54 protein-coding genes and 1 pseudogene are annotated in these 57,037 nt (G+C 66.1%); 22 read left to right on the top strand and 33 right to left on the bottom strand.

Annotation, left to right across the window (positions count from 1 at the left end; genetic code table 11):
- Window positions 1–492: 492 nt before the first annotated feature.
- Window positions 493–1,500, top strand: a complete 1,008-nt coding sequence (locus tag ACFVAV_RS17785; RefSeq protein ID WP_379036010.1) for a hypothetical protein — start codon at window positions 493–495, stop codon at window positions 1,498–1,500.
- A gap of 188 nt (window positions 1,501–1,688) precedes the next feature.
- On the opposite strand, the gene ACFVAV_RS17780 is transcribed toward ACFVAV_RS17785, so the two are convergent.
- The 4 genes from ACFVAV_RS17780 to ACFVAV_RS17765 form a co-directional block, all read right to left on the bottom strand.
- Window positions 1,689–1,952, bottom strand: a complete 264-nt coding sequence (locus ACFVAV_RS17780; protein WP_379036009.1) for a hypothetical protein — start codon at window positions 1,950–1,952, stop codon at window positions 1,689–1,691.
- A gap of 262 nt (window positions 1,953–2,214) precedes the next feature.
- The gene (locus ACFVAV_RS17775) at window positions 2,215–2,586 is read right to left on the bottom strand and encodes a hypothetical protein (protein ID WP_379036008.1); all 372 of its coding nucleotides are present in this window, start codon (window positions 2,584–2,586) and stop codon (window positions 2,215–2,217) included.
- 11 nt (window positions 2,587–2,597) lie between these two features.
- Window positions 2,598–5,468 (bottom strand): DUF4157 domain-containing protein, encoded by a 2,871-nt coding sequence (locus ACFVAV_RS17770; RefSeq protein ID WP_379036007.1) that lies wholly within the window; start codon window positions 5,466–5,468, stop codon window positions 2,598–2,600.
- Window positions 5,465–7,450: an ATP-binding protein gene (locus tag ACFVAV_RS17765; RefSeq protein WP_379036005.1), complete on the bottom strand. Its 1,986-nt coding sequence runs from the start codon at window positions 7,448–7,450 to the stop codon at window positions 5,465–5,467. Before ACFVAV_RS17765 ends, ACFVAV_RS17770 begins: the two co-directional genes overlap by 4 nt.
- Before the next feature lie 252 nt (window positions 7,451–7,702).
- Between ACFVAV_RS17765 and ACFVAV_RS17760 the strand changes: the two genes are divergently transcribed.
- From ACFVAV_RS17760 to ACFVAV_RS17700, 13 genes are all read left to right on the top strand, one after another.
- Complete coding sequence (locus ACFVAV_RS17760; protein WP_379036004.1) at window positions 7,703–8,527, top strand: Pvc16 family protein; 825 nt, start codon at window positions 7,703–7,705, stop codon at window positions 8,525–8,527.
- 24 nt (window positions 8,528–8,551) lie between these two features.
- A complete protein-coding gene (locus tag ACFVAV_RS17755) occupies window positions 8,552–9,691 on the top strand; it encodes a phage tail sheath C-terminal domain-containing protein (protein WP_379036003.1) in 1,140 nt (379 codons plus the stop codon).
- 9 nt (window positions 9,692–9,700) lie between these two features.
- Entirely contained in the window at window positions 9,701–10,171 is a 471-nt protein-coding gene (locus ACFVAV_RS17750; protein WP_379036002.1) for a phage tail protein, read from the top strand.
- The gene (locus ACFVAV_RS17745; RefSeq protein ID WP_379036001.1) at window positions 10,168–10,539 is read left to right on the top strand and encodes a hypothetical protein; all 372 of its coding nucleotides are present in this window, start codon (window positions 10,168–10,170) and stop codon (window positions 10,537–10,539) included. Before ACFVAV_RS17750 ends, ACFVAV_RS17745 begins: the two co-directional genes overlap by 4 nt.
- A gap of 154 nt (window positions 10,540–10,693) precedes the next feature.
- Window positions 10,694–11,533 carry a DUF4157 domain-containing protein gene (locus ACFVAV_RS17740; RefSeq protein ID WP_379036000.1) on the top strand — a complete coding sequence of 280 codons (840 nt, stop codon included), beginning with the start codon at window positions 10,694–10,696 and terminating at the stop codon, window positions 11,531–11,533.
- Between the two features lie 2 nt (window positions 11,534–11,535).
- Window positions 11,536–12,219, top strand: a complete 684-nt coding sequence (locus ACFVAV_RS17735) for a hypothetical protein (protein ID WP_379035999.1) — start codon at window positions 11,536–11,538, stop codon at window positions 12,217–12,219.
- A gap of 9 nt (window positions 12,220–12,228) precedes the next feature.
- On the top strand, window positions 12,229–13,863 hold the full coding sequence (locus ACFVAV_RS17730) for a phage baseplate assembly protein V (protein ID WP_379035997.1): 1,635 nt from the start codon (window positions 12,229–12,231) through the stop codon (window positions 13,861–13,863).
- On the top strand, window positions 13,860–14,252 hold the full coding sequence (locus ACFVAV_RS17725; protein WP_379035995.1) for a GPW/gp25 family protein: 393 nt from the start codon (window positions 13,860–13,862) through the stop codon (window positions 14,250–14,252). The genes ACFVAV_RS17730 and ACFVAV_RS17725 overlap by 4 nt, the downstream gene beginning before the upstream one ends.
- Entirely contained in the window at window positions 14,249–16,357 is a 2,109-nt protein-coding gene (locus ACFVAV_RS17720; RefSeq protein WP_379035994.1) for a putative baseplate assembly protein, read from the top strand. The genes ACFVAV_RS17725 and ACFVAV_RS17720 overlap by 4 nt, the downstream gene beginning before the upstream one ends.
- A 2-nt stretch (window positions 16,358–16,359) precedes the next feature.
- Complete coding sequence (locus ACFVAV_RS17715; protein ID WP_379035993.1) at window positions 16,360–17,982, top strand: phage tail protein; 1,623 nt, start codon at window positions 16,360–16,362, stop codon at window positions 17,980–17,982.
- An 8-nt stretch (window positions 17,983–17,990) separates the two neighbouring features.
- Window positions 17,991–19,847, top strand: a complete 1,857-nt coding sequence (locus tag ACFVAV_RS17710; protein ID WP_379035992.1) for a hypothetical protein — start codon at window positions 17,991–17,993, stop codon at window positions 19,845–19,847.
- 19 nt (window positions 19,848–19,866) lie between these two features.
- The gene (locus ACFVAV_RS17705; protein WP_379035991.1) at window positions 19,867–21,873 is read left to right on the top strand and encodes a hypothetical protein; all 2,007 of its coding nucleotides are present in this window, start codon (window positions 19,867–19,869) and stop codon (window positions 21,871–21,873) included.
- A gap of 2 nt (window positions 21,874–21,875) precedes the next feature.
- A complete protein-coding gene (locus tag ACFVAV_RS17700) occupies window positions 21,876–22,088 on the top strand; it encodes a hypothetical protein (protein ID WP_379035990.1) in 213 nt (70 codons plus the stop codon).
- A 1,433-nt stretch (window positions 22,089–23,521) separates the two neighbouring features.
- On the opposite strand, the pseudogene ACFVAV_RS17695 reads toward ACFVAV_RS17700, so the two are convergent.
- The 6 genes and pseudogenes from ACFVAV_RS17695 to ACFVAV_RS17670 form a co-directional block, all read right to left on the bottom strand.
- A pseudogene (locus tag ACFVAV_RS17695) lies at window positions 23,522–24,298 on the bottom strand (recombinase family protein); the annotation flags it as partial.
- A gap of 230 nt (window positions 24,299–24,528) precedes the next feature.
- Window positions 24,529–24,810, bottom strand: coding sequence for a hypothetical protein (locus ACFVAV_RS17690; protein ID WP_379035988.1), 282 nt, complete (start codon window positions 24,808–24,810; stop codon window positions 24,529–24,531).
- 364 nt (window positions 24,811–25,174) lie between these two features.
- Window positions 25,175–26,041, bottom strand: a complete 867-nt coding sequence (locus ACFVAV_RS17685) for a replication-relaxation family protein (protein ID WP_379035987.1) — start codon at window positions 26,039–26,041, stop codon at window positions 25,175–25,177.
- A 946-nt stretch (window positions 26,042–26,987) separates the two neighbouring features.
- Window positions 26,988–27,443: a hypothetical protein gene (locus ACFVAV_RS17680; RefSeq protein WP_379035986.1), complete on the bottom strand. Its 456-nt coding sequence runs from the start codon at window positions 27,441–27,443 to the stop codon at window positions 26,988–26,990.
- A gap of 91 nt (window positions 27,444–27,534) precedes the next feature.
- Complete coding sequence (locus ACFVAV_RS17675; protein WP_379035985.1) at window positions 27,535–28,200, bottom strand: hypothetical protein; 666 nt, start codon at window positions 28,198–28,200, stop codon at window positions 27,535–27,537.
- Window positions 28,201–29,162: 962 nt separating this feature from the next.
- Window positions 29,163–29,369, bottom strand: a complete 207-nt coding sequence (locus ACFVAV_RS17670) for a hypothetical protein (RefSeq protein ID WP_379035984.1) — start codon at window positions 29,367–29,369, stop codon at window positions 29,163–29,165.
- Window positions 29,370–29,477: 108 nt separating this feature from the next.
- On the opposite strand from ACFVAV_RS17670, the gene ACFVAV_RS17665 reads away from it, so the two are divergent.
- Window positions 29,478–29,918 (top strand): NUDIX domain-containing protein, encoded by a 441-nt coding sequence (locus tag ACFVAV_RS17665; protein ID WP_379035983.1) that lies wholly within the window; start codon window positions 29,478–29,480, stop codon window positions 29,916–29,918.
- A 59-nt stretch (window positions 29,919–29,977) separates the two neighbouring features.
- Here the strand turns inward: ACFVAV_RS17665 and ACFVAV_RS17660 are convergent, their stop codons facing one another.
- Genes ACFVAV_RS17660 through ACFVAV_RS17650 form a run of 3 tightly spaced genes read right to left on the bottom strand, consistent with a single transcriptional unit; the run spans window position 29,978 to window position 32,469 of the window.
- Window positions 29,978–30,631 carry a hypothetical protein gene (locus tag ACFVAV_RS17660; protein WP_379035981.1) on the bottom strand — a complete coding sequence of 218 codons (654 nt, stop codon included), beginning with the start codon at window positions 30,629–30,631 and terminating at the stop codon, window positions 29,978–29,980.
- A gap of 9 nt (window positions 30,632–30,640) precedes the next feature.
- A complete protein-coding gene (locus ACFVAV_RS17655) occupies window positions 30,641–31,786 on the bottom strand; it encodes a radical SAM protein (RefSeq protein ID WP_379035980.1) in 1,146 nt (381 codons plus the stop codon).
- A complete protein-coding gene (locus tag ACFVAV_RS17650) occupies window positions 31,783–32,469 on the bottom strand; it encodes a hypothetical protein (RefSeq protein ID WP_379035979.1) in 687 nt (228 codons plus the stop codon). The genes ACFVAV_RS17655 and ACFVAV_RS17650 overlap by 4 nt, the downstream gene beginning before the upstream one ends.
- 186 nt (window positions 32,470–32,655) lie before the next feature.
- Here ACFVAV_RS17650 and ACFVAV_RS17645 point away from each other — a divergent pair, with 186 nt between their 5' ends.
- Window positions 32,656–34,134, top strand: a complete 1,479-nt coding sequence (locus tag ACFVAV_RS17645; RefSeq protein ID WP_379035978.1) for a helix-turn-helix domain-containing protein — start codon at window positions 32,656–32,658, stop codon at window positions 34,132–34,134.
- 71 nt (window positions 34,135–34,205) lie between these two features.
- Window positions 34,206–34,667, top strand: a complete 462-nt coding sequence (locus ACFVAV_RS17640; protein WP_379035977.1) for a flavoprotein — start codon at window positions 34,206–34,208, stop codon at window positions 34,665–34,667.
- 322 nt (window positions 34,668–34,989) lie between these two features.
- On the opposite strand, the gene ACFVAV_RS17635 is transcribed toward ACFVAV_RS17640, so the two are convergent.
- The 5 genes from ACFVAV_RS17635 to ACFVAV_RS17615 form a co-directional block, all read right to left on the bottom strand.
- Window positions 34,990–35,652 (bottom strand): pentapeptide repeat-containing protein, encoded by a 663-nt coding sequence (locus ACFVAV_RS17635; RefSeq protein WP_379035976.1) that lies wholly within the window; start codon window positions 35,650–35,652, stop codon window positions 34,990–34,992.
- Window positions 35,640–37,154: a hypothetical protein gene (locus ACFVAV_RS17630; protein WP_379035975.1), complete on the bottom strand. Its 1,515-nt coding sequence runs from the start codon at window positions 37,152–37,154 to the stop codon at window positions 35,640–35,642. The genes ACFVAV_RS17635 and ACFVAV_RS17630 overlap by 13 nt, the downstream gene beginning before the upstream one ends.
- Before the next feature lie 5 nt (window positions 37,155–37,159).
- A complete protein-coding gene (locus tag ACFVAV_RS17625; protein ID WP_379036240.1) occupies window positions 37,160–37,459 on the bottom strand; it encodes a WXG100 family type VII secretion target in 300 nt (99 codons plus the stop codon).
- A complete protein-coding gene (locus ACFVAV_RS17620; RefSeq protein WP_379035974.1) occupies window positions 37,459–37,797 on the bottom strand; it encodes a WXG100 family type VII secretion target in 339 nt (112 codons plus the stop codon). Before ACFVAV_RS17620 ends, ACFVAV_RS17625 begins: the two co-directional genes overlap by 1 nt.
- 881 nt (window positions 37,798–38,678) lie before the next feature.
- On the bottom strand, window positions 38,679–38,843 hold the full coding sequence (locus tag ACFVAV_RS17615) for a hypothetical protein (RefSeq protein ID WP_379036257.1): 165 nt from the start codon (window positions 38,841–38,843) through the stop codon (window positions 38,679–38,681).
- On the opposite strand from ACFVAV_RS17615, the gene ACFVAV_RS17610 reads away from it, so the two are divergent.
- Window positions 38,779–39,102, top strand: a complete 324-nt coding sequence (locus tag ACFVAV_RS17610) for a tetratricopeptide repeat protein (RefSeq protein ID WP_379036239.1) — start codon at window positions 38,779–38,781, stop codon at window positions 39,100–39,102. The two genes, ACFVAV_RS17615 and ACFVAV_RS17610, sit on opposite strands and share 65 nt — an antisense overlap.
- A gap of 475 nt (window positions 39,103–39,577) precedes the next feature.
- On the opposite strand, the gene ACFVAV_RS17605 is transcribed toward ACFVAV_RS17610, so the two are convergent.
- Genes ACFVAV_RS17605 through ACFVAV_RS17580 form a run of 6 tightly spaced genes read right to left on the bottom strand, consistent with a single transcriptional unit; the run spans window position 39,578 to window position 46,757 of the window.
- Window positions 39,578–41,212 carry an acyl-CoA synthetase gene (locus tag ACFVAV_RS17605; RefSeq protein WP_379035972.1) on the bottom strand — a complete coding sequence of 545 codons (1,635 nt, stop codon included), beginning with the start codon at window positions 41,210–41,212 and terminating at the stop codon, window positions 39,578–39,580.
- On the bottom strand, window positions 41,209–42,120 hold the full coding sequence (locus tag ACFVAV_RS17600; RefSeq protein ID WP_379035971.1) for a patatin-like phospholipase family protein: 912 nt from the start codon (window positions 42,118–42,120) through the stop codon (window positions 41,209–41,211). The genes ACFVAV_RS17605 and ACFVAV_RS17600 overlap by 4 nt, the downstream gene beginning before the upstream one ends.
- Entirely contained in the window at window positions 42,117–42,983 is an 867-nt protein-coding gene (locus tag ACFVAV_RS17595; protein WP_379035970.1) for an SDR family NAD(P)-dependent oxidoreductase, read from the bottom strand. Before ACFVAV_RS17595 ends, ACFVAV_RS17600 begins: the two co-directional genes overlap by 4 nt.
- Window positions 42,980–44,389, bottom strand: coding sequence for an aldehyde dehydrogenase family protein (locus ACFVAV_RS17590; protein WP_379035969.1), 1,410 nt, complete (start codon window positions 44,387–44,389; stop codon window positions 42,980–42,982). Before ACFVAV_RS17590 ends, ACFVAV_RS17595 begins: the two co-directional genes overlap by 4 nt.
- Complete coding sequence (locus tag ACFVAV_RS17585) at window positions 44,386–45,243, bottom strand: SDR family oxidoreductase (RefSeq protein ID WP_379035968.1); 858 nt, start codon at window positions 45,241–45,243, stop codon at window positions 44,386–44,388. Before ACFVAV_RS17585 ends, ACFVAV_RS17590 begins: the two co-directional genes overlap by 4 nt.
- An 8-nt stretch (window positions 45,244–45,251) precedes the next feature.
- Window positions 45,252–46,757 carry a flavin-containing monooxygenase gene (locus ACFVAV_RS17580; protein ID WP_379035967.1) on the bottom strand — a complete coding sequence of 502 codons (1,506 nt, stop codon included), beginning with the start codon at window positions 46,755–46,757 and terminating at the stop codon, window positions 45,252–45,254.
- A 157-nt stretch (window positions 46,758–46,914) separates the two neighbouring features.
- Here ACFVAV_RS17580 and ACFVAV_RS17575 point away from each other — a divergent pair, with 157 nt between their 5' ends.
- Window positions 46,915–47,550 carry a TetR/AcrR family transcriptional regulator gene (locus tag ACFVAV_RS17575; RefSeq protein WP_379035966.1) on the top strand — a complete coding sequence of 212 codons (636 nt, stop codon included), beginning with the start codon at window positions 46,915–46,917 and terminating at the stop codon, window positions 47,548–47,550.
- Here the strand turns inward: ACFVAV_RS17575 and ACFVAV_RS17570 are convergent.
- Entirely contained in the window at window positions 47,547–48,509 is a 963-nt protein-coding gene (locus ACFVAV_RS17570; RefSeq protein ID WP_379035965.1) for an alpha/beta fold hydrolase, read from the bottom strand. The two genes, ACFVAV_RS17575 and ACFVAV_RS17570, sit on opposite strands and share 4 nt — an antisense overlap.
- An 85-nt stretch (window positions 48,510–48,594) precedes the next feature.
- On the opposite strand from ACFVAV_RS17570, the gene ACFVAV_RS17565 reads away from it, so the two are divergent.
- Window positions 48,595–48,993, top strand: a complete 399-nt coding sequence (locus ACFVAV_RS17565; RefSeq protein ID WP_379035964.1) for a hypothetical protein — start codon at window positions 48,595–48,597, stop codon at window positions 48,991–48,993.
- 328 nt (window positions 48,994–49,321) lie between these two features.
- On the opposite strand, the gene ACFVAV_RS17560 is transcribed toward ACFVAV_RS17565, so the two are convergent.
- Entirely contained in the window at window positions 49,322–51,088 is a 1,767-nt protein-coding gene (locus ACFVAV_RS17560) for a GNAT family N-acetyltransferase (RefSeq protein WP_379035962.1), read from the bottom strand.
- Between the two features lie 59 nt (window positions 51,089–51,147).
- Here ACFVAV_RS17560 and ACFVAV_RS17555 point away from each other — a divergent pair, with 59 nt between their 5' ends.
- Window positions 51,148–51,927 carry an alpha/beta fold hydrolase gene (locus ACFVAV_RS17555; RefSeq protein WP_379035961.1) on the top strand — a complete coding sequence of 260 codons (780 nt, stop codon included), beginning with the start codon at window positions 51,148–51,150 and terminating at the stop codon, window positions 51,925–51,927.
- Window positions 51,928–53,011: 1,084 nt separating this feature from the next.
- Here ACFVAV_RS17555 and ACFVAV_RS17550 read toward each other — a convergent pair.
- Together ACFVAV_RS17550 and ACFVAV_RS17545 are read right to left on the bottom strand one after the other, a co-directional pair.
- The gene (locus ACFVAV_RS17550; RefSeq protein ID WP_379035960.1) at window positions 53,012–53,284 is read right to left on the bottom strand and encodes a hypothetical protein; all 273 of its coding nucleotides are present in this window, start codon (window positions 53,282–53,284) and stop codon (window positions 53,012–53,014) included.
- Between the two features lie 186 nt (window positions 53,285–53,470).
- Window positions 53,471–53,665, bottom strand: a complete 195-nt coding sequence (locus ACFVAV_RS17545) for a hypothetical protein (protein WP_379035959.1) — start codon at window positions 53,663–53,665, stop codon at window positions 53,471–53,473.
- 169 nt (window positions 53,666–53,834) lie between these two features.
- On the opposite strand from ACFVAV_RS17545, the gene ACFVAV_RS17540 reads away from it, so the two are divergent.
- Entirely contained in the window at window positions 53,835–54,131 is a 297-nt protein-coding gene (locus ACFVAV_RS17540; RefSeq protein ID WP_379035958.1) for a hypothetical protein, read from the top strand.
- A gap of 73 nt (window positions 54,132–54,204) precedes the next feature.
- Here ACFVAV_RS17540 and ACFVAV_RS17535 read toward each other — a convergent pair whose 3' ends face one another.
- From ACFVAV_RS17535 to ACFVAV_RS17515, 5 genes are all read right to left on the bottom strand, one after another.
- Window positions 54,205–54,390 (bottom strand): DUF6011 domain-containing protein, encoded by a 186-nt coding sequence (locus ACFVAV_RS17535; RefSeq protein WP_379035957.1) that lies wholly within the window; start codon window positions 54,388–54,390, stop codon window positions 54,205–54,207.
- Window positions 54,391–54,461: 71 nt separating this feature from the next.
- A complete protein-coding gene (locus tag ACFVAV_RS17530) occupies window positions 54,462–54,827 on the bottom strand; it encodes a hypothetical protein (RefSeq protein ID WP_379035956.1) in 366 nt (121 codons plus the stop codon).
- A gap of 184 nt (window positions 54,828–55,011) precedes the next feature.
- Window positions 55,012–55,620 (bottom strand): hypothetical protein, encoded by a 609-nt coding sequence (locus ACFVAV_RS17525; RefSeq protein ID WP_379035955.1) that lies wholly within the window; start codon window positions 55,618–55,620, stop codon window positions 55,012–55,014.
- A gap of 243 nt (window positions 55,621–55,863) precedes the next feature.
- Entirely contained in the window at window positions 55,864–56,676 is an 813-nt protein-coding gene (locus ACFVAV_RS17520) for a pentapeptide repeat-containing protein (protein WP_379035954.1), read from the bottom strand.
- Between the two features lie 32 nt (window positions 56,677–56,708).
- Window positions 56,709–56,873: a hypothetical protein gene (locus tag ACFVAV_RS17515; protein ID WP_379035953.1), complete on the bottom strand. Its 165-nt coding sequence runs from the start codon at window positions 56,871–56,873 to the stop codon at window positions 56,709–56,711.
- Window positions 56,874–57,037: the final 164 nt, after the last annotated feature.

The raw sequence follows: 57,037 nt of genomic DNA, 5'->3' as shown, positions 1-57,037 counted from the left end.
AGGGACGCGCACCTCGAGCGGCAGTTCTGCACTCGCCCGCAACCCTTGAACGCGTAAACGGCTCAGATACACGCGTCGCTCCACTGGCTATTTGCCGGACGCACGCCGATCGTACTCATCCACCCTCACCTCGGTGCAATCGATGAAGCCAGACACGCGGACTGACCCAACCTGCGCTGAGCCGCTGCCTCCGATTCTCCCCGGGATCGGGGAGAGCTCAGCCGCGCAGGAACTCTGCCGCTTCGGACAGGGCGGCGCCCGCCTCGGCGGCACGGATGTGCCCGCACTGGAAACGACGATCTCCTCGGTGCTAGGCATCCACCTGAGTTCAGGGGTCAGCGGCGGCGCCTCGCGAGCCGAGGAGGCTGCGGCGCAGCACGTTTCCCGCGAGGGGCGGGTCACGCTGCCACCCGATCGTGCAGCAGTCCCCACGCCAAACGCAGCCTGTTCGACCTTTGTGCGCCCGGGCGTGATTGGAGGCATCATGGTTCGGTGCCCGACTATGACATCGATCGGCTCGGCGACCGCGCGTTCGAGCAGTTAGTCGTCAGTTTAGCTGCCCACGTCCTCGGACCCGGCGTCCAGGCGTTCGGTGACGGCGCCGATGGCGGCCGGGAGGCAACGTTTGACGGCCCGATCAATTGGTCCTCTACCACCTTCGAGCCGTCGGGTCAGTGGAGCGGGTACACGGTTCTACAAGCCAAGTTTCATCGCCACCAGCGCAGCCCTAAGGACAACGCCACCTGGCTAAGGAAGCAGATCGACACCGAACTCGACCGTTGGGTCGCGGCGATGGGTAAACAAACACGTACTCGCGCACCGCAATACCTGGTCATCGCCTCAAATGTTCGACTGTCGCCCGTCGGGGTGACCGGTGGCATAGACACACCCACCGCGCATATCAACGCACGCCTGACCGATCCCGGAGATGCCGTCTCTGAGTTGCGCATACGAGACTTTCGAATCTGGCATGCCGACCAGATCTGCACCTACCTCGACAGCAATGACGCAGTGCGCCACGCCTTTCCGGCACTACTCACCGTCGGTGACGTATTGGCACGCGTCGCCGACCACGCCCCCGGTCCCGCACTGCCCGACCTCGCCACGAAGATGCGACTCCACGCCGGGCAATGCTTGCGCAACGAGCACTGGATACGGTTCAGCGAGTCGGGAGCAGCAGGTCAGCGGGCGAAACTGGAAGAAGTCGGGATCGACCTCCCCGGATCCCTCACCGACACTGGTGATGTCGGGAACTACGTCACTGTTCGTTCGACACCTGTCCAGACGGTGGCGCACATCATCGGACACGGCGACGCCGTGCTCCGCCGGGACCTGCCCGATCGGATCCAGCAACCACATTGGGTGATCATCGGCGGCCCAGGGCAGGGCAAATCGACGCTGAGCTCCCTGATCGCTCAGATCTATCGCGCTGCGCTGCTGGGTCGCGGTCCTATGACGCCAGATGTCTCCGCCATGTCGAGGCAACCCGAAAAGCACTGACACGCAACGACATACCCGAACCGCGCAACCTGCGCTGGCCGATGCGCGTGGACTTGTCCAACTACGCGGAAGTTCTTGCTTCACAGCCGGATACGAGTCTGTTGGCGTTCCTGTCGAACGTTATTGGGCTGCGCGCGGACGCGCTCATCTCAGCTACCGCCGGTTCCGTTGCTCGCGCGGACAGGCCATCACGGCACAGCATGCGTTGTGCCGCTTGCTGCCACCGCTGCCGGTGGAATGATCAGGGGGATACCGGGCTCCGGCAGACCCGGGACCGGAAGCAACAGCGTGCAGGTCAGCAGGGCGCTGCCGGTCGCGGCGCTGCCGACCGCCACACTGCCCGCACCGGCCGAGCCCGAGCCGACACTGCCGCTGGAACCGAGGCCGATCAGGCTCGAGCCCATGCCGCTACCGGTGACGATGCCAGACCCCAGCGCGGCGCTGCCGATCACAGGGTATTCGCGGTGGCCGCGCGGATGGATTGCAATCCGATTCCCTTCCACCCCAACGATTTACAACCGACCGGTCGCTTTCGGACGCTGCCGCCGTGCCAACTCCGTGCCCGCTCGACGTTCACCCCCACCTCGAGCGCGGGCCGGGTGAATCGCCGCCGGCCCCGCGCGGGAGCGTCGCATCGAACCGGTGCGTTCGAGAGGTCGGATTCTCGTGACTGTCCCGACACCGCGACATTCGCTGTGCTACAGGGGCGCTCGGTCATATCCAGTCGGCGACGGTCTGACCGGGATCGGTAACCTTCCAGGTGCCCGGGCCGGTCGCGCTCGCGGTGACACCGGTACTGGTCGCCAAGAGCACCGGCAGGGCGCCGACCTTGGCTTTCACCGACACTCCTGTGGTCGGGGCGGCGATCGTGCACGGGACGAACACACCGCCACTCTGCGCGCTGCATGGTATTTCGAGGCCGTCGCCGGGGGGATCGTTGGGCGATGTGAACTTCACGCCGATCTCGCTGCCCGCAGTCATGATCGCCTTGCCCGCGATGGTGTGGGTGGTATCGCTGCGCGTGAGGAACTTGGTTCCGAGATGGGAGCAGGTGATCGTCGCGCCGGCGACAACGACCAGAGGCATCGGGACTCCTGTCAGTCGAGCACGATCCAGATGTGCTGGCGGGCGATGGTGCCGTGGGAGTTGGCGACGATGCCGTCGATGAGTTCGTTGAGCATCGTGTCGGAGAGTTTCTGGCCGCGGCCGTCGATCACCACCGCTTGGGAATAGCCCTTGGGCAGGTTGCGGGAGGCGGCGCGTTCGGTGGCCTGGTCGACGATGTTGTCGATGAGGCGGGTACGGTTGCCCCGCAGGTGCAGGTTGCCGTACTTCTTGGCGTCGATGGACAGTTTCAGCGGGTCGACGACGGTGTCGAGGCGGGACGCGCCCGGTGTGCCGTAGGTGTATTCGGCCTCGTTGAAGATGGTGACCTGGGAGCGGGTGCCCGTCGGGTATTCCTTGGCGAACGCGTCGTTGAGCCATTGTTCGAACTCGGCGGACTGCTTCTGGATGTTGACGCGGTCGTTGCCGCTGACCCCGGGGTCGATCTTCTGGTAGCGGGTCGACTGGTCGATGACCGGGGGTGGTGACGGCTTCCGAGGATGGATCGTCGGGTTGCTCGGGGTGATCTGGCGTTGGGCCGGGGTGAGGGGGCGCGGGGGTTCGATCGTGGGGCGCGGGGCTGCGGCCATCGGGGTGTCCGGCGCGGGTGGGCGCGCGATGTGGAGGTCGGGGGGAGGTGTGGGCAGGTCGGGTTCGGGTGGGATGTAGCCGTCGGCGGACTTGGCGTAGCGACTGGCGACATCGTTGGCGGGTGGGGCGTCGAGCTCGATGTAGGGGTTGTCGCGGACGTCGGGAAGTTTGGTGCGGCGGCGCGAGGCGAGGTCTATCGGTGGCTCGAGATCCGGTTCGGGGGTGGCCGATTCCGTCGGAGGCGGCTTCTTGCGGAAGCGCGGGTCGACTTCGAACGGGTCCTTCTTCGGGGGCGCCGGGTCGGGATCCTTGAACGGGGACGGGTCGCGGCGGGTCGGTTGGCGCGGTGGGGCGGGGGTCTTCTCCGGGGGTGCAGGTGGATAGGCGGGTCGCTGTTCCGGGGTTCGGAATGGTTGCGGCTCAGCGTGTTTCACCGGATTCGGCGGTGCGGGAAAGCTGGGTTCGGGCGATTCCGGCCGGGGACCCACCGGTGCGGATTCCGGTTTCGGGACCGGAACGGGTTCGGGGGTGGGCGACGGCGCGGGTTCGGGCTTCGCCACGACCGGCTCCGGCTCGGGTTTCGGTGCGGCAGGCGTCTTTTCGGCCTTGGGAACCACCTGCTCCGGCTTGGCGGGACCGGTCGCCTTCGGCGCGGGTTTGGGTGCGGGCTTCGGGGTGGGCGCACCGGGCGCGTGCGCCAGGGCTTCGGCAGCGCCTTCGGCCAATACCACCGCGTCCTTCTCCGCCACACCGAGCATCTTGCGCAGGAACTTCTGCAGCTGCTGCATGGCCTTGCCCAACGGCGCGAGGATCGGTCCGAACACCGACTCCAGCGGCTTGACCGCTTTCGCCAGCAGCTTCCCGATCAACGCCTCCCCCGCGCCGACCGCTTTGCCGATCTCGGCGACGAATTCGGCAACACGGGCAGCCGCCGTGCCGATCGGCTTGCTCAGCTTCGACAGTGTCCCGGCGACGCTGCCGAGTTTCGCCGCGACCTGTTCGATCAGGTTACCGAGCCCTTCGGTGAACGCCAACAGCGCAACCTGAACGCCCACGAATCCGACCACATAGCCGACCTTTCCACCGACCTGAGACCACGGCGTATTGCGGATACGCTGCATGATCGCCCCGCCTGTCGCGACGGCAGCTGTCGCCGGTTGGGCCAGGCTGGTGACACCCGGAAAGTCCTGTTTGGCCTCGGGGTTCGTGAACGGCGCGTTGAACGACGCGACAAGGGATTTCGCGCCCGACTTGCCGATCTTGTGGGCCATCTCGAGAGCGTTGTCGTGCAGTTTCTCCCGTACTGTCAGCACCGCCATCACGGTGGCTTTGGGGTGGGCCTTCGCGTCCGACCACGCCTTGCGCCAGTCGGGCAGCATGCCTTTGACCAGGGTGAGTAGTTCGTCGGCGTCGGCCAGCAGGTCGCCCTTGCCGCGGAAGATGCTGGCTATCAGTTTGTTTCGCATGTCGGAGACGTGTTCGCCGAACGCGGCCAACCCGATCAGGTCGGTGACGGGACTGGCCACGCCCTCGATCAGCCCGGTCAGGTAGCCTTTGACGAACTGCCCCGCGTCGTCGCGGTTCATGGTCGCCACACGGGCGAGAAACGCCGCCGCCTCGCTCTTCTCGTCCTTGAACTGGTCGACGAGCTCGCCGACGAATCCCGCGACGGCTTGTTGGGCGATGCCGTTGCCACCGGGCAGGCCGAGTTCGGTGAGTATCTTGTCGACCACGCGCGCCTTGCCCTTGCCGATGATGCCCGCCATCAGTCCCCCACCCTCGCCTTCGGCGCTGCGAGCCAGTCCGGGACGGCTGCCCACCCCGGCGTCCACAGACTTCTCGCCGGTGAGGACCGCGGTCGCCGCGGAATCGGCGGCCTGCTCGTGGGCGGGACCGGAGGCTCGGTCGGAACCGCGGTCCTGTTGGACGACATGGGCGAGTTCATGGGCGAGCAGGGCACGGCTCGTGCCGGAGTCGTCGAAACAGTCGCGGCCGAAGACGACGTGCCGGCCGAGGGTGTAGGCGCGGGCGCCGACGGCGGCGGCGGAGTCGGCGGCGAGGGAGTCGGCGTGCAGGCGGACGTGGCCGAGGTCGCGGCCGAAGCCCTGTTCCATGGTGGTGCGCAGGTCGGTGGGCAGCGGGTGGCCCGGGTTGATCAGGGGTTGCAGCGCGCGCTGCAGGGCGTTGTTGCCGAGGCCGGCGTGGGTCGGGGCGGCGGAGGTCGGGACCGCCGGGCGGGCGAGTTCGATGTGGGCGCGGGCCGCCTTGCTCATGCTGAGCCGGAATCATGCTGCGCGGGAACGACTTTGCCCATCTTGCGGTACTCGGCGCGGACGGCGGTGAGCAGGTGGCCCATCCCCACGGATGTGTTGTCGGCGGCGGCCAGGAACGCGGCGGCCAGGACGATATTGCTGATGTTTCCGCCGGGCAGCGGGAAGTCGCGGGCCAGCAGGTCGAGATCGATGTCCGGGTCTCGTGGGGCAGAGACGGGTAGGCGGCGTTCCCAGATGCGGCAACGGTCCTCCTCGGTGGGCAGCCCGAACTCGACCACGAAGTGCAGGCGCCGCACGAATGCCTCGTCGAGGTGGGCGCGCAGGTTGGTGGTGAGGATCGAGAGGCCGTCGTGGTGTTCCATGCGTTGCAGCAGGTAGGAGATCTCCAGGTTGGCGTATCGGTCGTGGGCGTCGCGGACGGCGGACCGTTTGCCGAACAGGGCGTCGGCTTCGTCGAAGAGCAGGCAGGCGTTGGCCTCGCGGGCGGTGGTGAAGACGCGTTCGAGGTTCTTCTCGGTTTCGCCGATGTATTTGCTGACCACGGTGGACAGGTTGATCTTGTAGAGGGCGATGCCCAGTTCGCGGGCGATCACCTCGGCCGCCATGGTCTTGCCGGTGCCGGACGGGCCCGCGAACAAGGCGGTGACGCCGCGGGCGGGGGTGGTGAATCCCCAGTCGCCGAGTACACGGTCACGGTGGGTGACACGCAGGCACAGGGCGTGCAGGTCGTCGCGGGCGGCGGCGGGGAGCACGAGATCGTCCCAGCCGCAGCGGGGGTCGATGCGGTGAGCGAGGGCGGTGAGGTCGCCGCCACTGTGGGCCCGGGCGGCAGCGAACAGGTCTGCGCGCGTGGGGTTCTCGCATTGGGCACGGGCGGTGGCGGCAGCGGACCGGATGCGGGCGGTGGTGAGGCGGAAGAGGCCGGCGAGGGCGTCCAGTGCGGCGGGGTCGGCGCCGGGAACCGCGCAGTCCCAGGCTTCTCGGCGGGCATGGTAGTCCGGTGTATCGAATGGGACGATGTGCACGTCGGGCGGTGCGCCGGGTGTCGGCGGCCAGGTTCGGGTTCCGGTGAGGACGGTGAGTTGTGTTGTGCCGCGTAGCTGTTCGGTGAGGGCGGCCGCCACCGTGGGTTCGGCGTCGAGGTCGACCAGCAGGACCGCCGCGTGCAGTTGCTGTTCGCGCAGCACGGTAGGCACCAGGTCGACCGATGCGTAGGCGGGCCGGAACTCCAACAGGGGTCGGTCCAGATAGGCGGCCAGTGCCGCGGCGGCGGCGCGGCGACCCGTCTCCGGTGGCCCGTGGAAGTAGAGGACTCCGCTGCCGTGCTGCGCCAGTTCGTCCGGCACGGGGACCGGTTCGGGGCGGGTGAGTGACGCGCACACGGTGAGCCGGCGGTCCAATCCGCCTTGGCCCAGCAGCATGTCGGTGATCTGCTGGTCCAGGCGCACACCGTGGGCGAGCAGGTTCGGCGAGTGCTGGTCGGGCACGAGTTCGATCACCCGGCACCGCACCAGCGAGGCGCCGGGTGCGAAACAAGCTCGGCGGGACACTCTTTCGTCGCGGTCCGCGCTGAGCAGGCGCAGCAGCAGGTCGACGGTGGGCCAGGGGCGTCCGAGATCGTCGTTGAGGTAGCCGAGGACCCGCCCGTAGCGGAGGTCGAGTTCGGGCGCCAACGCCACGAGCACGACATCGAGTTCGAACTCGGTGAGCCGATAGGTGGCGCGTAGCCAGTCCCACGGCTGTTCGGCGGCGCGGATGTGGTCCCAACTCGGATCACGCTGCAGCGCACCGGGATTGGCGCCGGCCGCCGACAAGGCCCGATCGGCCTGCACGGGAGTGAGGTACAGCCCCGTGAACGGGTCGCCCGGTTCCAGCGCGGCGAGAGCGTGCGTGAGCAGCCCGTCCAACCGCGCGAACGACGGACGCGGATCGGCCGTGGACGGCACCGCACCCGTGTGGAAGGCGGCCAGGTGCTGGGACATGACATCTCCGCCCGGTCGTTCGGATTGGTCGCGCGCCCATTCATTCTAGATCCGGGGGCGCCGACAAGTCGATACCTGAACCCTGGTCGAAACAGCCTGGTGGGGTGTAGAATTCACCTCGCCTCTTGGATCGCGATGAAATCCGAATCACCGCCGATTCGGACGACTCGGCGATCGGTTTTCCGAGTTCTCGTATTTCGGCAGCACCCGTGGAAGGACCGTTTCGGATGGCCGCTGCGATGAGTCATCACGATGTTCCAAGATCTTGACGCGTCACTGTCCGCACTGATCACCGAGGCGGGTGCTCCCCCCGAACTCCGCGCGGCCGAGGTGAGTTTTCGGACGCCCGACAAGGATTTCCATCCCACTCCGGCCACGATGAATTTCTTCCTGCACGGCGTGCAGGAGAATCGCACACTGCATTCGAGTGTTCCGCTGGTGGATCGGGTGGGCGAGAATTTCGTCACGGCTCCCGCGCCGATCCGCGTCGACTGCACCTATCTGGTGACGGCATGGTCCGGTCAGAACGGGGATCTGCGGGTGGCCGAGGAACACAAACTGCTCGGCGCCGCGCTGGGTTGGCTCGCCCGCTTCCCGGTGTTGAACGACGAACGCCTCGTGGGTTCGTTGCGCACTCCCCCGCAGATCTATCCGGTGACCACGCAGGTCGCGACGCTGCGCACCGACGAGAGTTTCGCCCATTTCTGGAGCGCGCTCGGGGTGCCGCCGCGTCCGGGGTTCTCCGTCACGGTGACGCTCACCCCGCCCCCGGTGCCCGATCCCGAACCCCTCTCGCCGGTGCGGCACGTGTCGGTGGAGGCGGCCTCGCGCGAATTCCCGGCGTTCGTGGGGCGCGTGCTCGATGCCGCGCTGACCGCCGTACCCGGCGCCACGGTGAGCGTGCTGGAGAAAAACATAGCGACCGTGTCGGATCAACGCGGACGTTTCAGATTCACCGCGCTGGACTTCGGTGACTACACGGTGAAGGTGCAGGCGCCGGCGCACTCCGATTTCCAGCAACCGGTGCGATATCGCGCGACCGGACAGATTCATCACATGGTGCTGCCCGCCCCGTGACGCCCCGCAGGGAATGGAGAGAACATGGCCGACCTCACGCTCAGAGCACCCGGCGTCTACATCGAGGAGATCGTCGCCACCGGGCCCATTGCCGCGGCGGGGACGAGCACGGCGGCGCTGATCGGCACCGTGGTCAAGAATCCGGTCGACGCCGATATCGGCAAACCCGTGCCGATCACCAACTGGACCGCCTATGTGGAAAGGTTCGGTGGATTCGACAAGACAAAATCGTTGCCCTTCGCGGTGCGCGGATTCTTCGAGAACGGCGGATCACTGGTCTATGTCGTGCCGATCAAGGACAACGCGGGCGTCGACGCGGCACTCGCGAATCTGCGGGCGCTGCAGGACGTGAGCCTGGTGGCGTTGCCCGGGGTGATCGACGCGACGACGCAGATGAAGGTGGTCGGCCACTGCACCGAACTCACCGACCGGGTCGCCATCCTCGACGGCGCACCCGACAACGATCCGTTGAAACCCGATGGGCCCCTGCGCAAACAACGCAGTGAACTCAGTTCCAAGAGCGGGTTCGGCGCCCTGTATTGGCCGTGGATCACCGTACCGGACCCACAGGACTCGACGAAGTTGTTCGCGGTGCCGCCGTCGGGTCACGTCGCTGGACTGATCGCGCGCACCGACGGGCAGCGCGGCGTGCACAAGGCGCCCGCCAACGAGCCGGTGGTCGGGGCGGTGGGGTTGGGGTTCGTACTCGACAGCACCCAACACGGCGTGCTCAACAACCTCAACATCAACGCGTTGCGGGTGTTCCCGGGACGGACGCGGCCGCTGGTGTGGGGTGCGCGCACTATCACCGACGAGACGCCGTGGCGGCATCTGAACGTGCGCCGGTTGATGTCGTTCATCGAGGATTCGATTGTCGCCGGGACGAATTGGGCGGTGTTCGAGCCCAACGACAAGGCACTGTGGAAACGCCTCGAGCTGTCGATCTCGGAGTTCCTGACCCGGGTGTGGCAGTCGGGGGCGCTGTTCGGCGCGACCGCCGACGAGGCGTTCTACGTGAAGATCGACGACGAACTCAATCCGCCCGCCAGCCGGGCGCTGGGTCAGGTGTTCGGCGAGATCGGGGTGGCGCCGGTGCATCCGGCCGAATACGTGATGTTCCGAGTGGGCATGTGGGACGGCGGCGCTCAGGTCGCCGAGAGCTAGGAGACGACCATGGCTGCGACCGGACAGCGCGTCGACCCGTTTCGCGCGTTCAATTTCATCGTCACCATCGTGGGGCTGCGGGAGCCGGTGAGTTTCACCGAATGCAGCGGCCTCGGCTCCACCACCGAGGTGCTCGACGGCCCACGCCCGCTCGGCGGCGTGGGCGGCGGTACCGGCGGGCATACGAGGTTGCCCGGCAAGACCACCTTCACCGACATCACCCTGAAATGGGGTGTCACCGATTCGACCGAACTGTGGCAGTGGCGCCAGGACATCGTCAACGGAAACGTGGTGCGCCGCAATGGTTCCATCGTGGTGTTCGACCTCGACAACCACACCGAACGGGCCCGCTGGAACTTCGTCAACGCGTGGCCGTCGAAATGGGAGGGCCCGGCGTTGAGCCAGAAGGGCGACATCGCGATCGCGACGCTCGTGCTGGCCCACGAGGGTCTGACGAGCTTCACCACGACGAAGGCGTGAGCGTGCTGGTCACCGAGTTCGACTTCGAACTGCCCAAGGGGTATGTCGATCCCGACGGCAGTGTGCACCGGCGTGGGGTGATGCGGTTGGCGACCGCGGCCGACGAGATCTATCCGCTCAAGGATCCGCGGGTACAGAACTGGCCCGCCTATCTGATCGTGATCCTGTTGGCACGGGTGGTGACGAAACTCGAGGGCATGTCGGAGGTGAACGCCGGCGTGATCGAGGGCCTGTTCTCCGAGGACCTGGCGTATCTGCAGGACCTCTACAACCGGGTGAACGGATTGAGCAGGCAGGTGCTGACGGTGCGCTGCCCCAGTTGCGCGCACGATCACGAGGTGGAGGTGCCGCCGTTGGGGGGATCGTAGGCTACCCCCTGGCCGGGGTCTACCAGGAGGTAGCCATCTTGGGTAACTGGTCGCACTGGACCCTCACCGAGACGGTGTCGCTCGATCACGCCGAGCGGCGACGCTGGGTCGACGAATTCGCGGCCCTGACACGCGATTCCGGGCGGTCGCCGTGGTGAGCGACGAGTTCGACACGTGGGGTCTGCGGCTGGACCGGTTGGCCCGGCGGATACTCGCCGCGCACGGTCGGGAACCGTCGTGGGCGCCTGCCCTGCGGACCCTGCTCGAACACGTCGACCAGCTGTCCGTCTCGGCCGACGGGCGTTTCGAGAGGGTCGAATCCGACACGGGCACCGTCGATTTCACCGCAGCGGCCCGACCACGGCCGGAGACCGACGACGAACCCCCACCGGGTCGCGCCATCCCCGACGACGTGCGCGCCCGCTATGAGCGGGTCACCGGACTCGATGCCCCTCCCGTGCGCGTCCACGACGGCCCGCACGCCGACACGGTGGCCCGCAACCATCACGCCGACGCGGTGACCGTCGGCCAGGACGTGTACTTCCGAAAAGACCGTTACGTCCCACAGACTTCCGACGGGTTCGGCCTGCTCGCCCACGAACTCACCCACGCCGCGGCAGCCGCCCGGCCGATGCCCCCGGCCCATCGCGACGGCGAATCGAGCCGCACCGTGGAGGAGTTCATCGCCGACGAGGTCGAGCGGATCGCTGTTCGCGACAGTGCGCCCGCTCCCGCCGCGCCTGCTCACCGCCTACCGGCCATGCCGGTCCGAACGGTTCCGGGAACAGCGCGGGCGGTGCCGCTGCCGACCGAACCCGCGCCTACCCCTGCGCCCTCGGCGGCCGTGCCGTCACCGGCTCCGGCGATGGCCGCCTCGGTCGAGCGCGACACCACCGCAGCGCCGGCGAATCCCCCGGATCTGGATTCGTTGCGGCGCAGCCTGTTCCACGAATTGAAACGCCAGCTGCGCAGTGATTTCGAACGGGGGGCCTGAGGATGAGTAACCAGCTGGCGCGCGCCGGTATCCTCGACACCTCCACCGGCGAATCGGTGTCGGTGATGTACAACCCGGAGGAGATGAAGCTCGACCAGGGCAACACCTTCGCCGAGGTCGGTATCCCCGGACTCGACGCCTCCCCGCTGCAGTACGTGCGGGGCAAGACCCGCACGCTGTCGATGGAACTCTTCTTCGACACCTACGAGACCGGACAGGATGTGCGCGCCCACACCGCGCGGATCGTCCGGTTGCTCGACAAACGGCCCGATACCCATGCCCCGCCGGTGCTGGTGTTCGTGCTGGGGTCCTTCGCGTTTCGCTGTGTGCTGGTCGACGCCGGACAGCGGTTCACCCATTTCCGGCCCGACGGTCGACCGGTGCGCTCGTACCTGTCGGTCCGATTGCAGGAGTATGTCGAGGTGTCTGTACAGGTCGAACGCGGCCTGTTCCTCGGATCGCCGACGGTCGCCGGAGCGACCCGGCAGGCCGTCGATCTCGCCCGCGACGTGGCCGCTGGGAACGCGCGAGTGCACGTGGTCGGTGTCGGGGAGACGTTGCAGGGCGTGTCGGCGGTGCTGCTGGGTGACCCGAAGCGGTGGCGGGAGCTGGCCGAACTCAACGATGTCGACGACCCGTTCGATCTCGCGCCGGGCACCCGCCTGGTCGTGCCCGGACGCGGGTGAGGAGCCGACATGACCATCTTCTACGCCCCCCGCTACGACATCCGCGTCTCGGGGCTCACCGTCGCCGCCGACATCGGCGAACAGGTTCTCGATCTCACCGTCGAAACCGATCTCGACCTGGCCGGCACCTTCGCCCTCACCCTGCGGAACCCCGACAATGCCCTCCTCGACTCCGCGCTGTTCGATCTGGGCAAGACCGTCGAGATCCACATCGGCTACGGCGACGAACTGGTCCCCGCCTTCCTCGGCGAGATCTGTGCCCTGGAACCGTCGTTCCCGTCCGACGGACCGCCGGTGGTGCGGATCAGCGGTTACGACAAGTCCTACAAGATGCGCCGCAACCAGCCCGAACCCACCGAATACGCCTTCGTCAACGACTCCGTGGTGGCCGCGCGGATCGCGGTGGAGAACGGTCTGGTCCCGCTGATCGACCCCACACCCGGCCTGCACCGCAAACTGATCCAGGCCGAGAGCGACATGGCATTCCTGAAATCGCGGGCCGAACGCTATTTCATGGACGTGTACGTGCAGTGGGATCGGCTGCACTTCCAGTACCCGCGCCCCCGCACCGCCGCCCACGTCCTGGAGTGGGGTCGCAACCTCACCAGCTTCTCCCCCAAGATCTCCAGCGCCGGACTTGCGGGCATCCAGGTGATCCGCGGCTACAACCAGGAACTCGCGCAGACCATCGTCGGCATGGCCGTGGCGTTCGACTTCGACTTGACGAATATCGAGGAACGCCTGGGTACTTCGGCCATGGATCTGCTTACTTCTCTGGTGCGCAAAGGAATTCGCACGAACAAGGTCGAGAACCCCCTCGACGCCATGGTGCTGGCCAAGTCGATGCTGGCCACGCTGCTGGAAGGGCTCTACGAGGGCAGCGGATCCTGCATCGGGGTGCCCACGCTCACCGCCGGCGACTATATCGCGATCCGCGGCGTCGGCAAGCGGTTCTCCGGCACCTACCGGGCCCGCAAGGTGACACATCGGTTGGGCGAGAACGGATTCCACACCGAGTTCGAGATCACCCAGCGCAGCCATTCCAGCATCATGAGTCTGCTGCGCAAGCAGATCGTGGAGGAGCCGTCGCCGAACAAGGCGGAACGGTTCTTCGGGGTGTGGGTGGCGACCGTGGTCGACAACAAGGAACTCATGGACGTTCCGCCGCAGATTCCCACCGGCCGGGTGAAATTGGCCTACCCGGGTCTGTCGGCGACGATCACCAGCGGTTGGGCGCCGTGCGCGCGGCCGATGGGTGGCAAGAACATGGGTTTCTACGCGCTGCCCGAGATCGGCGAGCAGGTGCTGATCGGGTTCGAGAACGGGGAACTCGCCCACCCCTACGTGTTGGGCAGTCTGGCGAGCGCGCTCGCCCTGCCGCCGGGCGGCAATGCCGACGGGATGAACAGCAAACGCATTATCAGATCCCGTGCCGGACACACGATCACCTTCGACGACACCCTCGACGTCGGGAAGCTGAGGATCGAGGACAAACTCGGCAGCTCGATCACCCTCGACGCCACCGACGGCTCCATCACCATCGACGCGCGCACCACGCTGAATCTCTCCGCCACCGCCGCGATCAGCCTCGAGGTCGGCGCGACCAGCATCAAGCTGCTACCAGGGCAGGTGATCATCACATGAGCGACGCCGACGTGTACGGCCGGGGCGTGAGCTGGCCCTTTCGATTGGGACTTTCGGGGGTGGCGGAATCGTCGGGCATCGAACGGGTCGAGGAGTCGATCCGCATCCTGCTCGGCACCCGCCGCGGCGAGCGCGCCATGCGCCCCGACTTCGGGTGCGACCTGGGCACGCTGGTGTTCGCACCGAACAACACCGCCACCGCGAATCTGGCCCGCTTCCACGTCGAGGACTGCCTGCGCAGGTGGGAACCGCGGATCGATCTGGTCGAGGTGCGGGTCGACAACGACAACCACAACGGCCTGCTGCTGGTCACCGTGATCTATCGCCTGCGCGCCTCTGCCGAAGTGCGCAACCTGGTGTATCCGTTCTCCCTGGAGCGTGTGCGATGAACCTTCCCAGCGAACGCGGCCGCATCCAGGCGCCCAACCTGGACGACCGCACCTGGCAGGACCTCGTCGACGAGGTCCGCACCCTGCTCCCCCGCTACGCACCCCAGTGGACCGACCACAACCCGGCCGACCCGGCGATCACCGTCATCGAGATGTTCGCCATGCTGGTCGAGGGGATGCTGTATCGGCTCAACCGGGTACCCGACAAGCACTACCTGGCGTTCCTGAATCTACTCGGTATCACCCGGAATCCGCCGACTCCTGCGCTCACCTATCTGCGGTTCGAGGCCGTCGGGGCGCCCACTGTCGTCGCCGCGGGTGCGCAGGCGCAGAGCGCACCGTCGGAGACCGCGCCTCCGGTGGTGTTCGAAACCGACACCGATCTCACGGTGCTGCCGGTGAACCTGCAGCACGCCGTCCTGTTGGGGCCCTACACCAACGCGCCCACGACCTATCGCGATGTCACCGATCTGGTCGTCGGCCCGCCCACCGGCGCGGTCACCGTGACCCTCGCCGCGGGCGCGACGATGCAGCTGTGTCTGGGCTTCGACGTCGGGACCGGCGAGGAGATCGCGCTGGAACTGCAACCGAACCCGGTGCCCGCCACCGCGACCCTGTCGACCGTGTTCTCCGCCGGCGCCCTCGCACCGCAGGCGTGGACACCGGTGACCGGAGCGATCGATGGCACCGAGAACCTGCGCCACGACGGCAGTGTGCGCGTGCGGGTGCCCGCGACCTGGCAACCGCAGCGACCCAGCGCGGACGGGCCCGCCAACCCGGGCTGGCCGGGCATCACGACTTCCGGTGCGCCGCTGACCGATCCGCTGCGCTGGCTCGGCCTGCGCATCGCGAACACGGGGGCGGCGCCGGTGACGGTCGGGCTCGATCGCGTGCTGTTCAACGCGACCGCGGCCCGCAACGCGCTCACCGTCCGCGCACCGGAACTGTTGGGCAGCAGCGACGGACAACCGTTCCAGCGGTTCCCCCTCGCGCAACGACCGGTCTATGCCGACGCGAGCGGACCGATGATCGCCGTGGAGGTCGGCACGGGGGTGCCGCCGGTGTGGCAGGAATGGGCGCGGGTCGACGACCTGCCCGCGGGCCAGGTGCAGGCGTATCAGGTCGACGTGGTCACCGGTGAGGTGCGGTTCGGCAACTTCGACGCCCGCACCGGCGACGGGCATGGGGCCATCCCGCCCGAAGGTACCCAGATACGGGCCCGCACCTACCGCTATGTGGCCGGTGGCGCGTCGGGCAATGTGGCGCCGGGACGGATCGCCGTCATGGGAACCACGATGGCGGGCGGGCAGATTCCGGGCATCGCAACGGTCACCAACCCGGGTCCCGGTTTCGACGGCTCCGACGAGGAACCCGTCGCCGACACCCTGCGGCGAGCCCCCGAAGTGCTGAAGACTCGCGATCGCGCCGTCACCGCCGAGGACTACGAGAATCTCGCCCGGCAAGCCACCACCGACGTGGTGTCCGCCCGGGCCCTCGCGCCCCTCGACGGCGCCGCAAAAGCGTTCGCCGGCATCAGCCGAGCACCGGGCACGGTGTGTGTCGTGGTGGTCACCGATCAGAGCGCGCCCCGACCGCAACCCAGCCCGAACGTGCTGGCCGAGGTCCGGGCCTACCTCGATCGTCGCCGCGACCTCACCGCCGCGCTCACGGTCGTGGGGCCGCGCTATCTGCCAGTGAAAGTCGCTGTGACACTGAATGTCTGGCAGCACGCACTCAACGCGGGCGCCGACGAGGCAACCCTCCAGACCGACACCGTGTCACGCATCGACGCGTACCTGCATCCCACCCGGGGCGGGCCCGATGGGCGCGGCTGGGAATGCGGGCAGCCGGTGTTCGCCTCGGATCTGTTCCGCGCCATCATGCCGCCGGAGAACCTCGCCTACATCGGCGCCCTGCAACTGCAGGCCGACATTCCCGACTACCATTTTCCGCCGTTGAATCCCGTCGGGACCATAGCCAATTGGAACCCAACGGCCGAACGGCCGTTCCCGCTGTCCCCGCTGGGCGCTTCGGTGCGCGTCGCCGACTACGAACTCGTCTGCGCCGCGACGAACCACGCCGTCACCATCGCCCGGGTCGTGTAGCCATGACCAGCAGCTACCTGCGTCACCTACCGCCGGTCCTGTGGGATCCTGTGCGAGACACCGAATTCGGGCTCGGCACGTTCCTGCTCGCGTTCGAGAAGATCCTCACCGGCCTCGACGACGACCTCCCCGTCCGGCACACCGTGAACGGACGCACCCACGACCACGAACCGATCGCCACCATGATCGGCCGCATCCCCGAACTGTTCGACCCGTGGCGAGTGCCGGAACGGTTCCTGCCGTGGCTGGCGTCGTGGGTGGCCCTGGAGTTCCCGAACCTGCAGGGCCGCGAGGTCTGGGACGAATACCAACGCCGCCGCGCCACCGCCGAAGTCGCCCGCATCCATCGTCTGCGCGGCCTGCGGACCGGTCTCGACAGCGCCCTGGATCTGTTGTCCACCAGCACGATCCGCCCCCGCGTCGCCATCGACGACGGCGACAAACTGCTCACCCTCACCCCTTCACCCGTCGGCGTCGCGCCGGTCACCGCGCTGGTCGCCCAGGGGCCCGCGCTCAGCGAACCGTTCGGCATCGCCAGCCGGGTGCTGGTGAACGGTCTGGTACGCCCCCGGTGCGTGGCCGTCGGCGGTGACGGCAGCCTCTTCGTCGGCGACTTCGGCGCGGCCACCCAGGTGACGGCCCTGATCAGTCGGGTGTGGCGGGTGAGCCCGAGCGGTGCGCTCGATCTCACCGGCGATCCGCCCATACCCACCCCCTTGGCGCCCGGCACGGTCGACTTCACCAACGTGGTCGCCGTCGCCGTGCGGCCCCGGCGCGGCGCCGACCCCGAAACCCTGTTCATCCTCGACCGCAGCAAGAAACTGTTCTCCCTGCCCTTCCCCTACACGGCGTCCACCGCCACCCTGGTGACCACCGTGCCGACCGTGCGGCCGATGGCCATGGCCGTCGACGGCAGCGGCGACGTGCTAGTCCTGGATCGCGGCAACATCGTCGGAGACCCCGCCAACCCCCGCGTGTTCGTGGTGCGACCCGGGCAACCCGTCGGTGCGCCGGTGGCGCTGACCACGATCAAGGAGCCGTTGAGTCTGCACGTGCGCGCCGACGGCACCCTGGTGATCGGCGACGGCGGCGACCAGGACAGTCGTGACCCCGGCAACCTCGTTCGCGTGCAACGCGTTTCACCCACAAACTGGACGCAGACCCCGATGCTGGCCGCGCGGAACCCGCTCGTGTCACCCAGCGCCGTCGTCGCTGCCGACGGGGACGCGCTCTACGTGCTCGACGCGGGGCTGCGGCCGTTCGCCTCCGGCGAAGGCGTGGTGACGGTGGCGGCCCCCGCCGCGGTGTATCGCATCGACAAGGCGGGCGCCGTCCGCCGCATCAGCGACCACGGCAACCTCGTGTTCCCCACCGGCATGGCCGTCCAGGGCGGACGTCTGGTGATCTGCGACCCCGGCCAACTCGAATCACCCCAGGAAGCGCCGGTGCTCACCCGCCTGTCCCCGTTCCGGTTCTGCGTGGTCGTGCATCTCGAGAAGGACAACCTGCCCGAGGACCCGGTGAAACGCGAACGCGCCATCGGCGCCATCTCCGCCGGCATCGGCGACATCGTGGCCCGCATGCGGCCCGCCCACACCCTCGGCACCTTGATCATCGCCGGATAGGAGGAGACATGCCCATCAGGCGCACCGACTATTGGAACCGCACCGGCGCGGTCCCGAAGGTCCGCAACGGCGACAGCACCCACGGCGAAACCGTCACCGACATCGAGGATTTCGTGCTGCCCTACTCCCGGGCCACGCTCACCACGCTGCGACTGTGGGGGGTGGGCGACGGACTCGCGGTCACCGCCACCATGAACACGGCCGGGCTGAAAGTGGGGACCGGGGTGTCGATCGACGACGACGGACGCGCGGCCGTGCTCGTCGACGGTGGTGTCGCCCTGACCGATCCGACGGTGGCGGCCGACGCCATGTCCGACGTCCCGACCACACCCATCGACGCCACAGGAGTGGCCCTGCCCACCGGAACCCTCACCGGGCCGAAGGTACTCACCATCCGCTACCGCGAAGTCGCCGTCGAAGGGTTGGTCGGCAACGCGCCCACTCTGGTGCACGCCCCGTGGCTGCGGCTCCTCGACGCCGCCGACGTGGTCGTGGGCACCGATATCGTGCTCGCCCAGATCACCCTGGACGCGGGCAAGGTCACCAACGTCTCCTCCCGCGATCGACGTCTCGCCGGGCTGGCCGCCGACCGACTCCAATTGCGCGCCGCCCGAGCCGATCTCGGCACGTTCACGGTCGACCAGGGCGTGTTCGGTGAGCTCCGCGGCACCGTCGACGGCGTCACGCTCACCGTCGGCGGCGGCGTGCGGCGCGCCGTCACCGTCGACGTCGGCGGCAATGTCGGGCTCGGCTCTCGAGTCGGTTTGCCCGAATGCTCGCTGCACGTGGAGGGCTCCCAGGTCCACAGCGGCGGCGCCGGCGGCGGCCTGTCGTTCGCCGACCGCGATGTCGAGGAATTCGTCGCCGAACCCGAAGCGGGCGAACGGTGGGAATGGAACAGTGTCGGTGGCAAGGCCCGGCTGGTGTCCGGGGCGAAGGAACTGTTGTCCATCGGACATGCCGCCATGGTCGGTGAAGGACTCGGTCTCGACGTCGCCCGACGGATGCGGGTGCGCCGGGGCATCGACGCCGCCGCCGGGATCTGGTTCAACCAGTCCACACCCGCCGCCACTGTGGCCGACGGCGGGTACGTCGGCATGCTGGACGACACCCACATCGGCCTGTTCAGCGCCGACGGCCCGTTCGGTCTCAAGCTCGACACCAACGACTGCACCATCCAGATCGTGCCCCGCCCAGGGCAATTCGACTTCTTCGGCTTCAGCGGCGTCGCCATCACCGTCGGCGGACGATCCGAACTCCAGAACCACACCAACGTCCACGGCGGGCTCACCGTCACCGCCCCCATCGGCGTCGTAGGCGGATTCGTCGGTCCCGCAGCGTTCTTCGACGGCGACGTCACCATCTCCGGCCGACTCAGCAAGGGCGGCGGTGGTTTCCGCATCGACCATCCCCTGCAGCCGGAAGGCAAGTACCTGTCGCACTCGTTCGTCGAATCGCCGGAGATGCTGAACCTGTACAGCGGCATCGTCCGGACCGATGCCAGGGGCGTGGCCACGATCGCGCTGCCCGACTGGTTCGAGGCCCTCAACCGGGACTTCACCTATCAACTGACCGTACTGGGCGAGAACGCCCACGCCTTCGTAACCGACGAGATCGCCGAGAACTCCTTCAAGGTGTGGGCGGACGTTCCCGGAGTGCGGGTGTCGTGGCTGGTGACCGGCGTGCGCCGCGACACCTGGGCCGACCAGCACCGCATCGCCGTCGAAGAGGACAAACCCGAGGGCGAACGCGGCCACTACCTGCAGCCGACCACACCCGAACAGCAGTCGGCCGGTCCGGCGCTGCGCGCGGCGATGATCGACAACGATCTCGAGGCCGCCCGACAGCGCTCCGAGAATTCTTGAGCGGCAAGGAGATCCGACCATGACCACACCGCTGACCCGCACCGACTACTGGAACCGCACCGGCCCCGTCCCCAAGGTTCGCAACGGCGACACCACCCACGCCGAAGCCGTGAGCGACATCGAGACCTTCACCATCCCCGCGGCCCGCACGACCAACGCCGCCCTGCACCTGTTCGGCGTCGCCGCCGGTTACGTCGTCACCGCCACCGCCGGCCAGCCCGACCTGCGCATCGGCACCGGGGTCGCGTTCGATCAGGCGGGCCGATTGGCGCTGATGGCCGCGGGTGGTGTCGCGGTGATCGATCAGACCGTGGACGCCGACATCGTCACCGACGTTCCCACCGCCGCCGTGGACGCCACCGGAATCGTCCTTCCCACCGGCAATCACACCGGACCGAAAGTGCTCACTGTCCGCGCCCGCGAGGTCGGCGTCGAGGGTCTGCTCGGCAACGCGCCGACACTCGTGCACGCGCCGTGGCTGCGGCTGCTCGATCCCGCCGGGGTGCTCGCGGGCACGGATCTCGTTCTCGCCCAGGTCACCTTGGGCGCGGGCGGCGTCGTCACCGGCGTCACCGCCGAGGGACGCGTCCTGGTCGGCGGGCACGGCCAACGGTTCGAACTGCGCAAACCGGTGTCGGGAACGCTGCAATCCGGCCAGCAGGCCGTCGGGGCTCTGTCAGCCCGCACCGACGGCGGCCTCGAACTGAACCTGCTCACCCCCGGGCAGCCACCGCGCCTGGCCTGGGCGATCGACCCCACGACGGCGAGCATGTCCCTCGGCGCGCCACTGACCACCGCCGCCGAGGCCGCCCTCCAGATCGACCGTGGTGCAACCAATTCCGTCGCCCTGAAACTCACGTCCGCCGGACCCGGCTGGGGTTCGGGGCTGCGCCTGGCCAACACTTCCGCCGGCGCCCGCACCTACGGCATGTACTCCGGCAGCGACGCGAAACTCCACATCGCCGATGTCGGCGCCGGGCTCGACCGCCTGGTCATCGACGTCGCGGGCTCGGTCGGCATCGGGCTCGGCGCCGCCCCAGCCCGCCGCATCCTGCACGTCGAAGGCACCGAGATCCACAGCGGCGGACCGGCGGGGGGTTTCTCCTTCGCCGATCGCGCCGTCGGCACCTTCACCGAAGCGCCCGGCGCCGGCCAACGCTACGTCTGGTACGCCTCCGGCGGTGTCGCGCGGTTGTGGTCGGGGGCGGATCTGTTCTCCTCCAGCCCCGGCGAAGGCAATGTGCTCGACACCTCCCGCCGCATGCGGGTTCGCCAAGGACCCGACAGTTCGGCGGGCATCTGGTTCTTCCAACGCGGACCGGGCCAGGACCGCGCGTTCGTCGGCATGGCCTCCGACACCGAAGTCGGGTTCTGGGGCAACACGGGCGCCGGATGGGGCCTGAAAATGGACACGACCTCGGGCACCACCCGATTCAGCGGCGGGTTCGGCGCGTTCCAATCCGCGATCTTCTCCAAGGGCAATATCGGCGTGTGGGCCGAGGGCAACGCCAGCGGCATCCTCGCCTCCGGCAACCCGGCAGGCACGTTCCTCGGCGATGTCCGCATCACCGGCTCTCTCAGCAAGGGCGGCGGCGGGTTCACCATCGACCATCCCCTCGACCCCGAGGCCAAACTGCTCTCGCACTCGTTCGTCGAATCGCCGGAGATGATGAACCTCTATCGCGGCACCGTGATCACCGACGCCGACGGCTTGGCCCGGGTCACCCTCCCCGACTGGTTCGACGCCCTCAACAACGACATCGGCTACCAACTCACCGTCGTCGGCGAACCCACTCTCACCGCCATCGCCGAACCCGTGCGCGACAACTCCTTCACCCTGCGCAGCGAACGCCCGCACACCACTGTCTGCTGGCAGGTCAGCGGCGTCCGCCAAGACAAATGGGCCCAGGCCAACCGCATTCGTGTCGAGGAGGAGAAATCCCCCGCCGAACGCGACCACTACCTACACCACGCCGAATATGATCAGCCCGCCACCCGTGGCATCGCCCACGCCACCGAGGAGTGACCATGCGCGAAGAAGCCGAACAGCGCCTGCGCCGCCTGCGCGCCGACTACGAAGTGGGCCAGGTCAAACTCGCCGAAGTCGAACAACAGGCCCTGGTCCTGCGCGAAACGCTGCTGCGCATCAGCGGCGCGATACAGGTCCTCGAAGAACTCCTCGCCGAAGGAAACGGACACGTCCCCGACGACGAATCCGCCACCATCACCGTCGGCGAATAATGGTTGGACGCGGTTCGGAAGGCGTTGCTGGGCCGTGTCTCATAAGTCGGTGGGGACGGGCGTGTGCCTGCCTTCATCCACAGCTTTCCCGCCGGCACTCCCGCACGATCGACTCCGCAGCTTGTCGGCCGCACCTTCTCGCGAGCTTCGGGGTCGCGCCCGGCGAACTGCCACGCCACCGCGGCAGCGGAGACACCTCGATCACCGAGTCCGAGCCGAACCCGATCAGCGCGGTCGAGGACACCCGCGTGCCCTCGGTGAGGGCGATGATCGCTTCGATCACGTCCATCACCTGTGCGGCCCGGACAGGATCTCACTGCCGACTGCTCCCACATCGTCCGTCGCGGCGGATCGGAACTGCGACACGGCGGTCCGCAGACGGCATCCATCAAACACACAGCCAAAGTGGGGGGTTTATGGGGGGCCAGGACCGAAAACAGGTCAGGCCACTCATGATCACAACTGGGCACGTCTACAGGCCGTAGTCGGCTTCGATTCTTAGCTGACCGCGCGAAAACAGCAGGTCGTCCCCGTTGCCATCTTCGATGTGCCCTGCCGAGGGCACGTAGAACATGGGCAACCGAAGTAGCGGATTCCCGTGGCGAATCGGGTTGCCTAGTACTGTCGCCGTGCGCTGGTGGCAGTACTGGCCCTGGTTCGGGGGTTGTACCGGGGTTCATTGTTCCGGCGGCTGTGGCAGCGGCGGGGAGTGTTTCTTCGGTCAGGGTGGCATAGATGGCCACGTGTTTGCCGGTGTGGTCGTAGACGATTTTGATGCTGAATGCCTCGTACAGGTCGCGTTGCAGGACATCGGGGGCGCGGGTGAGACGCAGCGTCAGCCGGGGCAGGTGATCCAGGAGAGCGGGTTCGTCGGGTTGCTGGCGGGCCGCCTGTTCGCGCAGGGTCTCGAGCTCGGTGTTCTTGGTGCGGCGCTGCTGTTCGAGTTCGGTGTAGCGGCGGCGTAGTCGTTCGGTCCACGCGTCGGACACCTCGTCACCACTGGTGATGGGGCGGGATTCGAGTTCGGTGAGCAGGTTGTCCTGTCGTCGGGTGATATCGGCGAGGGTCTTCTCGATCGCGGCCGACCGCTGCTCGAGATCATGGACCTTGGTCGAGGACTGGCCGCGTAGCTGGTGGCGCAGCAGGGTCGCTCGGTCCGGCCCGAAGACGCGTTCGTTGAAGAACATCTCGAGGCAGTCGAGGAGCTTGTCTTCGCGCACATACACCGAGCGGGGGTGGTCGGCATACTCCTCGGGTTTGCCGACAAGGTCGAGTTTGGGTTGGCAGGTGTAGTAGCCGTAGCCCTTGCGGGTTTTGCCGAACATCCGCTTGGCGCACTGCTGGTGGTGCACGAACGAGCGCAGCACATAAGTGCGGTGGGTGTCGGGGTGGGTGTTCTTGACGCTCATCCGCGACCCCTGGCGGGTGGTGCGGTCGCGCTGCACCGCTTCCCACACCTCGCGGGTGATCAGGGGCTCATGAGTGGGTTCGGGTGACCATACCCATTTCTCGGGTGGGTTGAGCGCGCCGCCCTTCTTGCTGGCGCGCCGGTTCCACACCATGTGCCCGGTGTATTTCGGGTTGATCAGGATCTCACGGACCGAGGACCCCGACCAGCGGCCCTTCGCGCGTTTACCGCTGTTGGGTTGCGGGGGCGGGTAGCGATCGGGGTCGGCGTTGAGCCGGTCCGCGATCACCTGGTAGGCGAGGCTCTCGTCGTGGCGCAGCTGGAAGATCCGCACGACCGCCGGTGCGCGTTCGGTATCGACGACGAGCCGGGATTTGGTGCGGCCCTCCTCGCGTTTCGCGGCGACCGGGTGTGGGAGTCTCTCGTTGCGATAGCCGTGGCAGGCTTTGCCGATGTTCCAGCCCTGTTTGGTGTGTTCGCGGTATCCTTCCCAGGATTGTTCGAGAGTGTGACGCAGGAACCACTCGGCCACACCCTGTTTCACGCGGCGCACGAGGATCTGGGTGGCGCGCTTCTCCGATAGCGAGATCGGCCCCTCGTCGGCAGCGAACAGCGGGATACCCACGGTTTCGAGTTCGTGTTCGAGCTGGGTGGATTGCCGGGTCCAGCGGGCGGCACGTTCGATCTCCTCGACCACGACCGCCTCGAACCGGCGGTTCGGGTGGCGGGCCTCGGCGAGCAGGTCGGCCAGGCCACCGTCACGTGGGATCGGGATGTCGAACGCCTCGTGCGCGCTGCCCATGCCACGCAGTTCGAGGTCCTTGCGGGAGGACTCGACGTCGTAGAAGAACGCGACGATCACGAACCCGGGCGGGAGAACACTGCGGCAGCTGTCGAGCTGGCGCGGCAGCGACAACGTGGGGTCCTGCAAGTCCCGGGTCGAGGTCCGCAGGAACACCGCGACCGGCACCGGAGACGAGCTGCCCATTCCGAGCAGGTCCGGGCTGTCGGGTCCGACGAATGCGGGCAGGCTCATGCCGCCTCCTGCTCACCCTCGGCGGCGGCGTCGAGGTCGACCAGCTCCCGGGCCGGTTCGTGGCTGTCGAGCCAGCGCAACAGCGCCGAGATCGCGCGGGACTGACGTTCGGCGAGGCGTGCGGCTTCGGCCCCGGTGATGTAGCGGATCTGGAACGACACCGTTAGATCACCTGCGCGAGCGTCGGCGCCCACCGGCATCTCATGGTGTGCGCGCGAGCGGCGAGCGTGCCGGTTGAATGGGATCACCGTGGCCTCGTCCGAGAATTCCTCATCCATGAAATGCCTCTCTCTGTGTCCTGTGCCGCCCGCCCCGATGACCGGGCGGCGGTGACTGTTTCGCAGGTTGTCGGAACTGCACGGGACCGTCGGGTCCGCGTGCAGCGGGGTCCATGAACGCTCCGTAGCGGCCGGTGCGTCAACTGTCTTCTCGTGCAACGTTTCTGCCGACCGGACCGCCCCACACCCAACCCCGGGGCCGATCCCCCGGAATGCAGTCCGCCAGCGGCGTTCTGGCGGGGTGAACGTGCATCGACAGGGCGCGGCCCGGTACGGAACAGTCGTCGAACGGCGGGCACCCGACCACGAATCCGCCCCACCGGGCGATGGCGCGAATCCGCAGGCGGGTGATGACCAGCACCGGTTACCTCACCACTGTTGGGGCCGGTGGTGGTGGTGCGAGAGCGGTGACTCTGCGCGAGGGCGCCCAGGTGGCCTCCTGGTCGATGTCGTCGCCGATGTGGGTGCGGCGCGGCCAGACGGTGCCGAGTTCGGGCAGGCGCTGGCGGGCGGAGCTGGTGTGCAGCGGTAGCCAGACCTGCTCGGCCGGACTCGCCGCGGGGCTGGCGGCGAGTAGTTCGGCGGCGGCAGTAGCGACCGGAACCTGACCGGGATCGGGTAGCCGCTCCCACACCTGCCGCAGAGCCGCCCGCGCGTTGGCCTCGCGGACGGTGCTCGGCACCCACAGCAGGACCGGGACCATGGCACCGGTGGTGCGGGCCAGCTCGGCGTATCCGTGCAGTTTGGCCGCGACCCGAGGCAGGGAGGTGGTGCCCAGGTCGTATTCGAGGAAGAAATCCAACACGGTCTCGCCGTGCGTGCAACGGCCGTAGGCGTCGGGGCGGGCCAGGTCACCCCAGAGACGCTGGCAGCGGGTCTCGGACCACCACCTCGCCACCCGCACGCCGTGGGGTCGGGTGACCAAGGTGGTGAACCATTGGTTCACCCCGAGGGTGTGAGTCAGGTGCAGGCTGTGGGCGACCGCGAGCGTCGTCTGGTGGTTGTAGCCGAGATCGCGCACACGCACACCGACCTCGGCGGCGAGGACAGCGGCTCCGGCCGGCGCAAGGGTCCAGTGATGAGGAGCGGTACCGCGAGAACGCATGGGCCGGAACCGATCCAGCACGTGGTAGGTGTGCAGCAGCGCCAGGCGACGGCGGGCGATCTTGACGGTGGGGAACGCGAGGTCGGCGAGCTGGTCGGTAGTCAGAGCCCGATGCTCGAAAACCATGCGCAGCACCCATCGATCACGTTCGGTCAAAGCCCGTACCAGCGAACTCTTCTCCGGACGGAGAGTCCGCGACCAGGGCGGGCGCGGGGCACGAGTGTCGGCTTGCCTGCCGGGGCGGGAAATCATCAGCGCGAGAGCCTTTCTCGGAGCGCGGCGGGATCAGACGACACGGAGGCAGGGCGGGAACAGACGGTCACGACAGCCTCCTGAGCGAGAGGGGGTTCCAACTCCCTACTTCCGCGAAAAGGCCGAGAATTGGACATGTTCTCCGGGACTTCTTTCTGAGAATCTCCTGAACGGGGACCGTGAGAGCGCGGGCATGTCGCCCGGTGTCACGAGCCTCACGGCGGGATCGATGGGAGCCAACGGTCAAGGCGGCCTCCTGAGCGAGAGAGGGTTCTACTTACTACTGCCGCCAAAAACCCGAAAACGGGACATGATTCCCGGGACTTTTTTCTGTGAATTTCCTGAGCCGGGACCGCGAGAGCGGGCACACTGCCCGATGCAACGACCCTCGGACATCTCCCGGAAGCGCTTCATCGAAGTTTGCCTGCACCTTGCAAGAGGTCTATCCGGAACGTATCTGAAACATATCCGAGTCATATCCTGGACATATCCGTGGCTTCACATCCGCTGACAACAGCGTTGCCATGCAGACTCCGAGACGGCACCACCGATGCACTGCGGACGGTAGCGAATCATTTGCCATTTCCACTCATTACGACAGCCACCACGAAGAGCCACACCGCTGCCATGGCCCCAGAACAGCAACCGGCTACGTTCGACACCACCAGTCGCGGACTAACCGGACCGCGCGGTTCGACACCGGCTCACGAGGGAATCGACCGCGCTGCGTAGCCAACGCGGCTCAGCACAGCGCATGGAAATGGCCGGTGGTGGCGAGCGAATCGCTCGGCACCACCGGCCATTTCAGCGGGTGGGTGGATCAGGACGTGAGCGGCGGCACGACGCGCGGGGTGAACCCGGCTGCGGCACCGGCGGCACGGAACCGCCACGACGGCGACACCGTGCGAACGATGTCGGTCTGCCCGTCATCGCCGGTGTCGTCGCCGTCCTGTTCGGCCAAGTGATCCCGGATCGCGACGACCACCTCGCGAGTGGCGGTCTCGAGGTCGCGGTACAGGGTGCCGCTCAGCGGACCGGTCATGATCCGGACCGAACCGCTGTGCGGGAAGAACTCGCCGTCGGTCGTCGCCTGCTCGTAGTGCAGCGCGATCGGCACCCAGGGCACCAGCGCGCCCAGCACGGGCATTTGCAGCTCACGGACGGCCGCGTCCGCGACCGCGATCCACAGCTCGAGACTGTCGGGGGCCAGGCTGGAGTCGGCGTACACCCGGTGCAGGGCCGAAGCGAGGACGTTGGGGGTAGGGGTGGCGTACATAGTCGAGCACCTCTCTCAGGGGGTTAGGTTGAGAGGGCGGTGTCGGACTCCCCGGAGGTAGGAACTCCGGGGATTCCGGCATCGCCCGAGATCAGGACGCGAGAGTGAATCGCTTGGGGGCGGTACTGGTCTGGCGCGCGATCCCGCCGTCGGTCAGCTTGATCAGGGCGTTGTGTACCGCGCCGCTGGAACGGTCCAGGACTTTGCCGATCTGGTGTGGGGTGAACTCGATTCCGAGATGGTCGCGCAGATGGTCCTCGACCTGCCCGCGCAGCGCTCCGGCGGGCAGGCGTTCGACCATCGACTCCGCGTCGGCCGCTGCCACGCCATCGGCCATCGCCGGGGGTTCCGGGGCCGGGGTTGCGGTTTCGTTGACCGTGGGGGCGGCTACCGCCGTCTCCGTCGCGGTGTCGGGTGTGGGTGCGACCGGTTCCGGGTCTGCGGGCTCGGCGGTGGGTGCTGGGTCCGGTTCGATGGTGGCCGGTGCGCCTACGCCCTGGGTCCAGGTCTTGGCGGCCCGGGGCGCGTCGGGGTCGGTGTGTTGCTGCGCGTGCCCGGCGGTTTCCCACCGTGCCAGCAGACGCCGGGCGGTGGACAATCCGATCCCGGCGATGTCGGCCAGCGCGGCGGTGGTGTTGTCGGGGTGGGCGCGCAGGGCCGCCCACAGCGCGCGGGTGCTGTCGTGGCGCGGCACCGGCGCACCGCCCTGGACGAACGCAACCGGTTTCGTGGCCACGACGGTGTTCTTCTTCGACATGGGGGTGTTCCTTCCCGCAATGGGTTTCAGTTAATTCGGGGGTTTTCCCGAACGGATGGAATGCGCACCGACCGGGGCGATTCCCCGGGCGGTCGGTGCGGTTCCGGTTTCCATGACCGCTCGATAGGGCGTGTGATGTCAAGCCGAACGTGGAAATTCGTTCCGGTCCTGAATCTCTCGCTCCCGATTGACGAAATGCCAATTCCGCGAGAGAAATTCGTCTCGAAGATGTTCGGTGTCGTGGCGCGAGGCGGACTCGCGGCGGGTCTCGCCGCGGGTGCCGGTGGGATCAGTCGAGGTCGTCGCGCCGTGCTCTCGCACTGAGATCGCGCCGGGCGCCGGAGAGGCGGGCCAGGCCCTGATCGAGGTCGAGACCCTCGGCCGCGAACAGCATCACAACCCCCATTCGCGAGAATTGCGCTGATTCGTCGCGAGGCCGCCTCGCGTGACAATGCAAGCCGCGAACGAAACGCACCCAGCGCACCCGAAGGCCCTCGACCGCGTGAGGTCGGCGAGACCATAAGAAGCGGATTCAAAGACGGAAGCATGGAGCGAGGAGAGGGCGGGAGAAGGATTGAGACCGGGCGGGCCAGAGGAGCCAGAACGACACGAGGGCCGGGATGAGCGCCGGTGACGCATGTCTATACATCTATGAGTATAGACAATCCTGGATGACACCCAGCCACGGATATAGCCATCTACCAGGCGTGATACAGAGGCGCGGTGGGGCCCTATATGACCCCACGTATTTCCGCACGTACTTCTTCACGCATTCCTCCACGCATCGACAGCGTTGAACCGGACAACCTACCTGCTCAGACCCCTTCAAGTGGTTCGTCTACACGGGTCAGCTGTCCTCGTGATGCGAGATCAGCGATCACGGCGCTGAGTTCGAGGTATGTCGGGAGCCCGATGGTCCGATATCGGTGTGGACGCAGTCCCGCGAGTCGGTGGTATCCATCTCACTCCTCCACATGGTGGCGACCGGAGTTCGTCGCGAAGTCCTGACGGTGGTAGCCGACTCGCTGGTATTCGGGGAGGCGGGCATCGCAACGGCCGCGCCTGGCTGCCGCACCGAAAGTGATGATCGCGCGGAAGTTTTCGGGGGTCTGGCTGGGGACAACGAGGAGCTGACCTTCGCTGCGATGGAGGGTGACTTGGTGCGACATGAGGTCTCCGATTCCGATACGGCGGACCAGTAGTACATGGGCCGCCGATGGCTTATGGTCGTGCTCGCGTTCATGTCGAGCGCATCGAGAGAGAGGTAAGAAATGGCTGTGGCCAGCACTGAAAGGCACACCCTCATCGGTGATGTGCACCTGCTGCTCACCGACGACCAGGAGAGGATCCTGTTCGGCCGGCGAGCTGGCACCGGGTACGCCGATGGCGCCTTCCACCCGCCCTCGGGCCATCTCGAGGCCGAGGAGTCGGTGGTCGAGGCACTGCGGCGTGAAGCCGCCGAGGAGATCGGTGTGCAGATCGCGCCCGAGGACGTCGAGTTCGCACACATCATGCACAACAGCTCGTCCGGCGGGCGCGTCGCGTTCTTCTTCCAGGTCCGGCAGTGGGAGGGCGAACCGACGAACATGGAACCCGACAAGTGCGACGCGCTGGAATGGTTCGCCGCCGACGCTCTGCCAGCAGACATGATCCCCTACTGCCGGGAAGCACTGGGCCACATCTCCTCCGGCAAGTCACTGTCACTGTTCGGCTGGTGACAGGTGACGGTGGGGACCGTGACCTCTCTCTCGCCGGTCCCCACCGTCGCTAGACCTCGTCAGATGAGCTGCCACTCATCGAGCGAGGCGATCAGTTCCTCGAGGCGCTGCGGGGACATGCGTTTCTCCGCAGCGTCTTCGAGGGATTCCTTCGTGGCCCCGTATTGCCACCAGGACTCGCCGTTCTTGGCGTCCATGACCAGGAACCGGTCCTTGATGGCCGGGCCGCGCAGCACCAGCGACACGGTGCCGGGTTCGGCGACCACGGCGTGAACAGCGCTGTGGTGCAGCGCGTAACTGGCCCCGACCCGTTCCTGGCGCACGTGCACCGCGCGCAGGCTCGAAACGTCGATCTCCGTACCGAGTTCGACGTCACCGTAGAGCCGGTGCCGGTATTCGCCACGCAGGATGCGGCTGGCATAGGTCCAGCGGTGGTTGTGCGGGCGATCGTGGTAACCGGGCCCGAAGATGTGCAGGCGCAACCGGATCCCGGATTCGAGGTCGTCGTGCAGGACGATCTTGTCGAGAATGTCGTAGTGCTCGCACAGTGCGGCGAGATCGGGGTTGTCGGGCAGCGTGGTCAACGCGCGGCGCAGCAGGTACATCTGGGTGGCGAGCAGTTCGAAGGACTTGCGGGTGGCCGACTCGACAGCCTCCACGTCGTTCCAGTCGAGCGAGCGCAGCGGTTCGATGACGGTTTCCATGGTGTGCATTGGGGTCTCCTATTCGGGTTTCGCGCTGGATTTCCACAGTCGGCAGACCGGCACGATGTCGGGGTAGGCCGAGCACGACGAAGACCCCATGACCAGTTCCTCGGCCGGGCACCCACCCATGCACGCCGATTCCTTGCAGCCGCCGCAGGCGCTGCCGACGAGAGGTTTGGTGAACAGATCGAACTCGTTGATCTCGCTGTCGCGGTTGAGCAGCACCTGGCCGTCGCGCATCTTGGCGTAGTAGGTGTCGGTGTCGAAGAGGTAGCTGCACACGTAGCAGCGGCCGTCGGGGAAGATCGAGATCCGGTCGAGGGTGCGGCCGATGCAGCCCTGGTAGCCCTCTCCGGCGTAGCGGTCCATTTGGTCGCGGCGGGCGTAGGTGGGCTGGAACCACACCCGTGACTTGTATTCCGGCGCAACGAGTTCGAGTCTCGTGCAGAAGTTCACCCACTCAAGGGGGTTCATCGCCATGTCGGCGTTGCCGTGGCCGGTGCCGATGGTGGAGAACACGTGGAATTTGACCAGGCTCGCGCCGATGTCGTCGGCGATGTCGAGCAGGCGCAGGACATCACCCTCGTTGGCTTTGTTGACCGTGCAGATGATGCGAGTGTCGAACCCGCGCTCGCACAGTTCGGCGCTGGTCTGCATCGCCTGGTCGAAGGTGCCCTCGCCGCGGACGGTGTCGTGGGTGGCCGCGCTGCCGCCGTCCATGCTGACCTGGACGTAGGCGAAGTCCTCGGGGGTGAGCTGGGCGAACTTCTTGCGGGCGATGGCCTGGGCGTTGGTGGTGGTGATGACGTGGCCGTAGCCGATGGTCCTGGCCGCCCGGATGGCGTCGATGTACCAGGGGTGCAGGGTCGGCTCACCGCCGAGGATGGTGAGCTTGTCGCCGCCGAGCTGCCGCCAGGTGGTGAGGGTGTCGACGATCTGCTGCGGGGTCATCTTCAACGCCCGCTCGAGCCGTTCGCCCATGTAGCAGTGCTCGCACCGCAACTGGCACGCCTCGGTGATGTAGAGGTAGACGTTGCGGAACCGGCCATAGGAGACCTTGTCGACACGATGTGGTTCGCGCTGTCCGGCGTTGCGCGGCATACGGGCGTGGCCGTAGGTGTCGGGCCGGAAAGTCGGGAGTCCCAGAGGGGTTGTGCTGGTCATGCGGTGGTGCTCCTCACGATGAGCAGGGGCTCGACGATTCGTGCGAGGGTCGCGGCGTCGTCGGCGCCGTCGACGGAGTTGGTAGGGATGCCCGCACGGTCGAACGCGGTACGCACGTCCCCGACCGTGTCGTCGTGGCGTCGGGTGCGGGCGGCGAACAGTGACGGAGCGTCGCCTCGCCGCGGGTGCAGCAGTGAGCCACAGTTCCCGCAGGTCCATCCGCCGAACGTCGATGCGGAGGCGGGCAGGCGCGGATCGGCGGCCGGATCGCGCTCACATCGGTGACAGACTCGACGTGCTCGCGCCCTCTTACGTCTGGCCGGCGCGTCGAGCACGAGCTCGATCGGCTCGACGGCACAGCCAGGTGCGAGCTCCCGCGCTATGTCGAGCAGCGCCTCGACCTGCTGGCCCGTGCCGGGATAGTTGTCCAGGAGCACCGTGTGGATCCGGGAATCGGTGGCCACGGTGCTCAGATACTGGCGCACCGCCGGATTAACGACGTCATCGTCGATCCAGCCGAGGTCTCGCGGGCCGTGGCTGGCGGTCTGTCTGACCACCTCGGGCGGCACGTGTTCGCGCAATCTGAACACGTGCCGGTCGGGATTCTTGCCCAGCGCCAGCGTGAGCGTTGTCTTTCCGGATGCCGGTGGCCCGAGGATCGGCACCAACAGTGATAGCGCCATGTCGCCCCTTCCGCAGGATTGATATCGGACACACCGACGATCGCCGCGTCGATAGCGAATTGGCTATACACACAACGAGTCTCGGGAATTCCGGTGTATGCAGAAGGCGCATATGGGCTGGGTAGAGCTGGTGGTACCGTCGGAAAAACCGTTGGGGACGGCCATGATCGCGGAACGGGGCGGATGATGCGGACGACCAACTACGCGCGCGAATGCCCGATGTGCGGGACTCGGTTGTCCCGATTCAACACCGGCACGGCGTGCAGTAGTTGCGCGCACGAAGAACCCGCTGTCGGCGCACCGGTGATGCCCGCCGAGTTCTGGGCCAGCGATCACATGCGCGACGCCTTGGCCTCCTGGCACATGGGCCGGGTGATCTTCGCCTTCCGCACCCACCCCATGCACAAGTCCCCGATCACCCAACTCGACGTCGCGAACTGGCTCGACATGTCCCAGGCGACCTTAAGCCGGATCGAGTCCCGCGAAGCTCCCGAGAAGATGTCCAAGCTGGTCCAATGGGCAACAGCTCTGCACATCCCCGAGGAACTGCTGTGGTTCCGACTCCCCCGGCAGAACGCGGCAACCGAGGTCGACCGTCGCCAGCTGCTCGTCCTCGCGGCAGCGGCCGTCGCCTCGGCCACCACCGAAGACATCCTCCCCAGCAGCAGCCCCGCCACCGACGACTTCGACGCCTCGGTGCCCGCCATCGAAACAGCCTTCTGGGCAGCAGGCAACATCGGAAACGATCAGCCGGTCCGCGAGATCGGCGAACTCGTCGCGCTCGCCCGACGCATCACCAAACTCCAAATGGCCTGCGAATACGCGAAACTCGGCCCCTTGCTGGCACCGGCGATCACCGATCTGTACCGCCAAGCCCACAGCGGAAAGCCCCGAGACCGCCGCGCCGCGTGGGATGCGTTGACCCAGGTCGCTTCCGAGACCTCGGTGGCACTGCGCGCACGCGGCTATTTCGCCGTCGCCTGGTCAGCCGCGCAAGCAGCCGAATCCGCTGCCAAACGGATCGACAGCAGACAAGGCATCGCCTCGGGTGCCTACGTGCGCAGCCAGGTACTCCTCGCCCGACCCGAGTCCCTCAAGGCTGCCCTGGACTGCGCCGTGCACACCGCCGCCCAGGTCGGACCCGACGCGGCCACTGCCCCCGAGATACAAACGGTCGGAATGCTCCACCTCCAAGCCTCTTTGGTCACCGCCACCATGGGCGCCAGCCCCCACGATCACCTCGCCCAGGCGGCCGAGTACGCGGCTCAACTCGACCGCGCGACCGTCGACGATCCCACCACGATCGTCGGCAACGTCTCCTTCGGCTCGGCCAACGTGGCGTTGTGGAACATGACCGTAGCCATGGAAGAAGGCTCCCCGGAACGAGTGCTCGATCTCGCCCACCGCCTCGACCCTCGATCGTTGCCGACCGTGGGCCGCGCCGCACAGTACTTCGTAGAAGTCGGGCGTGCCGCCGCAGCCCGCGACGACCACACCATGTCCCTGGACGCGCTGTTACGAGCGGAGCGCATCGCGCCTCAACAGGTCCGCAACATGGACACGGTGCAGGAACTAGTGGGCCACATGATGATCAAGGCCGGACGCGACCTCGTCACCGGTGACCTCGGCAAACTCGCTTCCCGGGTCGGTGCCGTGGCGCTGTAGGCGAAGACGCATCACCCATTGCCTGCCATGATGGGGACATGGGTGAGCGCACAAGAGTTCTGTACGCAATCGTGACAGGAGCCGGTGGGGCAGGGGACGTCGGTGAACTGGTGACCCTCGCGCAGGCAGACGGTTGGGACGTGTGTGTTCTGGCCTCCCCCAACGGCGCTCGATTCATCGACGCCGAAGCACTCGCGGCACAGACCGGATACCCCGTTCGGTCGGAGTTCAAGATCCCCGGCACCAAAGACCTGCTGCCGCCGCCCGACGCGGTCATCGCCGCGCCGCTGACGACAAGTTCCATGGCGAAATGGGCAGCGGGAATTGGCGACACACTGCCACTGGCTCTGCTGGTCGAAACGACCGGAGCCGGGCTACCAGTCGTAGCGGTTCCGCACGGACGAGCAGCTCAATTCCAGTTCCCGCCAGTCGCTGCCGCACTGTCAAACCTCACCGACTGGGGCGTGCGCTTCATCCGGGTCAACGAAGGCGAACCGGTGCCGTGGGCGGCAGCTCTGAAAAGCCTCGGCTGACTAAGTCCAACATCGGAAGGCCGGCACGCCCGTAGCCTGGCCATGCACTCACATAGGGCGCGCGGGTGCTTGCACACCACGGCCTTACCCGCCCACTCGCCGGGGGCTGCTGCATTGATAGGTCACACTGTCACCTCGTCGTGCAGCAGCCCCTCTGGCTCCGCTTGCTGGCGTCAAGCCTATTGCCGATCCAAGCACGAGCTGCTTTGGTGATCACGCCGCCCGCCACGATGAAGGCATGATCGACCAATACCTGCCTGTTGATCTCGGGGTAAAACACCTCATGGGCACCTTCGAAAGTTCGGAGTCAATGACAGCCGGGTCACGATCGAATGGTGACATCCACAGCTCCGTTTTCACTGAACCATTTCTTGAGCTCGAGACCCGCGAGAACCATAGCCGATTTCACTCCGACATCCACTGGACCAATTATGGACCCCGAAGCGCCTGCCACCGAACATCCGCCCATTCGTGCGTCCGAAAAGTCTGTCGAAGAAAACTCGCAGCCTCGCAGATCGGCGGATCCGAGATCGGCATCCGCAAAGCTTGCGCTCCGCAAGTCAGCACCAACCAGATTTGCACGCCGGAAGTCCGAATCCTCGAAGACCGCGCTCTGAAGACGGGCATCACAGAAAATACCACCAGATGCCGAACAGCCACGACCTTCGACCTTGCGGAGATCGCTACGACTGAAATCAGCATTACGCAAATCGGCCGAAATCATCCACGCTGTATACAGATCCGCATCGGATACACATGCCGAATTCAGATCGGCCCCATTCAAGGACGCGCCCTCCAAGAACAAACCCGATACATCAGAGCGGGAAAGGTTCAGACCGTCCCCATTGAAGAGATTGGATGCCGACATCGATATCGACACCGGTGGCAATTGATCCAGATAGAGCCCCAGAGCCGCTTGAGCCGCAGGGTCAGAAGGCCAACGCTTGACATCGCTCCTGGTCCGGCCATAAATCAACTGCCCCATACTACTTTTCCTTCCCACTCGGGATGTTCAGAAACTAGTTGTTCCAATCGCGCACGCCGCGCTGGCGACATTCCGTCAGGATCAATTAGGACATTCTCATCGTCAGCGAGGTCTTTATTGATCATCTTGACAAATTTCTCATCAGATTGAGGGTTACTGATCTCCTGACCAGCATTTGGCCGGTACGATGGCTGACTGTCAGGGGAGCTCTTCACGTCCCAGCGCTTGCCCGTCGCATCTACGAACTCGCCCATATCTTCATTATTCGGCCCCGGTTGAGCACGCGTTATAGGCCCTGGAATCTTGCCATCACGTTCCGCTTGCAATCCTACCTCAGCTTCTCTCTCCGATGCCGGATTGGACTTTCCATTTTTTGCGGGGTCCTTCGACAACTCATCGTGACGGGCTTTGTACTCAGGCGTCCCGGGCGTGTTCGATTTGTTCTCTGAACTCTTCCCGATTACCTCGGTGTTCGTGGCAGTGATCACTATCGGCAACTCGACAATGGTCAGAAGGTCGCCGTTTGTCAGGTTAGCAGTGGTGAAAGTGAGGGTGCCGAGGGTGGTGAGGAATGTGTTGGCGGGTCCGGCTATGGCCCAGGCGGCGTCGTTGAGGAAGTCGATATCTATCTCGACTTTGTTGTCGTTAGGCGACTGCGACTGCTGCTTGCTCGGCGCCTTTTCCTTCGCTGGCTGCTCTTTGACATTTACCATCGAACGCCCGATCGAGATTGCGGTGACCACAACTACCGCTGCGAACTGAGTATTGATATCGGCGCGCATTTTCGTCAAGGCTACATTGTGGGCTTCGACCGCGTTGGCGATGTCGTGGGCGGCGGTACGGATTTCGCGGAGTTTGTCAGCGAGCTTGCGAAGATTGGCTGTATGGTTCGGGATGTCGGCCGGGACTTTAGGTCCGAAGCCTTGTTCCAGCCCGGAGGCGACGGTTAGTAGCCGGGCCACGCCGTATTCGAGAGGGTCTGAATTGGCGAAGGTCTTCCACATAGTTACGGCGCGTGCGAGTTTGTCGGTATCTCCATCGGGGACTTGGCCGCCGGTGACAAACGTGGTGACCTTGTCCTGCAGTTCGGTCCAGTCTGTCTGAAGTCCGTTGGTATAGGCTCCTGATGACGCGATACCGACTACTGCGCCCGCGCCGTAGGGTAGTTCGGACGGGATGCCGGTGGGCAACGATGGCGGGTCGCCTTTGTTGGTACTGCGGTTGGCTGTGTATTCCCCGGACTTCCAGTTGTAGCTGGACGCTGTCAGTATGTCCCCGAAGTGTTGCAGGGCTCGCGCGAAGTTGGTCGCGACCATTGTCAATGCGGCGGCACGGTCGTCGTAGGCTTTCGACCACGACTTGACTGCTTCATAGCCGCCGGCCATCGCGCTTGTTTCTAAGAGTACGGTTTGCGGCGTTTCGTAGACGGTTTGGAATTTCTTCGACAAGTCGTAGCATGCCGCGGCCGCGCTGTCATAGGACTGCGGCGACACTGCGCCCATAGAAGTCAGCCACCGCTCATTCTCAAGTTGGCTTCCGCTGCCGCACTGTAGGCGTCGCGGGCTGTGACGGCGGCGTCGTACATCTGGGTGAGTCCTTCAATTACCGTGGCAGCCCCGGTAGCCCATTCTCGGTAAGCTTCCTCTTGGGCGTCGGCAGCGGCCCCCTGCCAGTTTTGCTGAATGGAGGACATTCGGTTGTTGATACCGTCGAGGCTTTCGGTGAGGAAGCCGATGAATCCATTGGCGCGACTGATGAGCTGGTCCAACTCATCGATGTCGAAGGTGAAGTCGCGGGAGTCGTCCATCACATGTTCAACTGTGGTAGGTCGAGCGAGCTCAAAGCATCGGAGTTCGAGATGTCTTGACTGACAACGGCTTTGCTCGCGATGCCCAGAAGTTCGCCCATCGTCGCGAGGGCGTTCAATACGTCTGCGGCACCCTTCTTGGTTTCAGTCCAGCCGTCCCCGAACGCCTCTGCCGCCGCACCGCTCCAATTGTCCAGGACAGTCGATACCTCGCGGTCAAGCGTGCCGAGTCCGTTGATCAGGGACTCCGCGACCTGCTGGATATAGACACCAGCATCGGTCACCTCACCCGGCACGATCGCGAAAACTGTTCCAGAAGTATCGTTTTCACCCGCCATGCTTCCCCCCGTTCTCACGCCATCGGAGTCAGCCTAGACACGGCAGCGTGGGGCTGCAACAGACGAGGTCTCTGCCCAAAGGAATCGAGCCCGGCCAGTTTGACCGGGCATTCCGGGCGATTCGCCCACTGACCGAGCACAAGGCGTTCACGCTACTGCCCGACGAATTGTAGGATTGCCGGTCGCGACGGGTTCGGATCCGACGCCGGTGCGGAAGTTGCCGAGGTGGCGGGCACTTGGGCAGGTCGCCCGGTCGATCGCCGAAGCCATCAACCGGGCCCGAGTGACTCAGACGTCCTGAACTCGCCCGAAGGTGGTCACAGTGTCGCCGGAGTCGCTGACCACGGTGACATAGGGCTGGATGCTGGCGGGACCGACGACCCCGGTCACCGTGCCGAGATGTGGACGATGCTGATCTTGCCGGTCGCGCCGCTGATCTTGCCCGAGGCCGCCTCGACCCCGCAGCAAATCCCCAGGTCACACGCGTTCTCATCTTGGATGTGCCCCGCCGTGGGCACATCCAAGATGAGAACGCGATAGGATCGGCACCGGCCAACCGAGATCGCTAGATCGTGTAATAATCTGCTATGACCAGGCGTTTTCCGGTTGCCCATGTTTTGTGTGTCCTGCCGAGGGCACAACCCTCCACCTGCATTTCCACAGATGGAGGGCTATTTTTGGCGTCGCAGGTTCGATCCGCGGCAATACGCTCACCTTCCGCACCACCGACGTACCGAACATCGAAGGACAGGACACCGTGACCCCGCGGCACACCGCGTCCATCGCCTGCACCACACGATCCGATCCGCCAATCGCATGGTCATGGTCGCCGCCCGCAGCGCCAACCGAGCTCCGGAATGCCGATACGCCCGACTCCGAAGTCACGGGGGCTGTGCCGCCGACACGGGATTCTCGACGAGGCCCACGGCTTTCACCGCCGAGCCGTCGAGCTTGTTCCGCTCGCTCGGCAATCGCAGCGACATGGCGGCCGCGCTGAACTGGCAGGGCGAGACCGTCCACGCCTGCGGCGATGCCGCACAGGCCATCCGCGATCACTCCCCCGCGCTCGAACTCGCGACGGAGACGGACAACGCGCCCGCGCTCGCCTCCGCCCATGGTGGGCTGGCGCGAGCCCATCACCTTCGCGGCCAGTTGGACCGGACTCGGAGGCAGGCCGCGCTCGCATTGAATCTGTTCGAGACACTCGTCCGTGAGGTGCAACCGTCGCCCGAGGGCACGCGGGGTCCGACGAGCTGTACACGCAGACCAGTGCCCACCACGACGACAAGGCATTGGCCACCCTAGCGATGGCAATTGGGCAGGTGAACTTCTTCGTCCCGGTGGCCGTCATCGGCAAGCCGATCCCCGGCGTATCGCCCGCAGCACAGTGGACACCTGTTGCGGGACAGTAAATCCCACGCCCGGCGTAAGCCGCGAGTTTGCGGCTCCTCGCTTACGCTGTCGGCCATGCTCGACCCCACGGCTGTCTCTCCCCAACCTCACTGCCCGAGGCCGCACGTGTCGATGTCCGCGATCAGATCGTTCGTCCACGAGCCCGAGAGCGGATCAGCCGTTTGATCTGGTCCCGACGTCAACGACGGCGCGGCGAAGAGCGGCGACCTTCTGTTCCTGCTCTCCTGACGCTCGCGTCCCGGTCGCTGCCGCCAGTAGCGAGCAGCGGTAGGGCCCAACACGTGGTCGTTGAGGAAGGCACGCTTATATACGATGTGGCTGCGCCGCAGTCGCTTCGCACACGTCCAGCGATCTTCGAGCAAGGAATTTACTCGATGTCGGCCAGACTACGACGGAGAACCTTACCTGTGGCGTTTCGGGGCAGCTCGTCGATGAAGATGACCTCGCGTGGCACCTTGTAGCGTGCCAGGTTCGCCTTGACGTACTCCTTGATTTCTTGTTCATCAGGAGTCGAGCCCGGCACCGCAACGACAAAGGCCCGCAACCGTTGCCCGAAGTCGGGGTCGAACACACCGATCACGCAGACGTCGTCGATGTCGTCTCGTTCGACGAGCAGGTTCTCCACCTCGAGCGGGTAAACGTTCTCGCCGCCGGAGACGATCATGTCGTCGTCGCGGCCGTCGATGTACAGCAGTCCTGTGTCGTCGAAGTGGCCCATGTCGCCGGTCGACATGTAGCCGTCGATGATCTGCTTGTGTCGGCCGTCGGTGTACCCCTCGAATGGTGCGCCGGTACGGACGAATACGCGGCCGGTCGTGTTCGCACCGGCGATCCGCCGATCGTTGTCGTCGAACAGCGCGATCTTGCTGGTGACCGGCGGACGCCCGACGGTGCCGGGTGCGGCACGCAATTCATGTGGTTGCGCGACGGATGCGACGGCGACCTCGGTGGAGCCGTACAGGTTGTAGAGAACGTCGCCGAAGACGTTCTGGAACGACGTGGCCAACTCGGGTGAGAGCGCTGATCCGGCAACCAGCACGGTCTTCAGCGACGACGTGTCGTAGCGGCCGATCACCTCGGGGCCAAGGGCCACGATGCGGCTGAGCATGGTCGGTACCGCAACGAGCATGTCCGCCTTGTGGTCGGCGATCAACTTCAACGTCGCTTCGGCGTCGAACCGGCGGCGTAGGACAATCTTGTTGGCGAGTGCGGTGCCGATGGCAAGCGAGCCGAAACCTGTGGTGTGGAAGATAGGCGAGACGATGACGATGGTTCCGTTGCGCGGGAACGGAATTCGGTCGACGATAAGCGCGCTGGCCAGCGGCGACACCTTCGTGCGCGGCGCGCCTTTTGGCAGGCCTGTCGTTCCGCTGGTGAGGATGACGAAGCCGCCGGGCTTCGACGGCGGAGTCACTTGACCCTTGGCATGGCCGGCCAGCAATTGTTCGACGGTTGTCGCCCCCGCTGGCGGATTGTCTACGTCGTCGGTCCAGGTCAGGTAGCGCGGAATGGAGTCCGGCAGCGCGCTCAACAGGTCAGTGAACTCACTGTCATGCAGGACGGCTCGCACGCGTTCACGGTCGGCGACCTGCGCGAATTGCGGCTTCGCGAAGCCGGTGTTCATGAGCGCGAGCCGTAGCCCGGCGCGACCAGATGCGCTGATCGCCAGTAGCAGTCCGCGATGGTCACGCGCTAGCACCCCGACGACGTCGCCCTCACCCAGCCCGGAAGCCAGGAGTGCGCGCGCGAGCGAGTTGGCCTGTCCGTCGAGTTCGCGGTAGGTCAACTCACCGCGCTCGTCGGCCACGGCCACCTGGTCTGGGTACTTCGCGGCAGCGCTCATCACCAGGGCGGCCTGTGGGCCGAATTTATCGTTGTTGCGCGCCATCTGCACCAGCCGATCCGGCCGCGTGAGGTCGATAACGCCACGGTGATGCAGTCGCGCAACAGCATTCATGCTCTCGAGGACGGTGCCGACTGTGTCGATCAGTGAGCCGATCATGGTGTACTCCAGTTAGATTGGTGCGCATCGATGCGCAAACCACAGTCAAGCGCGACCAGACGCCGCGCGGGTTCCATCGGATTCACGCGCATGTGGATGAGATCCTCGACCGTCGGATGCACCCGCAGTACGCGTTTGCCTGCCTGTGCCAGCGCCATGCACTGGCGGTCCAGAGCGCTGGTGAGGATCTGATGCACCGGCGCCAGCGCCAGTCCACCTGCACGCCACGGCAGTAACGGCCCTGTCATCGGCGCGATAACGACGACTTCGTCGACATCGGAATCGATAAGCGAGTCCGCGGACTCGCTCGATGCGACCGCACCGTCGACAAAGCGGTGCCCATCGATCACGGTGCGCGGAAACCAGCCGGGTACGCCCCAAGACGCGCGAAACGCCTGTTGCAGTGTCGCTTTCGGGCTGTCCGACCTGCCGAATGTGACCAGCCGCGCATCGTCGATGTCGTAGGCGACGATCCACGTTGCCGGATGTGCGACCCAACCGTCGACCGCGAGATCTGCGGCGAGCGCATCGATCTGCGGCCATGGGTGCTGACCCTCGGGGACAAGGGCAGCGACCGCACCGAGCGGGTTGCGGAGATTCGCGACCAACGCGTCCGCGGCGAGCGGCCACGGTCGACGCACATTCGGCAGACCCGGTGGCGGCTTACCGAGGAAGTCCCGCACACTCGACCGCGCTGACGAGCGACCACGGTGCGCGTCCACCATCTCGGCCACACCAACACCCGCGCCCAACATCGCCGCGATGGTCGACCCGGTCGAGGTGCCGACGATGACATCTGCGGTGCGCGGATCCCAACCGGTCGCGTCCTGCAGCGCCGCGAGAACGCCAACGTTCCACGCGCCGCCGACGGTTCCGCCCGCGCCGATGACGAGTCCGCGACGGATCACTGCTCCGGGCTCGTTCGGTGAACGTAGTTCTGCGCGAGATTTCCCAGCCACGGCGCGTACTGGTAAGTAAGCGCGTACAGCGAACCAAGCGGATTGTTGACCACACGCGGACGAGTCCGAATCGCGTCAACCATCACGTCGGTCACTTCGTCGAGGGTCAGACGGCGGAACTGCTGCATCTCAGCAGCGGCGGCCATATCTGTGTCGGCGAGCGGAATATGCACATCGGTGAATTTGATGTTGTCACGGTAGCTTTCGACCTCGGCGCAACGAAGCACCGCTTCCAGAGCTGCCTTCGACCCTATGTACGCCGAGAAACGAGGAAGGTTCGCGATCACTCCGATCGAGCTGCTGTGCACAATGTGGCCAGACCTGCGGGCCCGCATCGCGGGCAGGAACCGGAGGGTGAGTCCAACGCCGGCAAGGTAGTTGATCCGCATCGTGCGCTCGTAATCGTGCAGCCGGAACTCCGATGCCGCCACAGAGCGCATGATCGAACGGCCCGCGTTGTTCACCAGGATGTCGGGCGCACCGAACTTGTTGAGCACTATGTCAGCGACGTGGTTGATACCGTCGTCGGATGCCAGGTCGGCCGCGATCGCGTGCGCGATCCCGCCGCGTTGCTCGATCCCACGAACGATCTCGTTCAACTCGTCCTCGCGGCGGGCGACGAGCACGACCGTTGCCCCCGCCTGCGCGACTCGCTCGGCGAGGCTGCGGCCGATTCCGCGGGATGCACCCGTGATCACCACGACCTTGCCATCAACCTGCGATTGCAGGCTGGGTGCGAACGGATTCGGAATCCTGCGCACCGGAGTCAGCGCATTCATTGCCAGGCGAGTAGCCCCGAGAGCGATGTTCATCGGACGATCCTTCGAATTCCTGTCGCCGCGAGCACGCGAAGGCTACGCGTGAGCACATCGGCGACAGTGTCGTTGTAGGGAAACCACAGCACGTACTGCTGATAGGTCAGCGGTAACCGCGGCGCGGTAACCGTTTGCGGGCGGGTGTACTTCAAGACACCGGACTTACCGCCGAAGCGGCCGTCCATACCCGATTCCTTCCACCCGTGCATCGGTGCCGGGAAGTAGAAAAGGTTCGCGTGCGAGTCGTTGATGTTGACCGCGCCGGCTTCCAGCCGCGCCGCGATCCGCTCGCCTCGCCTGATGTCACTGGTCCACACGCTCGCTGAGAGCCCGAAGACGCTGTCGTTCGCCAGCCGAACCGCTTCGTCCTCGTCGGCCACCTTCATGACCGGAATCAGCGGACCGAAGGATTCCTCACTGACACATGCCATGGTGTGGTCGACGTCGACGAGTACCGCGGGTGAGATCCACCGGGCGGCTTCGTCGGCGTCGCCGCCTGTGGTGAGGCGAGCGCCGGCGGAGAGCGCCTCGTCGATGTGACGTTTGACCAACGCGAATTGGTCCTCGGTGACGAGCGGGCCGATCTCGATGTCGCGCCGCAGTTGCGCGACCCGATCGCTCAGCTTGGCGACGAACTCGTCGTAGATGGGTGCCTCGACATAAACGCGCTCGACCGAGGTGCACATCTGGCCCGCGTTGGACAGCGCACCCCAGGCGATGCCGCGGGCCGTGATCTCGAGGTCGGCGTCGGCGAGCACGATCGCCGGGTCCTTGCCACCGAGTTCGAGCCCGCACGGGATGAGTCGCTGCGCGCAGCGCTCGGCGATCCGCTTACCGGTCTCGGTGGAGCCGGTGAACTGCACGTAGTCGACCTCGTCGACAATCGCGGGTCCCCCGGACGCGATGGCGGTGAAGATCGGCGGGGCCCCGATCTCCGCCCAGCCCGCGACGGCCGCGAGCACGCTGTTCGGCGTATCCGAGGCAGGCTTGATGACCACCGCGGCACCGGCCAGCAGCGCCGGAACCGCGTCGCACAGCGACAGACCAAGCGGAAAGTTCCACGGCGTGATCACGCCGACCACCGGGTAGGGGCGATGGGTGACGCTCACCCGTTTGGGCGCGTTGAGCAGGTTGTGCGGTGCCGGATGCTCGACCTCGAGGAACTTCTCGGCGTTGCCCGTGTAGTACTTGATCACATCCACCGGGACGATGAACTCGATCGCCGCTTCCACGCGCGGCTTACCGACATCGGCAGCCAACGCATCGACGAGGCGCGCCTCGTTGTCGAGCAGCCATTGCGCGTACTTGCGCAGCCACTTCACCCGCCCGGCGACGCCGAGCGCCTCCCATTCGGGCTGCTTGTCGCGAAGTTCGGCGACGAGTTTCGGGATATCAGTACTCACTTCTCGGCTCCCTCTGCGCGTTCGAGGTAGGCCGCGCGCTTGGTCTGATCCGCGTCGCCGATGACGCTGTGCGCGCCAAGGATGTGTGAGACCTGATTACGCAGGCGTTCGGGCAACGGCGCGAGCATTCGCGCGGCGAGGCCGCTCGTGGTCGGCACCACGCGCTGGCCGGAGTACTTCTTCACCACCGAGTCGATGATGGCGTCGGCGATGTCGGTCGGTTCGACGAAAGCGATCTGCTTGGTCAGCCAGTTCGGGGCCAGACCAGCGATGAGTTCGGTGTTGACGAAGCTCGGGCAGATCGTCGTCACAGCGACACCCTGCGGCTCGAGTTCCTGGTAGATCGCGGAACCGAGGCCGACGACGGCGTGCTTGGTCGCGCAGTAGGTCGCCACGCCCGGCGAACCGATCAATCCGGCGACCGAGGCGATATTGACGATGTGGCCGCTGCCCTGGGCGACGAAGCGCTTACCCGCCAGCTTCGATCCGATGATCACGCCGCGAACGTTGATCGCGAACTGACGATCCGCGACCGCGAGCGGTTCGTCGAGGAAGCTACCGGTCGGCATGATGCCCGCGTTGTTGATGAGCACGTCGAGGCCGCCCAGATCCTGCTCGGCCGTGGCGATGAACTTCTCGAACGAGTCCGGGTCGGTGACATCGAGACCAAGCCCGGTCGCGTGGCCGCCGCTGGACTTCGACAGTTCGGCGGCGGTCTGCTCGACCAGGTTGACGTCGATGTCACCGAGGACCACCGTCGCGCCTTCGGCGAGGAAGGCTTCGGCGGTCGCCCGCCCGATACCGCGCGCGCCGCCGGTGATCGCGACCTTTCGGCCAGCGAGTTGGTTCGTCATGGTGGTCCTCACTTCGCGAGTTCGTAGTTGCTCAGGTTGAGTCGTCTTGTGCGCAGCCGGTATTCAGACATCAGGCCCTGCCAGTTGTTGGTGACCTTGCCGTCGTCGGACTTGTACCAACTGGTGCACCCACCGTTGGCCCACACCGAGCCCTTCAGTCGGCGCTGAGTCTCCGCGCTGTGGGCGTCGTAGACGTCCTGCTTGACATCGAGGTACTTCGCGCCCGAGGTGACCAGTTTGCGGATCGCGTCGGCGATGTAGCGGGCCTGGCATTCGACCATGTAGACGACCGAACCGCCCCCGAGGTTGGTGTTCGGGCCGTACATGAGGAAGAAGTTCGGGAACCCGGGCACACTCATCCCCAGGTACGCCTGCGGCGAGCCCTGCCAGACCTCGTTGAGCTCGCGCCCGTCGAGCCCGGTGACCTTCATCGGTGCGACGAAGCCATTGGCTTGGAAGCCTGTTGCGAAGACGATGGTGTCGAAATTCCGCTTGACGCCATCGTCGGTCACGACCCCGTTCGGGGTGATCTCGGTGATGGCGTCGGTGACGACCTCTGAGGTCGACTTCGTGACCGCCGGATAGTAATTGCTGCTCAGAACCGCGCGCTTGCAGAACATCTCATAGTTCGGCGTCAGCTTCTCGCGCAGCTCGGGGTCGCGCACCTGAAGTCGCAGCTGGGCCCGGGTCGCGAGCTGGAACGGCGCGTTCCACAGCTGGCGGGCGCGCTTGGGCATCGGCAGCGTGATCGACACGTTCCACCATTCGCCCATCAGCCAATACATCAACCGCTGCGCCTCGAGCGTCGCGGGAACAGCCCCTTGGAGGTCCTTGAGCCACTCGGGAATGGCGAAGTCCGGCTTGGGGATCAAGTACTCGGCGCTGCGCTGGAACACGGTCAGCTGTCGCGCTTGCTTGGCCAGCTGGGGTACGAGCTGCACCGCGCTTGCGGCATTTCCGACGACCGCGACCCGCTCGCCGGTGAAATCGTGGTCGTTGTCCCACAGTGCCGAGTGGAACATCGCACCCTCGAAACTGTCGAGACCCTCCACGTTCGGGAACCGCGGGACGGTCAGCTGACCGCTGGCGGCCACGACGATGTCGAATTCGTGTCGATCACCCTGAGTGGTCTCGAGCGTCCACTTGCCACGCTCGGCGTCGAAGACGGCACCGGCGATCTCGGTACCGAATCGCAGATGCTCGGTGAGGCCGTGCTTCGCGGCGCAATGCTCGAGGTATCGCTGGATCTCGATCTGCGGAGCGCACGCACGCGACCAGCGCGGATTCGGCTCGAACGAGTACGAGTACGCGAACGACGGCACATCGCTCGCCGCGCCTGGGTAGGTGTTGTGCCGCCACACCCCGCCGATGCCGTCGGCCCGCTCGAAAATCGTGAGGTTCTCGAATCCGGCCTGCTCGAGCTTGATCGCGGCACCGATCCCGCTGAACCCGGTACCGATGATCGCGACCGACGGAGAACGCTTGCCCATTCGCGACGCTGCGGATGTGTTCATACCTCGTAACCCACCTTCTTAACGACTACGGTGTTGTCACTATATTTATCGACAACGGTGTGATCAATACGCCGTGACCGGCATCACACCTTCGGATCGGCGACAGGTCACGCCGGGTTAGGCTGAATCCAGCGCCAAGACATGCGAGTGAGGAGCCATGACGCAACCAACGACGTCGAATCCGCCAGTTCCGTTGACCCGCAGGCGAAACGGGAAGACCGCGGCCGAGCGCCAATCCGAACGTCGCCAGCTGCTGATCGACACAACTTTCGAGATCATCGACAACGAGGGTGCGACTGCCGTGACCGTGCGGGAGTTGAGCCGACGCACCGGGTTGACCGCGCGCTACTTCTACGAAAGCTTCGCCGGACGCGATGAAATGCTGCGCGAACTGTTCGATGCCGTCGCCGACGACATGGTCGACCGGTGCGTCGCGGCCATCGCCGCCGCGAAATCCGATGGGGGCGATATCGCGGAAGCGCTGGCCCGCAGCTTCATCGACGGGTTGATCCAGGATCGGTCCAAGGCTCGGCTGTTCCTCTACGAACCTCTCGTGGAGACCGCGCTCAGCGGCGGTGTTCCCGCACGAGCGTCACGGATTGCGAGGATCATCCACAACGAGTTACCCGACACCCTGGATCGAACCGAACGCGCACTCGTCGCGCTCGACCTCGTCGGCACGCTGGCCACCGTATTGTCGTCATGGCTCACCGGCGCCGTCCGTGCAACGCGCGAGCAGATCATCGCTCACTGCGTGCGCCGTTTCCACGAGTCAGGAATCGGGACAGTCTAGAGCGCGGACTGTCCCCGGTTCTCGCAAGCCGCATTCGCGAGCGCGCGAATGTTGCAGGTGACTACATCCGAATGCGCGAGGGGCGCGGAGTGGCCGCCCTCGAGCTCGATAAGTTCTAGTGGATTCGGCAGTAGCTCGACGAGTCGGCGGGAGTGCACGATCGGGGTCAGCGGATCCCACTTCCCGCCGATCACCACAGTCGGAACAGTCAGGTTCGCGACATCGATATACCTACGTCCAAGCCGTAACGCCGTCTGAAGGTACTCGGCTCGCGCTAAGGCGGACGTCGAGACCAACATCTCGTGCATGAACACGATGTCGGCGTAGTTCGCGCCCGGGCCGACAATCGTCCCGGTGATCGCGGGGGTTGCCCGCAGCACGGGCGTCGGTATCGGGACGTGCATGAACCTGCCCAGCGTGCGAGCGAGTCGAACGCGGCCGTCGGCGAGTCGCGCCGGCATCGCAAACAGTCGAGTCTCTCGAACGAGGTCACCGACCGCGGTATTGATCAACACCGCGGCGGCGGCTCGCGTCTGCACACTTCCCGGATACCGCTCGGACCACGCTGCGACGGAGATGCCGCCCAGCGAGTATCCGGCGATGACGGCACGCTCACCGTCGCGCAGGGTCGCCGTCAACACTGCCTCGAGGTCATCGGCGAGTGTGCCGATCGAATACGCGCCGACGGGGGCGACCTCGCTGCGGCCATGCCCTCGCTGGTCATAGGCGATGACTCGAAACTCGTTCGACAGTGCCCCGATCTGCCGGACCCATACCCTCAGCGCCAAGGAAATTCCGTGGGACAACACGATCGGAAAGCCGTCCTCAGGCCCATAGACTTCCACATGCAGTCGCGTACCGTCCGCGCTGCGAACCTCGGCAATCCGGCCGACAGGCATCGCGAACCGTGGATCATTTGAGACGCCACGATTCAATAACCGCGAAACGAATCTAGGCACAGCAACAGCCTCCTACCTACAGCAGCGCTGCCGCAGATTCCCTAGGCTAACCGAAAAGACCACAATTGACTACAGTGTTGCCAATATGAGTGCCGGATCCACGGCTTTGCTGCGAGGTGTCACGTATGAATCGCCGAGGCACACCGCCGAGCCCAACCGCTCCGACGGACCCGACACCACCCACGCCGTCATCGGCATCCGCCAAACCACCCCCACCACCCTGCATCTCGACAACGGGCGCGCGGAATCCCTCGACATCATCGACGGTGACAACGACTACGCCACCGTCCCCCTCGCAGGCGCGCTGTTCCACGACCCGCACTCCCACCCTCATCACCCACACCCTGCTCGTATAGACACCATCAGTTCTCACATCAAGTTCTTTGATACAGCACCGAGAATGCTGCAATGCAGGAATTTCGGAGATCGCGGGAAACGTCGGGCGATATCGGTAGCCTGCGGAAATACTGCGCCAAGTTCATGACCTGTCACGGCAGCGCGATCTCAGCTTCGACATCCAGCTGGCCAGAGAAAATACCCAGGTAACCCACATTTCCAGCTTTCAATGTGCCCCGCCGTGGGCACATCGAAAGATGGGAACGGGGACCTATCCGTACCGGCGGTCCGTGGGCGTCAGATCCAATAGGACTCCGCGATGACCAGGTGTTTTCCGGTTGCCCATGTTTTGTGTGTCCTGCCGGGGGCGCCAACCTGCGACAAATCCTGGTGATCGGCCTGCCACGGCGGTTCAGTCACCACCGCACGTTGGACGAGGCGCCCTCTCGCGCCCCTGAGCGAGCGCCAGGAATCGGTCAGAGCGCCCGCTTCAGCCCGACGTGACTGTTGTCGTACCCGAGCCGCGCATAAAAGGCGTGAGCCCGCTCGCGGACCCGGTCTGTGGTGACCTGCGCGAGTGTCGCACCTCGGTGCCTGCCGTGGTCATGTGCCCACTCGAGCATCGCGGTTCCGATGCCGCGAGAGCGCTCCGAGGCAGCGACCCGGACTCCCTCGATCTGGAGGCGGGTGGCGCCGCCGCGGGACAGCCCCGGAATGATGGTGAGCTGCATAGTGCCGACGATCCGGTCGCCCTCGTCCCGGACCACGGCCAGATAGTGCGACGGGTCCCTGGTGACGGCATCGTATGCCTCCTCGTAGCGGGCAATTTCGAAACCTTCGCGGGTACGGCCGATCTCGTCGTCGGAGAGCAGCGCGACCAGTGTTGGCACGTCGGCACGCCCCGCCCGCTGCACACGATAGATCCGGTCGCCGAGTCGGAGCCGACCACCGACCGAAGCCCGTGCCCGTGACTGCAGTCGGGCGATCAGCGTGTCCAGCCAGGCGCCGACGTGCCGCCGGGCTTCGGGAGTGTCCGGATACCGGCAGCGCAGGTGCAGCCCCGCCTCGTCGAAGATGAACCAGAGCATCACGCCGTCGGTCCGAATCGTCGCGCCGACGTACTGCGCCTCCAATCCGGTCGCGTCGACTCGCACCGGCAGCCGACGCAGGTCCAGCCACGAAATCGCGAACATCCCCGGCGCCTCGGGCATCCCGCCCCACGGACGCAGGATGTCCTCCAGTGGCCAGGACCCCATCCGGACGGCCTCCTTCACCGCCGCCGCGCTGGCACGGGGATCGGAGTCGGCCGACTCGAGCACCGAGTTGGTGATGAACCACCCCACCGAGTCGTGCCAGGTGGTGTCGTACCGACTGTGCACCGGAAACACGGCCCGCAGTGCGGTGCCGGCCAACTCGTAGGTCACCTCGGTCATCGCCCCCACCACCAGCGCCAAGGTCGAGACGCCGTCGTCGTGGGCCTGCGCCGAGAACGCGGCGCTGTCGTCGACGTCGAGGACATCGCGCACCTCCACGCGCTCCTCCTGCAACGTCGCCTCACCCAGCGGCAGCGGGAACCGTGGCATCACATCGCCGCTGCCCGCCAGCACCTCTGCCCAGCGGCGGTGCACCTCGTCGGGTGCCGGCGGGCGGTCCCGCAGCGCGCGGGTGTGCTCCGCGAAGGCGGGTGCGGGCGGCAACGACGGTGCACGACCGTTCTGCACCGCGGCCAGCGCGGTGAGCAGGTCGCGCGCGATCACCAGCATCGACCACATGTCGACGTGCGCGTGGTCGGCGGCGACCACCACGGTCGGCCCTACCGCGGTCTCGAGCACGCAGAGCCGGTACGACGGACGACCGTACGGTGAACAAGCACGGTCGAGCACGGCGCGGAGCGCATCGTTGACCGCCTGCCCCGGAGCGATCACATGCTCGACCCAGCCACCGGGGAGGATATCGACCTCGTGCAGCCGAGGCTCGCCGTCCTCGCCCGGCACGAAAACCGACCGCAGCGTGCCGTGCCGCTCGATCACCGCCAGCCAGGCGGTCGCGAGCTCGTCGGGCGGTACCGGCGCGGAGAGCCTGAAGGACAACGCCATCCAGGATCCCGCTCGGTCGCCGGCGCCGACGTGGCGTCGTTGGTCGAAGGACACGGGAAGTGACCGGCCCACGCGACCCGCAGTGACGTCGAAGCCCAGCAGGCGGCCGAACGGCAGGCGCAAGTGCGCGACGTTGGTCAGCCGCATGACGGTATCCTAGGCTTCTTCCCGAGCGATCGCCGTCTCACCTGCACCCTGGAGCCGCCGTGCCGACCTTCCGTGTTCCCGGCGCCGACCTCGACGTGGAACTGAGCGACGAGGGCGGCCACCCAGTCGTCCAACTCCACGGCCTCACCTCCAGCCGCCACCGCGACCGTCTGATGGACCTCGATCTCGGCCGCGGACTCAGCGGAACCCGACTGCTGCGGTACGACGCGCGCGGCCACGGCCACTCGACGGGTCGTACCGTCCCCGAGGACTATCGGTGGCCGGTTCTGGCCGATGACCTGCTGAACCTGCTCGACCACTGGTTCCCCGGTGAACAGGTGCACGGTGTCGGTCCTTCGATGGGCACCGGGACACTGCTGCATGCCGCTGTCCGCGATCCTGGCCGATTCGCCGGCCTCACCCTGCTGGTACCCGCGACCGCCTGGCGCACCCGCGCCGCGAAGGCCGACATCTACCGGAAGAATGCCCGCTTGATCGAGGAGCAGGGACTCGACGCCTTCCTCGGTGCCGATCTCACCGTGGCTCGCCCGCCGGCCACCGTCGGAACGCCGGAAACCGTGCCGGATGTCGCCGAGCACCTACTGCCCTCACTGTTCCGCGGGGCAGCGATGAGCGACCTGCCCGCCCCCGAGGCGATCGCCGCGATCGAGGTGCCGACCACGGTGTTGGCCTGGATCGACGACCCCGCCCATCCGGTGTCGACCGCCGAGGCGCTGGTGGACCTGCTGCCGGCGGCCACACTGGAGGTGGCGCACACACCGGCCGATCTCGCACGCTGGCCGAGCATCCTGTGCGAGGACGTAGCACGACACGGGTAGGCACGACGCCCTAGCGATTCGTTCTGGGGCCGACCGCCCGATCCGATCGCCCGTGCCCCACAGCTCGCCATCGGCCGGTCCGACTGGGGTCCGAGCGCCCAAATGTACGCTCTGGCTACACGGAACTGATCGAATCGGTCCCAGGACGGGTGCATAACAGCCGAGCGCCAGCCGGATCTTGTGTGGCGCAGCCAGGCCGCACGCCCTGCGCCCGCCGGTGATGCCACCACTGGCGTCGTGAACAACGTTGCGGCACAGAACTATTCGTTGCCATGCGCTTGTGGTCGACTCCGCCGGTGGCGGATCACCGGAACGTCAGCAACACATATCGACCAATCGAACCTCCATTCAGTAGTCATGGTGACGTGATCCCTGCTTAGTCGAGCTGCTTCGGACTGCATAAGGTGTGCGGGCCGTGTGGGTGTGTGCGCTTCGCCGACAAATGCGACGAATTCATGGTGCGGGCCGGCTACCCGGACCACCGCCGCAGATCTGCTCTGCACCGCGAATGATGCTTCTGGGCAGACGTTTTCAACCGAAGCCGGTAGCGTGTGCGCTGCGCGGACGTCGAGCCACCGGCCGTAGCCGGAGCGGCGCGAAACCAGACATGGCGCGGTGCAGTGCGAAGGCGAGGGGTTCGATGCTCGATCCACGGGTTGGCGCGGTCGTCATCCGTCGGAAGCAGGACCAGGTCCCGGAGGACAAGACACTGGAGATCACCGAATACGAACCGCGACCGGAGCGGGTCCGGGCTCGGTTCGGCGGGTCCAAGGACTACCCGTTCGGGTGGGAGCGCCACCGCACGTCCGTGCGGACGTCCGAGCAATTTTAGGCGCATCCGTCGGAGCGTCAAACCCGATATGCACCAACGATGACCAGCCGTTTCCCAGTTGCCCATGTTTTGCGTGCCCCGCCGAGGGCACCAACCTGCGACACCAGTTTGGGATGCACTCCACCCGAGCCGGAACTCACCCCCGCTTGAAGGCAAAGAACCCGATCCGCAGTAGTTGACGATGCCGGTCAAGAACTCATCCCCGCTCGCGCGCACCGGCGGCTAGAGCCCGCCACGGCGGCCTCGCTGGGCTCATTCCTGCGCGCGCGGGGAGCACTGTGGCGGCGCACGCACGCGCACACCTGACCGGGGCTCATCACCGCTCGTGTGGGGACGACACCTGTTGACCAGCACAGTTGCCGCGCGCTGCGCGGTATCGCGGTGGAGGGCAAGGGATTGGCGCCGATCGAGCGCGCCCAGCTCACCGCAGTGCTCGACGACATCGAACTCGGCCGGATTCACCGCGAGGACCGGATGCCCGAGATGATGTTCGCCGACGAGCGCACCAAGTCCGACCTCGACCACAAGCGCCTCATCGGCGCCGCGTCGAGGATGGCCGAGACGTTCACCGAGAAGATTGCCGAGCACATCAGTGCCATCGCCGCCACCGGCACTGTCACCGAGCAGCAGGCCTGGGCCGTGCGGGCCGGGATCGCCGAGCTGGGCGAGACGATCCAGAAGGTGGCTCTCGGCGCCACCGAGGGCGTGGAGCTAGCCCGCCGCAAGTTCGTTCAGCAGCGCGACGTCCTCAGCACCGGGCTGTCTGTCGCGGGCGCCGACGTCGACCAGCAACGCAGGATCCGTACGCAGATCGACACCTTCGGAGGACAGGCCGGAGAGCTCGGTCGGGCAGCGCACCAGCACAGCACGGCGTGGGAGAACCGCACCGCCGCGATCGTCACCCAACGCGACGATCGCCTCGCCCAGCGCCAGGCAACGGCCTCAGCCCGAGATGGTCGCACCCGCGCACCGGCAAGTCGGTTCGTAGCGACCAGTCCAAGACCAGTTCACCCGCCCCAGCCCCGATGCGGGCACCGACCGGTCGCCGCCACATCCACACCCCCGAGGTCGAGCGATGACCGAGCTGACCGACCTCTACGTCATCGCCCGCCTCGACGCCGGCGACACCGCCGCCGACCTCTACAGCTGCGAGGTCTACTACGACCACGGCACCGGCACCTGCCACGGCCGCACGGTCGAATCGTGGTGGGAATCGGTGCGGCTGGACCCCGAGGTCGCCGCCCTCGAGGCGCTCGACCAGGCACTGTCCGTAGCCGGGTACGCCCGGGTCGGCCAGTGGCGCAAACGCGCGACCGACTCCGGGGCCGTGCGGTACTTCGCCGACGCGACCACCTGTGTAGAGGAGCTGTGACCGGCACACGGTAGCAACGCACCAAAGACTGGGCCCTCACCCGACCGATTCGGGTGAGGGCCCAGCTATGTTCTCAGGCCGCGAGGTCGAACAGCGTCAGCTCGGCCGCGGCCGCGGCGGCCCGTTCGGCACGCTCACGCATCGCGCAGGTCGGGCCGATGCCCTCGGCGATCGACTTCGTCGACAGCAGCCAGCCGTGGCAGCGGCGGCAATGGGCCACCAACCTGACTTCCGCACGGTCACCAGAGTTTCCGGCCATGCGACTTCACCTCCGAGACAGAGCATGCAATGCCCCGAAGTGTCACATCGAGCACCGACAAGAACTCTCGGTCAGCTGGTGGCCGGCGCGACGGAGGCGAGTCGAGCACACCACTGCGCCGGCGTTTCCGGGTCGAGCAACTGCTGCGCCACCGCCCGGTCGACATCGAGCGGCTGCGCGGTGACCACGATCTCGCGATGGTTCGGATCATCACGGGGCTCGAAGAACCAGTGCGCGACGTCGACGACCTTGACCGACAGCTGCTGTCCCGCGACGTCGAAGTTGAGCCGCTCACCGAGTCGCGGGGCCGTCGGACCCTGCACCGTGACGGTGACTACGTGGTCTGCGGTGTCGGAGACCACCGCGGCCAGGGTGTAGCCGACGGGCCCGTCCAGCTTCGGGATTGCACTCACGATGGCAGGTTCGTTGATGCTCACCGCGCCATCCTCGCGTCTACGGCGCTTCTTCGGACGAAATCCGTATTCGGGGCCCCAGCCTCACCGCCCCCGAGTTATGCGGTGGTGGTAGGTCCGCCGCTACAGCAACCACGGCGTTGTTTTCCGCGCCGCTTCTACCGGAGCCCCCGGGAGGCCTGATCCCCGACTCCAGTAGTCGTGCTGTTCATCGGTAGACATATTTGCCCAGCACCCTTTGCAATTCGATCAGGTCCGGATTCGAGAACAGCCATTGCCGCTCGTTCGGCGCGAACCGCACCACTATCGGGCACCCACGGTAAGCGTCCCCGAGAATCACCTCGGTGCCCAGCAGCTTTGCCGACTTCGCCTCGTAGACCTTGGCAACGTATCGCCCACGGAACAGCGGTAACCGCTTATCCCCGACGAATTCGCAGGCCTGGATCAGCTCACCGCCGTCCTGGCTGGTTCCCAGACATACGACAAGCTGATATCTGAGCGGGTCCGACTGGTTCATCCACTCGGGAGGTTGCAGCGGCGTATTCCAAATCGCGCCGTACTCGTTGTCGAATACCGCGACCGGATGCGGTGCGGGACCGGCGTAAGCGTCCGCCGCCGGATAGAAGCCTGGTTGTGGGAAGCACGGTTGGTTCATGCTCCCGATGCCGCGCGGCTGTGCACTGACGGCCGTCGGGATCCCGGGCGCGCTGGTCGCGACACCCGTGGTTCCTCGAGACTCTCCACAGCCGACGAGTGCCATCACCACCGATGCCGCTACCGCCCATCGGAGGACGAATCGACCCTTCTTCGCTGTCACGCGCATTCTTGTGCCTTCTTGCTGCCGCGCCGAGGTATTCCAAGTGGCAGGTTAGCCCCCGGGCGGTCGGCTGCGGCGCTCGGCTGAAACAGCCCCCCGGTTACCCCGACCCACCGTCGGGTGGCACAGCCCCAACCACGCCACCCGACGGCACGAGAACACCGCCACCGGCAGGCGCCGTGGACGACCGAGCCACACTGGCGGTGATGTTGTTGAGATCCTGTGCCCCGGCACGAAGTGACCTCAGGCGCCCGGGCAGATCGGTGGATGTAGTGGGACAAAGGCTTCAGGCCAGATGGTTGTGCCGTCGTAGCAGACCAGGGCTAGGTTTGCGCCTGCGAGAGTTGCTCCCCTGAGACTTGCTCCCGTGAGGTTCGCCCCGCCGAGATTCGCGCCGGTGAAGTTCGTTTCATCGAGGCTCGCGCCGGTGAGATTCGCGCTGCTGAAGCGCGCGCCGGTGAGATTCGCGAAGGTGAAGTTCGCCCCGGTGAGGTCTGCGAAATTCAGGGATGCGCCGCTGAGGTCTGCAGTGCCCAGCGTCGCACTGCTGAGGTGTGCTCCATCCAGGACCGCAGCCGCAAGATTGATGCCGTTCAAGTTCGCGTCGGTCAGATCGGTGTTGAACAACGACAGGCCGGCGAAGTTGGCGCGGTACAAGTTCGCGTGTGCGAGGCACGTGTCGGAGAGGTTTACCAGGCGAGGGCCGTCGTTCTCGACGTTTCGGCGTCCAACCACGGTTAGGGCAGCCTGGACATCCTGTGGGAGGGACACCGTAGGAGTCGGCTGACGGCAGGGCGATTCAGCGTGACTGCGTATGAAGGCAGTCAGAAGCTCGATAATGACTGGATGATCCGCCGGGGAGTCTTGGGCGAGACGTTCCAGGGAGTAGATGCCACCGAGGCGGACGTCAGGCTTGTCCGAGCCGAGCTGCTCGACAGCCTTGGTAAATCTGTCGGTGACCTGGCCTCGTTCAGACAGACTGTATTGCTGCTCAGTAGCGCGTAAGGACTGCCCGGTGAACCACAGCGCCGCAATAGCTGTCCCCGCTGTAGCCAATGCCGCTACTCTCGGCCAGCCGCCCCATCCGATCAGGCCGAGCAGCGAGCGGCGTACCCCGCCCAGCCCACGCCGACGACCCTGCGGTCGCGCCGCGGGCCGTTGCAGTCGAACACCCGGCTGCCGTCTTCGCGAAGCTCCGTGAGTTCCAGCGACTGCCGTAGTGCGCCTGCGCCGGGCGGGGGCATGGCGTTCATACCGTTGATCATCCAACCCGCCGACGGAAGTAGTTCACCGATGGATCGACTACGTCTGTCACAAAATAAGAACAGCGGTTGAGCGCCAGCACCCCATGTTGAGAAACGATGCTGCGCTCAAGCAGTCAGTGCGTCACCACAGTTCAGATGCTCAGCGTAGACCT

The sequence above is a fragment of the Nocardia sp. NPDC057663 genome, from assembly GCF_042799895.1.
Taxonomy (GTDB): Bacteria; Actinomycetota; Actinomycetes; order Mycobacteriales; family Mycobacteriaceae; genus Nocardia.
Note: the sequence above shows the minus strand (reverse complement) of the source record. Positions and strands in the feature narration are given on the sequence as shown.

Excerpts from the sequence above, each read along its gene's own strand:
- ACFVAV_RS17775 (WP_379036008.1), bottom strand. The coding sequence starts at position 2,586 with ATGCCTCTGGTCGTTGTCGCCGGCGCGACGATCACCTGCTCCCATCTC.
- ACFVAV_RS17770 (WP_379036007.1), bottom strand. The coding sequence starts at position 5,468 with ATGAGCAAGGCGGCCCGCGCCCACATCGAACTCGCCCGCCCGGCGGTC.
- ACFVAV_RS17765 (WP_379036005.1), bottom strand. The coding sequence starts at position 7,450 with ATGTCCCAGCACCTGGCCGCCTTCCACACGGGTGCGGTGCCGTCCACG.
- ACFVAV_RS17760 (WP_379036004.1), top strand. The coding sequence starts at position 7,703 with ATGTTCCAAGATCTTGACGCGTCACTGTCCGCACTGATCACCGAGGCG.
- ACFVAV_RS17755 (WP_379036003.1), top strand. The coding sequence starts at position 8,552 with ATGGCCGACCTCACGCTCAGAGCACCCGGCGTCTACATCGAGGAGATC.
- ACFVAV_RS17750 (WP_379036002.1), top strand. The coding sequence starts at position 9,701 with ATGGCTGCGACCGGACAGCGCGTCGACCCGTTTCGCGCGTTCAATTTC.
- ACFVAV_RS17735 (WP_379035999.1), top strand. The coding sequence starts at position 11,536 with ATGAGTAACCAGCTGGCGCGCGCCGGTATCCTCGACACCTCCACCGGC.
- ACFVAV_RS17730 (WP_379035997.1), top strand. The coding sequence starts at position 12,229 with ATGACCATCTTCTACGCCCCCCGCTACGACATCCGCGTCTCGGGGCTC.
- ACFVAV_RS17725 (WP_379035995.1), top strand. The coding sequence starts at position 13,860 with ATGAGCGACGCCGACGTGTACGGCCGGGGCGTGAGCTGGCCCTTTCGA.
- ACFVAV_RS17720 (WP_379035994.1), top strand. The coding sequence starts at position 14,249 with ATGAACCTTCCCAGCGAACGCGGCCGCATCCAGGCGCCCAACCTGGAC.
- ACFVAV_RS17715 (WP_379035993.1), top strand. The coding sequence starts at position 16,360 with ATGACCAGCAGCTACCTGCGTCACCTACCGCCGGTCCTGTGGGATCCT.
- ACFVAV_RS17710 (WP_379035992.1), top strand. The coding sequence starts at position 17,991 with ATGCCCATCAGGCGCACCGACTATTGGAACCGCACCGGCGCGGTCCCG.
- ACFVAV_RS17705 (WP_379035991.1), top strand. The coding sequence starts at position 19,867 with ATGACCACACCGCTGACCCGCACCGACTACTGGAACCGCACCGGCCCC.
- ACFVAV_RS17700 (WP_379035990.1), top strand. The coding sequence starts at position 21,876 with ATGCGCGAAGAAGCCGAACAGCGCCTGCGCCGCCTGCGCGCCGACTAC.
- ACFVAV_RS17690 (WP_379035988.1), bottom strand. The coding sequence starts at position 24,810 with ATGGATGAGGAATTCTCGGACGAGGCCACGGTGATCCCATTCAACCGG.
- ACFVAV_RS17685 (WP_379035987.1), bottom strand. The coding sequence starts at position 26,041 with ATGGTTTTCGAGCATCGGGCTCTGACTACCGACCAGCTCGCCGACCTC.
- ACFVAV_RS17680 (WP_379035986.1), bottom strand. The coding sequence starts at position 27,443 with ATGTACGCCACCCCTACCCCCAACGTCCTCGCTTCGGCCCTGCACCGG.
- ACFVAV_RS17675 (WP_379035985.1), bottom strand. The coding sequence starts at position 28,200 with ATGTCGAAGAAGAACACCGTCGTGGCCACGAAACCGGTTGCGTTCGTC.
- ACFVAV_RS17670 (WP_379035984.1), bottom strand. The coding sequence starts at position 29,369 with ATGTCGCACCAAGTCACCCTCCATCGCAGCGAAGGTCAGCTCCTCGTT.
- ACFVAV_RS17660 (WP_379035981.1), bottom strand. The coding sequence starts at position 30,631 with ATGCACACCATGGAAACCGTCATCGAACCGCTGCGCTCGCTCGACTGG.
- ACFVAV_RS17655 (WP_379035980.1), bottom strand. The coding sequence starts at position 31,786 with ATGACCAGCACAACCCCTCTGGGACTCCCGACTTTCCGGCCCGACACC.
- ACFVAV_RS17650 (WP_379035979.1), bottom strand. The coding sequence starts at position 32,469 with ATGGCGCTATCACTGTTGGTGCCGATCCTCGGGCCACCGGCATCCGGA.
- ACFVAV_RS17645 (WP_379035978.1), top strand. The coding sequence starts at position 32,656 with ATGCGGACGACCAACTACGCGCGCGAATGCCCGATGTGCGGGACTCGG.
- ACFVAV_RS17635 (WP_379035976.1), bottom strand. The coding sequence starts at position 35,652 with ATGGGGCAGTTGATTTATGGCCGGACCAGGAGCGATGTCAAGCGTTGG.
- ACFVAV_RS17630 (WP_379035975.1), bottom strand. The coding sequence starts at position 37,154 with ATGGGCGCAGTGTCGCCGCAGTCCTATGACAGCGCGGCCGCGGCATGC.
- ACFVAV_RS17625 (WP_379036240.1), bottom strand. The coding sequence starts at position 37,459 with ATGGACGACTCCCGCGACTTCACCTTCGACATCGATGAGTTGGACCAG.
- ACFVAV_RS17620 (WP_379035974.1), bottom strand. The coding sequence starts at position 37,797 with ATGGCGGGTGAAAACGATACTTCTGGAACAGTTTTCGCGATCGTGCCG.
- ACFVAV_RS17610 (WP_379036239.1), top strand. The coding sequence starts at position 38,779 with ATGGCGGCCGCGCTGAACTGGCAGGGCGAGACCGTCCACGCCTGCGGC.
- ACFVAV_RS17615 (WP_379036257.1), bottom strand. The coding sequence starts at position 38,843 with ATGGCCTGTGCGGCATCGCCGCAGGCGTGGACGGTCTCGCCCTGCCAG.
- ACFVAV_RS17605 (WP_379035972.1), bottom strand. The coding sequence starts at position 41,212 with ATGATCGGCTCACTGATCGACACAGTCGGCACCGTCCTCGAGAGCATG.
- ACFVAV_RS17595 (WP_379035970.1), bottom strand. The coding sequence starts at position 42,983 with ATGAACATCGCTCTCGGGGCTACTCGCCTGGCAATGAATGCGCTGACT.
- ACFVAV_RS17585 (WP_379035968.1), bottom strand. The coding sequence starts at position 45,243 with ATGACGAACCAACTCGCTGGCCGAAAGGTCGCGATCACCGGCGGCGCG.
- ACFVAV_RS17580 (WP_379035967.1), bottom strand. The coding sequence starts at position 46,757 with ATGAACACATCCGCAGCGTCGCGAATGGGCAAGCGTTCTCCGTCGGTC.
- ACFVAV_RS17575 (WP_379035966.1), top strand. The coding sequence starts at position 46,915 with ATGACGCAACCAACGACGTCGAATCCGCCAGTTCCGTTGACCCGCAGG.
- ACFVAV_RS17565 (WP_379035964.1), top strand. The coding sequence starts at position 48,595 with ATGAGTGCCGGATCCACGGCTTTGCTGCGAGGTGTCACGTATGAATCG.
- ACFVAV_RS17560 (WP_379035962.1), bottom strand. The coding sequence starts at position 51,088 with ATGCGGCTGACCAACGTCGCGCACTTGCGCCTGCCGTTCGGCCGCCTG.
- ACFVAV_RS17540 (WP_379035958.1), top strand. The coding sequence starts at position 53,835 with ATGACCGAGCTGACCGACCTCTACGTCATCGCCCGCCTCGACGCCGGC.
- ACFVAV_RS17535 (WP_379035957.1), bottom strand. The coding sequence starts at position 54,390 with ATGGCCGGAAACTCTGGTGACCGTGCGGAAGTCAGGTTGGTGGCCCAT.
- ACFVAV_RS17515 (WP_379035953.1), bottom strand. The coding sequence starts at position 56,873 with ATGAACGCCATGCCCCCGCCCGGCGCAGGCGCACTACGGCAGTCGCTG.